Raw genomic sequence first — 40574 nt, 5'->3', positions numbered from 1 at the left:
TCGCATGGCGGTCGAATCGGGGGGCGCGTGGCGGTATCGGCCAAGCCGCCGGTCCCCTCCGGGAGGGCCGGTCAGATTGGGGCGGCGTGCCGCTCCGATAAGCCCATAAGCATTATCATGCTATATTTTACCCGGATCGGGCCGGGTGTATGGCACTTTCGTTCTGGACCCCACTGAGCGCCGTTTGCCCGATGATGAGCCATCATTGCCTCGACCCCCATGATTCCTACGCTCAGGCGGAGGTGTTGGTCACGTTCGAGGGAGTATTCCCGGACGTGCATCTCTTGTCGGCCATCGACGGCGAAGGTGACGACATCCTCCCGGACCTCATCGACGAGCAAAGGCGCGACCTGATCCAGGAGATCGCCGAGTTCTACTACGGGGCACGCACGGCGGCGTGACTGTCGATTACCCCGCGCTCAGCGATGACGCTGCGCTGCCCTTCGCGCCGTCCGTGCCATCGGCTCCGCTCACCCCTTCGTCCCCTGGAAGGGGCGGAACAACCAGGCGAGGCGCTTGGCATCGGCCTCTTCACCCTCGGCCGGCACGGTCGCGGCCTCCTCGGTCGCGGTCCCGGCCGGCGTCCCGGCATCCTCGTCTTCCAGGGTCTCGACCATCTGCTCGAGCAGCGGCGGCAGCCTGACCTCGTATTTTTCGAGAATGATGGCCGCGTCCAGCAGGGCGTGAATGTGAGCTTTTGGAATGGGTTGGCTGGCGATCTGCGCGCTGAGGACGCGGTCCGCCAGAAGGCTCGCGAGGCGTGACACCTCGGACAGCCGGCCGGCGGGGTCCGAGGCTGTGGAGGACGGCTCCGGGCTCTCGTTCATGGCAAATGTTTCTCCCCCACCAGGTGCTTAACCCATTATCCGCCATCCCCCTACATGCGCCAGACGCTTCGTTGTCCCGGTGGACGGAGCACAGCGCCGGGCGCGTCGAGGACGCCGCTCCGTTGCCGGGTTTCCCTCGTGGCGCAGCCGCCTGCGCGGCTCTGTCGAAGGCCGCATCTCGTGGGCCATTCCTCAGCGGGCTTCGCCGGGACGGCTGCGGTCCTGCGGCCGAAAGCCTGCGGTATTCCAATGACTTAAGTGAGGGTGGACGCGTTGGCCTGCCGATGCGAGCCGGCGTAGCGACACGCCGAGATCCGGTGGGGAATCGGTGTTTCAGCAGGCGCTCACATCGATCATCGGGGGCGAAGGCCTTCGAGAACCGCAAGAAGCGGTTCAGGCCTGCCGCGTCAGGCAGGCGCGAGTCGCGGCTGACGGCAGCGAGCGATCTGACTGGAAAGGCAGTGCCGAAGACCTGTAGGATCGGTTTAAACTTCCAGGCTCCTGACGGCCCTGGCCGCCGGCTTCACCCGGGTGTTTGAGTCAGGTCTGGACACCTGACGTGAGTAATGGCGCGCCCGAAAGGATTCGAACCTCTGACCCCCAGATTCGTAGTCTGGTGCTCTATCCAGCTGAGCTACGGGCGCCGACCTGACCGGGGGAGAGTTGTGCGCTCCGCCGTCGGTGGGGGTGTCTAGAATCTCCTTTTCAGCTTGGCAACCCCTTCTCGACCGATCGGCGTCCCTTTCTGCGATCCGCGTGAGGAAGGGTGGTCGCGGGACGCCGTGTCGGTCATGCTCGTCGCTCTCCCCATCGCAGGACACGCCCGACCCGCCATGACCACGCGCAAAGCTTCCCTCTCCGGCGACGTCCTCGCCGCCATCGGCGGAACGCCGCTGATCCACCTGCGCCGTGCCTCGGACCTCACCGGCTGCACCATCCTCGGCAAGGCCGAGTTCCTCAATCCGGGCTTGTCGGTGAAGGACCGGGCCGCCCTGTCCATCGTCGCGGATGCCGAGCGGCGCGGCTCGATCCGGCCGGGCGGCACCATCGTCGAGGGGACGGCGGGCAATACCGGCATCGGGCTCGCCCTTGTCGCCTCGGTCCGCGGCTACCGCACGGTCATCGTCATCCCGGAGACGCAATCGGCCGAGAAGAAGGAAACGCTGCGCCTCGCCGGCGCCCGCCTCGTCGAGGTGCCGGCCGTGCCGTTCTCCAACCCGGACAATTACGTCCATGTGGCGCGCCGGCTCGCCGAGCGTCTGGCAGCGACCGAACCGGCCGGCGCCTTCTTCGCGAACCAGTTCGACAACGTCGCCAACCGGCAGGCGCATGTGGAGACGACCGGCCCCGAGCTCTTCGCAGCGACGGAGGGGCGGATCGATGGCTTCGTCTGCGCGGCCGGGACGGGCGGCACCCTCGCCGGCACCGCTGAGGCGTTGCGAGCGCTCAAACCCGGAATCACCGTCGCGCTCGCCGACCCCGAGGGATCGGCCCTGCATGCCTACTACACCACCGGCACGCTGAAGGCCGAAGGCTCCTCGATCACCGAAGGGATCGGCCAGGGCCGGGTGACGGCCAATCTCGAAGGGTTCCAGCCGGACCATTCCTTCCGCATCCCCGACACGGAGGCCCTGGACATCGTGTTCGGCCTGATGCGCGAGGAAGGGCTCAGTCTCGGTGGATCATCGGGGATCAATGTCGCCGGTGCGATCCGGCTGGCGCGGGTTCTCGGCCCCGGCCACACCATCGCGACGATCCTCTGCGACGGGGCGGCACGCTACGCGTCGAAGCTGTTCAACCCGGCCTTCCTCACCGAGCGCGGGCTGCCGGTGCCGGCCTGGCTCACGGAAACGGCGAGCGATCTTCCGGACTGGCGGGCCTGAGAGCGGCTTTCCTGCAACACCGTCATCAATCTGCATCATTGAAACGCGCAAGCGTTGAACGGAATCGGCGGATGGACGTTTCACCGGTCAAGCTCAAGCAATGTTGGTTGGGCGTGACCGGAGTTTCTTTCCCATGACCCTGACCACCATCCTGCTCATCATCCTGATCCTCGCCGTCCTCGGCGGCGGTAACTTCCTCGGTGGCGGTGCTTATCGCGGGCAGAGCTTCGGTCTGGGCGGTATCCTCATCATCATCCTGATCGTGCTTCTGGTCACGGGACGTCTCTGATCGCACGTCCGAACCGGCGGGGTGTTCCGGCGCCCCGCCGTTCACACATCCGGGTCACCGCGGTCCCGAGAGGCTCGAGCGGATTCCCTACGGACAGGTGAGGCCGACCACCGAGCCGGCCGCCCTTGAGGCGACCGCGCCGAGCGTCGAGCCCGACCTGTCGGCGGCAGCAACCGGGGAGATGCCGTTCTCGGCTAGGAACGCGAGCACCACGCGGCCATCGACCAGGGGGTAGCTCATCGGCGGCGCCACACCGGCGACGAGACGGGGCGACGACGGATAGCGGGCGACGAGGCCGGCCAGGGCGCCGTCCCGGTCGAGCACGACGGCCCCCGACGATCCAGGTTGGAGCGGCGCCGAGAGCCGCTCCTGGCCGGATTGGCCGGATAAGACTTCGCCCGATAAGACGGCGATGCCTCCTCCCGCATCGGCCCCCAGGACCACGAGCGCCTCGCCCGGCATCAATGCGCTCCCTCTCGCGGCCAGGGCGGCGACGCGGCCCGTCACGCCGGACCCTTCCAGAAGCGCCAGACCACGTCCCGCATCCACCTTGACGATGCGCACCGCCATGTCGCCGATCCGGGGCGCTGCGCAGGCCTCCAGGGCCGAGGAGCTCGTCAGGACACGCCCCGGAGCGACGACGAGGCCGATGCCCGTCGTCGTCGCGGGTCCGGCCAGAGCCGGCAGGGCTCTCACGGCCGGGCGCGGCATGGGCTTGTCGAGCGTCCCGCCCGGTTTGGCCACCATCTGGGCGGGAGCCGCATTCGCCGTTTCCGGGAACGGCACGAAGCTGTTGGCAATGGCGATGACCAGACGGTCCATGTCCGGCCCGAGGGCCTTGTCGTAGCCGATGGTGAAGCCGCGAATTCCCCCCGCGCCGGCGGCATAGCGGATGTAGGACTTACCCGTTGCCGTCTCGCCGGTGACCACGAGGAAATCCGGCCGCTTGATCTTGTAGGTCACCTTGCGGTCGGCGGCCGGCGCGGTGGCGCGGGCGAACAAAGCGTCGAGATCAGTCTCATTCGGGGCGAAGGACTTCGTGTCGAGGGTGACGCGGCCATCCCCGCTCTGCCAGCGGGTTCCGCCGGTCTGAGGGCTGCGCTTGGCGAGCAGCCGTTCGGGCACGCCGATGACGACGCCGCTCGCCGGATCGGGCTTCACGGCGAAACGCGCCGCCTTCCGGGCCGTGTCACCGGCCGCGAGGATCGCCGCCCGCATCCTCGCGTCGGGGAAGCCGGGCGCCGGGTTGCCGGCACGCTTCTGGTAGGAGAGCAGGGCGTCGTAGGTGCGCCGCCCGAACGTGCCGGTGATCACGCTGTTGTAGTCGCCGGTCCAGACCAGGGCGTCCTGCAGGCCCTTCCTGTCCGCCTCCGGCAGGGGCTCGAAGGCTGCCTTCGCCGCTTCGAAGGCGGGATCGGCCGCCGGTGCCGCACGGGCGGGTGTTTGAACGGGGCCTTGCGCCTGAGCCGGCATGACGAGGAGGGCCAGAGCCGCCGCAACCCCTGCGAATCGCGCGCGCTGCGTCATGGTCCACGCTCCCCGATGGCCTTTTGGCGATGCTGTTTGCGAAGGTGTGGCAGAGGGATCGCCGGATTTCCAGCGGATCGTCAGGGCGAACGCGTCATTGCGGCGGCCGCGCGAGGTGGTAGGGTCCGGCGCGGCCCCGAGGAGGATCGGATGCCGAGGACGAGGTGGGCGATGTCGGGATCAACCGGGCTCGGGCGCGCGACCGCCCGCCTTGCCAGAAGCTTTGTTGCGGGAAGCGTTCTCGCCGGCTCGTTGGCCGGGACTTTGGCCCTCGGCGGCCTCATTGCGGCACCGGCTTTCGCGCAGGCCCCCGACCGTCCGGTGGCTCGGATTGCCACCCCGAAACCAGCGCCATCCCCCAAGGCTTTCGTGCGTGACGCGCTGGCCAGTGACGCGGTCCGTCTCGAAGCGACGGTAAAGGCGGATTCCGCCACGTCGGGCCTCACCAAACCGGCGGCCAAGCTGCGCGCCGAGGGTGAGGCCCTGGTGGAGGCTGAGAAGCCCGCCGACGCCCTCAAGCCCCTCGCCGGGGCCGTTGCCGCCGATGCAGGCGACCCGCAGAACTGGCTCGCCTATGCCCGCGCCGCGAGCACGGTGGGTAATGACGACCAGACCGGCGACTATTCCTACCGCCGGACCCTGCGCGGCCAGGCTCGCGCCGCCGCCTATCAGGCTTATCTGAAGGCCCGCGGTGCCGCCACCGAGGCCGAGGTCCTGGCGACGCTCGGCGAGGTCTATGCCGATGAATCCGAATGGCGGCCCTCCCTCGAGGCCTACCGGGCCAGCCTCGCGCTCGCCGACGACGCCACGGTGCGCGAGACCTATGAGAGTCTGCGCGCCGAGCACGGCTTCCGCATCCTCGACTACAAGGTCGATTCCGATGCCGCCGCCCCGCGGGTCTGCTTCCAGTTCTCCGAGAGCTTGGCATCGAAGACCGATTTCACGCCCTTCGTCGCCGTCTCGGGCGTGGCCAACGCCGCCGTCACCGGCAGCGGCCAGCAGATCTGCGTCGACGGGCTGAAGCATGGCGAGCGCTACGCTTTCGTGCTGCGCTCGGGCATCCCGTCCTCCGTGGGCGAGGCCCTGCTGAAATCGGCCGATTACGAAGTCTACGTCCGCGACCGCTCGCCCCAGGTGCGCTTCACCGGGCGCAACTACGTCCTGCCGCGTACCGGACAGGCCGGTGTGCCCCTGGTCTCGGTCAACGCGCCGAAGATCGACGTGGAGGTTCTGCGCGTCGGCGACCGTGGCCTGCTGCCGTCCCTGCGCTCGGAAGAATTTCTCGGCCAGCTCAGCGGCATGACCGCGAAAACCATCGCCGACCAGAAGGGTACCCGCGTCTGGAAGGGCACCCTCGACACCGCCAAGGCCGAACTGAACCACGAGGCGGTCACCGCCTTTCCGGTGCTGCAGGCGGTCGGCAAACTAGAGCCGGGCATCTACATCATGCTGGCCCAGGCCAGCGGCGTCGCTGCCTCGACGGACGAGGATGGCGGCTACGAGGCCCAGGCGACGCAATGGTTCGTCGTCTCGGATCTCGGGCTCACCGCCTTCAAGGGCCGCGACGGCATCCACGTCTTCGCCCGCTCGCTCGCCAGCGCGAAGACGGTGCCCGGCGCCGAGATCCGTCTGGTGGCCCGCAACAACGAGGTGCTGGCCACCAAGAAGACCGACGGCCAGGGCCATGTCGCCTTCGATCCAGGCCTCGCGCGGGGCGAGGGCGGCATCGCGCCCGGCCTCGTGGTGGCGCAGCTCGGCGACGATTACGGCTTCCTCGACTTCTCCCAGAGCGCCTTCGATCTCACCGATCGCGGCGTGAAGGGCCGTCCGCAGCCGGGAGCGGTGGAGGCCTATGTCTTCCCCGAGCGCGGGGTCTACCGCTCCGGCGAGACCGTGCAGGTCACGGCCTTGCTGCGCGACGCCGCCGGAATCGCCGTGCCGAACCTTCCCCTCACCCTTGTGGTGAAGCGGCCGGACGGGGTCGAGTATCGCCGCGTCCAGATCGCCGATGCCGGCCTCGGCGGCCGCGCCCTGCCCCTCGCCCTGATGCCGGGCGCGATGCACGGCACCTGGCGGATCGCCGCCTATACCGACGCGAAGGCGCCACCTGTCGGCGAGGCCACGTTCCTCGTCGAGGATTACGTACCCGAGCGCCTGGAGGTCACTCTCACCCCGAAGAGCCCCACCCTGACGAAGGGCGAGCCCGCGACCATCGACGTCGCCGCGCGCTATCTCTACGGCGCGCCGGGCTCGGGCCTCGACGTGTCGGGCACGGTCCTGGTCCAGGCCGCCGCGACGAGCGGGATCAAGGGGCTCGACGGGTTCTCCATCGGCCTCGACGACGAGAAGGTGGAGGCGACCTCGGCCGAGATCGAGGCCAAGGCCACCACCGACGCCAAGGGGGCGGCGACCTTGACCGTGCCGGTCCAGGCGCTCAGCGCTCCACGCCCCACCGAAGCGAAGATCACGCTCCAGGTCGGCGAGCCGGGCGGGCGGGCGCTGAGCCGCAGCCTCACCCTGCCGATCCTGCCCTCCGGCCCCGTCCTCGCCATCCGCAAGAATTTTTTAGGCGACCTTACCGAAGGCGGTGTCGCCACGTTCGACGTGGTCATGGCGAGCCCCGACGGACGGAAAATCCCGCAGAACGGCGTCGCCTGGACCCTGTCCAAGGTCGACCGCAACTACCAATGGTACCGCGAAGGCGGGCGCTGGTCGTTCGAGCCGGTGACCTCGACGCGGCGCATCGCCGACGGACGGCTCGATCTCGCCGCAGATGCGCCGGGCCGGGTGAATTCCACCGTCGGCTTCGGCACCTACCGCCTCGAAGCCCTGGTCGCCGGAAGGCCCGAGGCCACGGTCAGCGTCACCTTCACCGTGGGCTGGGGCGGCTCCGAGACCGCGGACGTGCCCGGTCTCCTCGACCTCAAGCTCGACAAGCCGAGCTATGCCGCCGGCGAGACCCTGCGGGCGCGCCTCCAGCCGCGCTTCAAGGGCACGGCCACCCTCGCCGTGGTGAGCGACAAGGTGCACGACATCCTCGACGTCACGGTGCCGGAGGGCGGCGCCACGGTGGACATCCCCGTGAAGGCGGAATGGGGGTCGGGCGCCTATCTCGTCGCCACCGCCTACCGGCCCCTCGATCAGGCGGCCAAGCGCCTGCCGGGCCGGGCGCTGGGCCTTGCCTGGTTCTCGGTGGATACCGACAAGCGCAGCCTCGCCGTGACCGTTGGGGCGCCCGCGACCACGCGGCCCCGCGAGACCCTGACCCTGCCGATCCAGCTCGCCGGCCTCGCCTCCGGCGAGGAGGCGCGGGTGAGCGTGGCCCTGGTCGATGTCGGCATCCTCAACCTGACCCGCTACGAATCGCCCAATCCCTTCGGCTACTTCTTCGGCCAGAAGGCGCTGGGACCGGAGATCCGAGACCTCTACGGATACCTGATCGACGGCATGCAGGGGACCCTCGGCGCGATCCGCTCGGGCGGTGACGGCGGCGCGGCGGAACTCTCCGATTCGCCCCCGACCCAGGCGCCGCTGGCGCTCTATTCCGGCGTGGTCGTCGTCGGCCCCGACGGCAAGGCGAGCGTCGACTTTCCCCTGCCCGCCTTCAACGGCACCGGCCGGGTGATGGTGACCGCCTGGAGCAGGACCAAGGTCGGCTCGGCCCAGGCCGATGTGATCATCCGCGATCCCGTCGTGCTCACCGGCACCCTGCCGCGCTTCCTCAACGTCGGCGACCGCTCGCGCTTCTTCATCGCCATCGACAATGTCGAGGGCCAAGCCGGCGACTACACCGTGGATCTCGACCTCACCGGCCCGGTCCTGGTCTCGGCCGGCGCGGTTCACAGCACCATGAAGCTGGAGGCCGGCGCCAAGGGCTCCCTGGTGATTCCGATCACCGCCGCCGGCCCCGGCCTGTCGCGGCTCGATGTGAACCTCTCCGGCCCCGGCATCACCGGCAACGTCGGCCAGAGCTTCTCGCTGAACATCGGCCCCGGCACCGGCGCCCTGGTCCGCCGCTCGATCAGTTCCCTCGAACCCGGCGCCAGCCTGCAGGTGACGGGCGACCTCCTCGCCGACATCCTCCCCGGCACCGGCTCGGTCTCGGTGACGGCCTCGTCGCTCGCCGCCCTCGACGTCCCCGCTTTGCTCCAGGCGCTGGACCGCTACCCCTATGGCTGCTCGGAACAAACCGTGAGCCGGGCGATGCCGCTCCTCTACGTCAACAAGCTCGCCTCCCTCGACAAACTCGGCATCGACGACAAGGTGGACGAGCGGGTGCGCGAGGCCATCGACCGCGTGCTCTCGCGCCAGGACGCGTCGGGCGATTTCGGCCTGTGGAGCGTCGGCGGGTCGAGCGACGTCTGGCTCAACGCCTACGTCACCGACTTCCTGACCCGCGCCCGCGAACGCGGATTCGCGGTGCGGCAGACCGCCTTCGCCAACGCCCTCGACCGCCTGCGCAACACCGTGGCCAATACCACGGAGGTGCGGGACGGCGGCATGGACATCGCCTACGCCGCCTACGTGCTGGCCCGCAACGGACGGCCGGTGATGGGCGACCTGCGCTACCTGGCCGACACCAAGCTCGGTGAGTTCGCGACCCCCCTCGGACGCGGCCAGATCGCGGCCGCCCTCGCCCTCCTCGGCGACCGGGGCCGCGCGACCAAGGCCTTCGAGTCGGCGGTGACGGCGCTCGGATCCACGCGGGACACCTCGACCTATCGGGCCGATTACGGCTCGCGCCTGCGCGACGGGGCCGGCCTTCTCGCCCTCGCCGCCGAGACCGGTCTCGCCCGCGAGACCATCCGGCCGCTGGGTCAGGTCATCACACAGGAGCGGGCCAGCGGACGCCTCACCAGCACCCAGGAGAATGCCTGGATGGTGCTCGCCGCCGAGGGCCTCGGCAAGGACGCGGAAGCGTTGAGCTTCAGCGTCGACGGCGTGCGGCAATCCGGCCCGGTCTCGCGGCTCTACCGCGCGCCCGCCCTCGATGGGAGGACCGTCACCATCACCAATGACGGAAAGGGCGCCGCCCAGACGGTGGTGAGTGTGTCGGGCAATCCCATCGCCCCGGAGCCGGTGGAATCGCGCGGCTATGCCATCGAGCGGAGCTATCACCGTCTCGACGGCACGGTGGTGGATCTCGCCCAAGGAGTTCGCCAGAACGACCGCCTCGTGGTCGTACTCAAGGTGACCGAGTCCAAGGCCAGTGCCGGTCGCCTCCTGCTGGTGGACCGCCTGCCCGCCGGCCTCGAGATCGACAACCCGAAGCTCCTCGATTCCGATGCCCTGGCGGGCCTCGCCTTCGCCAAGTCGGACGTGCAGCCGGTGAGCACCGAGTTCCGCGACGACCGTTTCGTGGCGGCCTACGAGCGCAACCCCGAGCAATCCGCCTTTTTCACCGTGGCCTATACCGTGCGGGCGGTCTCGCCTGGCACCTACGTCCATCCCGGCGCCACCATCGAGGACATGTACCGCCCCGAACGCTTCGGCCGCACCGCCTTCGGCTCGGTCGAGGTGAGCGCGAAGTAGGATGGGTGCCGCGCCCCCTTTCCCTCCCCCCGCTGCGGGGGAGGGTGGCCCACGAAGTGGGTCGGGAGAGGGGACCGACAGGTCCGGAGAGGTCGCCCCCTCTCCCGCCTGCTCCGCGAGAACCCTCCCCCACCTCAAGTCGGGCCTGTCCGACTTGAGCACTTGCAAGCGGACCTCGGGCAAGCCCGAGGTCCGTGGGGGGAGGGTTTTCACAGGCGTCATCGCCCTCCTCATCCTCGTCGTTCTCCCCGCCCTCGCCCTCTGGCGCTTCGTCGCGACCCTGCCGCCCCTCGATCTGACCCAGGCGAGCCTCCGCTCCACGGTCATCCTCGACCGGGACCGCCATCTCCTGCGCCCCTTCGCCACCGCCGATGGGCGCTGGCGGCTGCCGGTGACGGGGGCGGACGTCGATCCGCGCATGCTCGCCATGCTGAAGGCCTACGAGGACCGGCGCTTTGCCGACCATACCGGCATCGACCCCGCCGCAACCCTGCGTGCCGCGTGGCAATGGCTCCGGCACGGCAGAATCGTCTCGGGCGGCTCCACCCTGTCGATGCAGGTGGCTCGCCTCGTGGAGCCGCGCCCCGAGCGCTCGCTCAGCGCCAAGCTCCGGCAGATGGTGCGGGCGGTCCAGCTGGAACGCCGGTTGGGGAAGGACGGCGTGCTCGACCTCTATCTCGCCCTCGCTCCCTATGGCGGCCCGGTGGAGGGCTTGCGGGCGGCGAGCTTCGCCTATTTCGGGCGCGAGCCGGCCCGGCTCTCCTTCGCCGAATCCGCCCTCCTCGTCGGCCTGCCGCAGGCGCCCGAGGCGCGCCGGCCGGATCGTTTTCCCGCCCGCGCCCGGCAGGCGCGCGACCGGGTCCTCGACATCGCCGCCGCGCGCGGGGTCATCACGCCCGCCGAGGCGAAGGCCGCCAAGGCCGAACCGGTGCCGGACCAGCGAAAACCCTTCCCCATGCTGGCGGCCCATGCGGCGGAGGCGGCCGTCGCCTCCGATCCCGCCGCGCGGGTCCAGCGCTTCGCCCTGGACGGGCGCCTGCAGGCGAGCCTCGAACGCCTGGCTGCCGAGCGCGCCGCCGCCATGGGGCCGGGCATCTCGGCGGCGATCCTCGCCATCGACAACCGCACCGGCGCGGTGATCGCGCAGGTCGGGAGCGCCGGCTATCTCGATGCCAGCCGCTCCGGCGCCATCGACATGACGGGGGCGATCCGCTCGCCGGGCTCCGCCCTGAAGCCGTTCATCTACGCGCTCGCCTTCGAGAACGGCATCGCCCATCCCGAGACCCTCCTCGACGACAGGCCGGTGCGCTTTGCCGGCTCCTACGCGCCGGAGAATTTTGATCTCAGCTACCAGGGTACCGTCACCGCGCGGCGCGCGCTCCAGCTTTCCCTGAACGTGCCGGCGGTGGACCTGCTGGAGGCGGTGGGCGCAGCCCGCTTCATCGCCCGCCTGCGCGGTGCGGGAGCGCGGATCGACCTGCCGCGCGACACGGCACCCGGCCTGCCGGTGGCTCTGGGTGGCCTCGGCATCACCCTCACCGACCTCGCGCGGCTGTTCTCCGGCCTTGCCCGGGGTGGCTCGGTGCCCGACCTGATCCGCCGCCTCGACGGGCCGGCCGCCCCGCCCCCGCCCGACCTGCGCGTCACCGAGCCGGTGGCGGCGTGGTATGTCGCCGATACCCTGCGCGGGGCGCCGCCCCCCGAGAATGCGCTGCCGAACCGGATCGCGTTCAAGACCGGCACGTCCTACGGCTATCGCGATGCCCTGGCGGTGGGGTTCGACCGGCGCGTCACCATCGCGGTCTGGGTCGGGCGGCCGGACGGCAACGCCGTGCCGGGTCTCGTCGGCCGCGTGGTCGCCGCGCCGATCCTGTTCGACGCCTTCTCGCGCTTCGGCGGCGAGCCCGATTCCGTGCCGATGCCCCGCGACGCCCTGGTGACCACCACCGCGGGCCTGCCGCCGCCCCTGCGCCACATCCGCAGGGACGTGCCCAAGACCCTGTCGGCGGCCCTTGGCTCGGCCCTCAAGATCGCCTACCCGCCGGATGGCGCCCGGATCGATCTCGGCCTCGCCGAGCCCGGCCCCGTGCCGAGCCTTGCTCTCAAGGCGCTGGGCGGCGTGCCGCCTCTCACCTGGATGGTCAACAGCCTGCCGGTGGCCGAGAGCGCCCGGCGCCAGTCGGAATGGGCACCGGACGGGGCGGGCTTCGCCAGGATCTCGGTGATGGACGCGTCAGGGGCCAGCGACAGCGTGGTAGTCAGGCTGGAGTGAGAGGCCGGCCCTTATTCCTATGCGGGCAGGACGACCACCTTCGTCTTCACCGGCGTCCGCGAATACAGGTGGATCATGTCCTGGCTGAGCAGGCCGACACAGCCGCTCGTGATGCCCGAGCCGATCGAGTCGGGCTCGCTGCTGGCGTAGATCGTGTAGAGCGTATAGGCGCCGTTCTGGTAGAGATGGAGGGTGCGGGCACCAAGAGGGTTGTCGAGGCCGCCCGGCATGCCACGGGCGTATTGGGCCACCTCGGGCTGGCGCCGGATCATCTCCTTGGGCGGAGTCCAGGTCGCCCATTCGGACTTGCGACCGACATAGGCGTCACCACTCCACAAGAACCCGGCGCGGCCGACATTGGCGCCGTAGCGGGTGGCGGCCCCGTCCTCCTCGATGCGGTAGACATAGAAGTTGCCGGGATCGACGATGATCGTGCCCGGCGCTTCCCTGGTCTCGTAGCGCACCGTCCGGCGATAATACTTTGGATCGACCTTCCTGATGTCGGTGGCCGGGATCGGGAATTTCTCGTCCGGCATCGGCCCGTAGATCTTCGCTGCCTCGGCGAGGATCAGGCCGTCGGTCGTCGCGCAACCGGCGAGCCCCAGCGCGCCGAACCCGGCGGCCGAACCGGCCAGGAACGACCGGCGGCTGAGACGCCCCGCACACCACCCGAGCCGGGCACTCTCGTCCATCCCGCCGGCAGCGGCCTTCCCAGTATCCATCGTCATGATTCCGGACTTTCCTGCCCTGTGGACCGCCATGTCCTGCGGTCCGACAGCACAACACTGCGGCAGACATCCGTCGAGCCGACTGCCAAGCTGAATTAGCCGGTCCCCGACTTGGCTGGCAAGCTCGGCATTCCCTCTTTATCCCTTCCCCCGTGGAAGGAGGGGAGCGCTCCTGCCGCAATGGCGATCCGCGCGTGCGGCGCGTCACGCCGGAGGCGCGCGAATTCGTGTGTCCTCCGCCTTGGCCAAGCTTCAACGCGGCCGAGTGATTCGACGGATGGAGGGGCGGCGGACATGAATGAGGATCGGACATGAGCGGCAGCATGGTCCCGGCGACCGATCCCCTCGACGTCGCGGAAGCGGCCCTGGCCGATGTCGCTTCTTCCCTCCAACCCGCGAGTGCACAACGCCTGCCGCTGGCCCTCAAGCTCGCCTATACGGCCTTCATGGCGGTGCTCGTGCCCGTCTACTGGGCCTGGTACGGGCCGACCAACTTCCTCTACTTCTGCGACGTCGCCCTGCTGCTCACCCTGGTCGGGGTCTGGCGGGAGAGCCCACTCCTCGTCTCCATGCCGACGGTGGGTATCCTGGCGCCGCAGGTGCTGTGGGTGGCGGATTTCCTCGCCGAACTCGTGGGCGTGCCGCTCACCGGCATGACCGCCTACATGTTCAAGGCGGAGAACCCGCTGTTCCTGCGCGGCCTCTCGCTGTTCCACGGCTGGCTGCCGTTCCTGCTCGTCTACCTGGTCTGGCGCCTCGGCTACGACCGGCGCGCCTGGGCGGCGTGGTCCGGCCTCGCCGTCGCGGTGCTGCTCGTGTGCTTCTTCCTGATGCCCGGGCCGCGTCCCGATGCCGGTCTGGTGCCGGTGAACATCAACTACGTCTGGGGCATGAGCGACGCCGTCGCCCAGACCCTGATGCCGGCCTGGGCCTGGTTCGGGAGCCTTCTCGTCGCCATCCCCCTCGTCCTGTGCGGGACGACCCACCTCGTCCTGCGCCGGCTCATGCCGGCGCCGGTCGGGCAGTAGAGTCCCATCAGCTCCCGGATTTCCGCACGGCGTCGGAGATGGTGATGGGCTTGGGAAGCAGGCCGAGGCGGTGGAACGTGTCGGCCACCTTTTGCTGGTCGGCAACGACGGCCGCGTCCAGCGGTGTCACGCCGTAGGTCAGGCGTTTGAGGGCGACGGTGAGGATCGGCGCCGGGATGCCGATGGCGGGAGCCAGTTCGGCCGCCACCGCGTCGGTATTGTCCTTGGCCCAGGCGTCGATCTCGCCAATGGCGGCCAGGGTGGTATCGAGCGCCTCCTTGTTGGCGTCGGAGAATCTACGCGTCGACAGATAGAACTGGCGGTTCGGCACGATGTCGGTCCCGTTGACGAGGGTCCGCGCGCCGGTGGCCCGCTCGCCCGAGGCGAGGAAGGGGTCCCAGATCACCCAGGCATCGACGGCGCCCCGCGAAAAGGCGGCGACGGCGTCGCCGGGCGCCAGGAAGACCGGCGTGATCGCGTCGTAAGGCACGCCGGCCTTGGCCAGGGCCTCGACCAGGAAGTAATGGACGTTCGAGCCCTTGTTCAGGGCGATCTTCTTGCCGCGCAGGTCGGCGATGGTCTTGATCGGGCTGTCCTTGGCGACCAGGATCGCCTCGCCGAGCGGTGCGGCCGGCTCGTGGGCGACGTAGAGGAAATCGGGGTTGTTGGCCTGCCCGAAGATCGGCGGGGCCTCGCCGGCCGACCCGAGATCGATGGCGCCGGCATTCAGCGCCTCGAGCAGCGGCGGCCCCGACGGAAACTCGGCCCAGGTCACCCGGTAGCCAAGGGGCGCTAGTTTCTTCTCCAGCAGGCCCTTGCCCTTGAGCAGGACCAGCGTGCCGTATTTCTGGTAGCCGACCCGCATCACCTTGTCCTCGGCGCGCGCCAGAAGCGTGCCGAGGATCAGGAACGCCAGGGCGGTGAGGAAGGCGAGGGTCGTCTGCCCGGGCGGGGAGAGGGTGCGCGCAGTGGAACGGGGCATGGAACGTCCTCGTACAGCGTTTGGAACAGGTGTCCGGTGAGAGCCCCGCCTCTCCCTCAATGCGCCGCGATGCGGCGGCTTGGGACGATGTCGTTGGCGATAACTTCGCCGAAGGGGCCGTTGTTGCGGGCGTTGCTCGGGGGAACGCCGGTGGTGGCGCGGAGTGGCAGCTTCGGGAAGACGAGTTCGGCGAAGCGGTAGGCCTCTTCCAGATGCGGGTACCCCGACAGGATGAAGCGGTCGATGCCCAGATCGATGTATTCCTTCATCCGGTCGGCGACCTGATCGGCCGAGCCGACGAGTGCCGTGCCGGCGCCGCCGCGCACGAGGCCGACGCCGGCCCAGAGGTTGGGCGAGACTTCGAGCTTCGAGCGGTCGCCGCCATGGAGCGCCATCATCCGGCTCTGGCCCACGGAATCCTGGCGCTTCAGGGTCGCCTGCGCCCGCGCGATGGTCTCGTCGTCGAGGCGCGAGATCAGGTTCTCGGCCGCGGCCCAGGCCTCGCCCTCGGTCTCGCGAACGATGACGTGGAGGCGGATGCCGTAGGAGAAGGTCTTGCCCTTGCGGTCGGCGGCTTCCTTCGCCTTGGCGATCTTCTCGGCGACGCCCGCCGGAGGCTCGCCCCAGGTCAGGTAGACCTCGCAATGCTCGGCCGCGACTTCGATGCCGGCCGGTGAGGAGCCACCGAAATACAGCGGCGGATAGGGCTTCTGGACCGGCGGGAAGATGAGCCGGCCGTCCTCCACCTTGAGATGCTTGCCTTCGTAATTCACCGTCTCGCCGGACATCAGCCCGCGCCAGACATGCAGGAACTCGTCGGTGACGACATAGCGCTCGTCATGGTCGAGGAAGACGCCGTCACCGCGCAGCTCCACCGGGTCGCCGCCCGTGACGACGTTGATGAGCAGGCGCCCGTCCGAGATCCGGTCCAGGGTCGCCGCCATGCGCGCGGCCATGGACGGCTCCTGCAGGCCGGGACGCACCGCCACGAGAAAGCGCAGACGCTTCGTGAGGGCGGCGAGAGCCGAGGCGATGACCCAGGAATCCTCGCAGGAGCGGCCGGTGGGCAGCAGCACGCCGTAATAGCCGAGCTCATCGGCGGCCTGCGCGATCTGACGGAGATAGGCCAGCGACACGTCGCGGGCGCCTTCCTGCGCGCCGAGGTAGCGGCCGTCGCCGTGGGTGGGAAGGAACCAGAGGACGTCGGTCTCTGCGGTCATGGGATGCTCCTGGGGTTGTGCCGGTGGGATCGCGCGCGTCCGGGGATCAGGCCGGGGCACGGTCCTTCAGCAGATGGTCGAGGATGCGACCTTCCAGCCGCGCGAGTTCGGGGTCGCCGCGCCGGCGCGGGCGGGGCACGTCGACGGTCAGGTCGAGGGCGACACGGCCTTCCTCCACCACGAGGATGCGGTCGGCCATGGCCGCCGCCTCGGCGACGTCGTGGGTGACGAGGATGGCGGTGAAGCCCTGGTTGCGCCAGATCCGCTCGATCATGTCCTGCATGTCGATGCGCGTCAGGGCGTCCAGGGCACCCAGGGGCTCGTCGAGGGCGAGCAGGCCCGGTCGGCTGACGAGGGCGCGCGCCAGGGCGACGCGCTGGCGCTGGCCGCCGGAGAGGGTCGCCGGCCAGTTGCTGGCCTTGTCGGTGAGGCCGACCTCGGCCAGCACCGCCGCCGCCCGCTCGCGCCGTTCCTGGCGCCGCCCGGCCCCGCCGAGGCCCACGGCGACGTTATCGACGACCCTGGCCCAGGGCAGCAGGCGCGGCTCCTGGAACATGATGCGCCTGGTGGCCGAGCGTGCACCCTGGTTCTCCAGGTCGATCCGCCCGGCGCTCGGCTGGTCGAGCCCGAGGATCAGGCGCAGCAGGGTGCTCTTGCCGCAGCCCGAGCGGCCGACGATGGCCACGAACTGGCCCGCCGGGATATGCAGGTCGAGCCCCTCGATCACCTGATGGCCGTCGAAGGATTTTGCCAGTCCGCGCAGGGTGACGGCGACCCCCGTGCCTGTGGCCGGCGCGGGGCGCACAGTCTGGCGTGCCTGGGAAGCGACGGGAACCTCGCGGGGCGGCGCGAGAGCGGCGTCGGGCGCGCGCAGCAGGGTGGAGGTGGTCATGGACGTCGTCCGTGGGGTTGATCGAAGAACGGGGGCATGTCGCGATGCCCCTCAGATGTTCCGGTAGGCCGGGTTCCAGGCGAGGAACGAACGCTCCAGCAGCCGGGTCAGGGTATCGGCGATCTTGCCGAGGAGGGCGTAGATGACGATGGCCAGCACCACCACGTCCACCAGCATGAACTCACGCGCCTGCATCGCCATGTAGCCGAGGCCGGACGAGGCCGAGATCGTCTCGGCGACGATGAGCGTGAGCCACATGATGCCGAGCGCGTAGCGCAGGCCGACGAAGATCGAGGGCAGCGCGCCGGGCAGGACCACCCGCAGGAACAGGGTGGTGGGCGACATTCCGTAGACCCGGCCCATCTCCACCAGTTGCGGATCCACCGAGCGGATGCCGTGCAGGGTGTTGGCGTAGATCGGGAAGAACACGCCGATGGCCACGAGGAAGAGCTTGGCCTCTTCGTCGATGCCGAACCACAGGATCACCAGGGGGATCAGCGACAGGTGCGGGATGTTGCGCACCATCTGCAGGGTCGTGTCGGTGAGCTTCTCGGAGAGCTGCGACAGGCCGTTGGCGAGGCCGAGGGCGAAGCCGATGCTGCCGCCGATGAGGAAACCGACGGCCGCGCGCAGGAAGCTGATCCAGAGATTGCTCCAGAGTTCACCGGTCCGGCTCGCCTGCCAGCCGGCGGCGATCACGTCCGAGGGGGCGGGCATGAAGCGTGTGGAAACGAGGCCGGTGGAGGCCGCGGCCTGCCAGCCGGCGATGATCGCCACCGGCACGAGCCAGGGTGTCAGGCGGCCGAGGATGTCGGAACCGAGGGTCTTCTGCCGTGACATGGTCCAGCCCTTGTTGACGTAGGCCTTGAGATGGGCGCCGACGGGGGCATCGCCCGGATGCAGCCGGGACGGTCGATCCGGTCGGCCGAGCGGGCTATCGATTGGGGGCGGCGAAGGCGGCGGCCTGCGCCGTGTCGTGGGAAGCGGACGGCTTCGCCCGCGCCCCGAGCAGTGCCGCGAGCTGGCTCGCCGCGTCGGACACCCGCGCCCGCACGCCGTCGTCGATGAGGACACCGTCGGAGAAATCCGCGTCGCTGCCATAGACCGAGGTCGGGACGGTCTGCGCGCTGAAGAAGCCGAACAGGGGCCGCAGGGAATGCTCGACCACGAGGGCGTGACGCGCCCCCCCGCCCGTGGCCGAGAGCACAACGGGCTTGCCCGCCAGTGCCGCCGGATCGACGAAATCGAACAGATGCTTGAACAGACCAGTATAGGCGCCCTTGTAGACGGGCGTTCCGACGATGAGCGCGTCCGCGTTCTCGATCGCCTCCAGGATGCGCCGGGCCGGCAGCGAGAGCTGATCGCGCGACCAAGCGGCACCGAGGCCGGTCCCGGCATCGACCACATCGAACAGGCGGATGTCTGCGCGCAGCCGCGCGCCAGCGGCCTCGGCCACCGCTTCGACGAGCGCCCGCGTCTTGGAGGGACGCTGCAGGTTGGCGCTGAAGCCGACGATGCGCGGAAGCACACCTGGAAAAGAGCTGCCTTGAAGAGACATCGAGCGCCTACCGATCGGGTACGGGAATGCGCCGGGGGCTTTGATCCGAACGAGGCGTCCAGTCATGGATGCCCCTCGGCACCGTTACCGAAATGTGATGGCAGCGGCGATCCGGGTCAACGAAACGTGCTTTTAAAAGAACGAGCCGTGGGAGATTGGTCTTCGGCAAGACGTCGCCGTAGGAGATGAAACTTTCGACTTGGCAATTTCATGCAGAAAAGCGGTCGATCGACAGGGCCAACCTGGAAGAACCCTCCATGCGAAGCGGACAAGGTTCGGTAAACCGAACGCCCCGAGCGGCTAGACCAGTGCGTCGCCATGGCTCGATTGCAGGACGATGGGCTGGAAGGCCCGCACGAGCGGCATGTCGAGCTTGCCCGTCATGCCGAGCATGATCGCATGGGCCTCGGCATGCGGGAGCGGCTTGCGATAGGCCCGCCGCTCGGTGAGGGCTGAGTGGATGTCGCAGATCGTCACGAGGCGGACGAGATCCGGGATCGCATCACCGGAAAGGCCGGCCGGGTAGCCGCTGCCGTCGAGCATCTCGTGATGATGCCGGACCACGTCGAGCATGGAGGCGTCGAACCCCTCCTGCCTGGCGAGCATGTCGGCACCGGAGGCGGCATGCGTGCGCATGATCGCCATCTCGTTCGAGGTCAGCGCGCCAGGCTTGTTGAGGATGGAGAGGGGGATCTTGGACTTGCCAATATCGTGCAGCAACGCGGCCTTGGCGAGACGCTTCCGGTCCGCCCGGGGAATCTTGAGGTGGAAGCCGAAGGCCGCGGCAAAGCCGGCGACGCTGAGGGAGTGCTGGTAGAGCAACTCGTCGTAGCGTCCGATCACGTCGAGCCAGGCGCGAATGCCACCCTCCGAGACGGCCTCCAGGATGACGTCAGTCCCGGCATCCGCCTCGTCGGAGGAGACAGGCTGATCGGTTTGCGCCGCATGGAACAGGCCCGCGACCACGGAACAGGCGCGGTGTGCCCTGGCTTCCAACGCAGCGGTATCGGCGTCGTGACGCGTGCGCAGCTTCTGGCCGGCATCGATGAGGCTGAACAGGAGGGAGAGAATGGTCGGGCGCGGGGTGTCTGCCGCTGCCACGCGCAGGGCCGGATTCGCCTTGTCCTGAATGTGGGCGGGCGCATCAGTCAGGACGAGGCAGGGCACGCGCACGGTGAGGAAACGGACCACCCAGGCCGCCGCCACGCCGTCACGGGGATCCAGATCGATGATGGCGACGACAGGGAGGATGGCGGGAACCGACTGGTCCCCGAGAACGCTGCGGCAAGGCAGGATGGTGGTGATGGCGCGCGCCAACAGTCTCACCCGGTCCGGTCGATCCGATACGATGAGAACGGACTTGTCTTGTGTCACGATCCGATCCGCTTCAGACCGGCAAGGTCTGGGTTCGTGCCCAAACACAGGCGCGCTCACGAGGTTTACAGAAACAAATCCCTATAAATTGTTTCTTTTCGCAGAACGAACTCGACCCGGTCCGGTCTATCATTGAGACCGTGGACTGAGATAGTTCTCATGCCGGAACCATGGCGCGGCCTCGTCCAATCCTGGCGCCCTGGTTAACCGGATGGAACGGAATTTGCTCGCACTCCGCCAGATTCCGAGGCGGTAACTGTCTGTAGAGGCCTTTGGGTTTAGTGCTGGCGTGCAGTGAAGGCGGGCGCTCACCGCGCGGCACCTTCCGCCATCGGGAGGAGGATGCTTTGCTCGCGCGGGACTTCAAATCCTTCTTCGAGACGTCGAAGCGTAACGGTATCATCCTTTCGTTCGGCGGCGACATCTCGGAGAACGTCCTGTTTTCCCTCGGCGAAGTCCTCAAGCTTCGGATGATCCAGGGTGAGACGGACGCGACCATCGCCAAGCGGGTCTTCTCGATCTTCGTCGAGCAGGCCCAGAACATAATTCGCTATTCCGCCGACAAGCTTCCCGGGGCCAAGGCGTCCTGCGGCATGATCAGTGCGGGAATGATCGTGGTCGGTGTCGAGAACGCACGCTTCTTCGTCGTTTGCGGCAACGAGGTCCCGAAGGCCGATGCTGCCATTCTGCACGAGCGATTGGACCACATTGCCGGCATGTCCAGCGAAGAACTCAAGCGTTTCTACCGCGAGAAGCTGCGCCAGATCCCCGACGAGGGCAGCCTCGGAGGGAGCATCGGCTTGATCGAGATCGCCCGCCGGTCGAGTGCTCCCGTCGAGTTCGAATTTCACGACCTCGGCGGCGAGCGCAGTCTGTTCTGCCTCAAAGCCTATATCTGACGGCGCCCCAGCGATGGACCGGATTCAGATCCCAGCGACCCCCCGATCCCCCGAAGTGGATTTCGACTTCACCGCCGGCCGTTTCAGGCTGAGCGGCGAATCGTATCCAGAGGATGCCGCGGCCTTCTTCGGCCCGCTGCTTCAATCCTTGCGGACCCACCTCGCTGCGTCGGGCTCCGATCCGATCGTGTTCGAAGTCGCCCTCGTCTATTTCAACTCTTCGAGCGCCAAGGCCCTGATGAACCTGTTCATGCGCCTCGAAGACGCCGCCGGGGACGGTCGTCGCGTGACCATCCGCTGGCTCCATGCCGAAGGAGACGAGACCATCGCCGAGGCCGGGGAGGATTTTGCTTCGGACTTCTCCCACGCACGCTTCGATCTCGTCGAGACCTCGCAGACGGGGGACTGACGCGGATGAAGGTCAAGCCGGAGGTCGTTCCGCAGATCGGCGATCCCGCCGCCGTCAGCGAAGCATTCAGTCTCTACGACACCGAGGAAGCGGTCCTGGTGAGGACCGATGAGATGCTGGCCGGCCTCGCGCAGGTCGCGGGCGGCGTCCAGCAACTCGCCGAGGCCTACCGCCGCAGCTATGACGAGCAGCGGCGCCTCGTGAGGTTGAGCGACCGGATGCAGTTCGACCTGCAGAGGGCGAATCGCCGCCTCGGCGAACAACAACGCGACCTCCAGGCTCTCAACGAGGCCCTGTCCGGTGAGATCGAGCATCGGACCCGCCTCGAAGCAAAGCTGAGGAGCCTGGCCGATACCGACGACCTCACCGGCGCGGTGAACCGCCGCCGCTTCATGGAGATCAGCCGGCGTGAATGGCTGAGATACGAACGCGACCGGGTTCCCGCCTGCCTCCTCATGGCGGATCTCGACCGGTTCAAGCGCCTCAACGACGAATTCGGCCATGCCGCCGGGGACGCGGCCCTCATCTGCTTCGTGGAAACCTGTCGGCGGCGGCTGCGCAAGGTGGACGTGATCGGCCGCATGGGCGGCGAGGAATTCGCGATTCTGCTCACCGAGATCGAACCCGATGCGGGGCTCGCGGTCGCCGAGGACCTCTGCCGACTCATCGGTGAGACCGGCGTGGAATGGCCCAGCGGACCGCTGTCGCTTTCCGTCAGCATCGGCGTCGCATCCATCGAGGGAACCGAGACCTTCGAACAGACGCTCGGCCGGGCGGATGCCTCGCTCTATGCTGCCAAACATGCCGGACGGGGCTGCGTCCGCTCGTTCCGCAGCTTGATCCGGGGCGCATCGCCGCCATGACTCCCGATCCGGCGGCCGAGGTGGCATTACCCGTCATCGGCTCTCCCGCCCGCAAGCGCTCCTTGAGGGGCGGCGGGCCCTTGAGCGGCGACGACTTCCTGGAACTGGCCGGCTTTACCGACGCCTCGTCCTCCTCACCCGGCACGATGCGACCGGGCGCGCTGCGCGGCTCAGCGCGGGGGCGCGACCTTGACAGCCTGGCGCACACCCTGTTCCTGCGGATCTATCCGGTAATCGCCATCGTGGTTCTGGCCACGCAGGTCGGTATCGCCTGGGTGAACTACAACGACAGTCTCAGGCTCTATACCGAACGGGCGCACCTTCTCGTCACCCTCACCGCCCAGGCCATCGCCCGGCCGGATTGGAGCGAGCGGCCGGACGTCTACACGACGCAGGTCCAGGCCCTGACCCTCGATCCAGCGTTCCGCTTCGTCCGCGCCTGGAACGCGGAGGGTGGCCTGGTGATGTCCATCGGCGAGATGCCGGTCCGACGCAGCATCGAACTCATCCGCGCCTCCGCCGCCATCACCCTGGCGGGCCAAGCGAAGCCCGTGGGAAGTTTGACGCTGGGCTTGTCTACCGAGTCCCTGCGCGCCAATGCCGAGAAGCAGGCGCTCCTGGCAGTTGGAGCGAGCTTGGTGCTGATGCTCGCCTTCGTGCTGACCCTGCATGCCAATGTGCGCAAGCACGTCCTCGCCCCCCTGAAGCGCCTGCTGCTTGCCATGCGCGAGGTCGAGCACAAGCGATGGTCGACGGTGGCGTTCGACGGGGCCATACGGGCCAGCAACGAAATCGACGTGATCTCCTCGGCCTTCAACCGCATGGTGGAGGGCCTGCGCGCCGGCGACGAGGCGAAGCAGCTCCTCGCTGAACTGGAACTGGCCCATGCCAAGCTCGCCGAGGCCAACCGCCAGGTGATGGAGAGCATCGGTTACGCCCGTCGCATCCAGACCTCCGTCCTGCCCGACCGGATGGCGCTGGCCAGTGCGGGTCTCGACGTCGCCGTGCTGTGGGAGCCACTGCATCAGGTCGGCGGCGACTATTTCTGGCTGGAACGCCTCGGAGACGTCAGCCTCATCTTGGTGGCCGATTGCACCGGCCACGGCGTACCGGGCGCGTTCATCACGCTCATCGTCGCCACCGCCCTCGACCGCGTACTGCACGAGCGCGGCCTGCGCTCGCCGGCGGAGATCCTGGCGGCCCTCGACGAGATGGTCCGTGTCCAGCTGCGCCAGGACGGGCGCGGTTCGGATTCCGATGACGGGCTCGATTGCGGCCTGTGCATCTGGGACCCGGAGGCGGGGCGCCTGACCTTTGCCGGCGCCGGCCTCTCGCTCACCTCCGTCACGGATACGGGAGTGACCCGCATCCGTGGGGCGAAGCGCGGGCTTGGCTACCCGCGCCATGGGAGCGAGCGGTTCAGCGTTGGGAACGTCACCCTGGATGTGACGCCGGGCGACACCTTCTACCTGATGACCGACGGCATCACCGACCAGATGGGAATGCCGGGTACGCAGCGCAGGCTGCTCGGGCATCGCGGCGTCGCGGATATCCTCCTACGCACCCGCAAGGAGGAACTCGGCCTGCAGATCGAAACACTGGAAGCCGAGCTTGCGGCCTATCGCGGCGCCGAGACACGTCGCGACGACATGACCCTGGTTGCATTCCGACCGACACAACGAGTGTGACACGCCGCCCCCGAGCCGGGACGATCGTCGCACGGTGCGCTGGCACACGCAAAATCGCCGGGCAATTCGGCACTGTAAGAGCCTACCATTCGAAATATCGAGTCGCGACGCCTGAACCTTTCCGTCATGATGGACGAAGAGGGCCGGTATTCGGGGCGTTATCTTCGTTTGCCTCCGCTGCGTCTCTACAGATTCGAAGAGCCGAGATTGTTCATGACACGCTTCCTTGCCGCGTCCGTCTGTCTGGGCCTGCTTGTCGCCCTGCCTGTCCAGGCCCAGCCATCGAACACGGCGCAGCAACCGGCACCCAAGCGCATGACCACCGCCATGGGCGTGACGAAGCCGCCGACATCCACCTACAACCGGGCCTCCACCGAAAGCGACATGCTCAAGGCGCAAAAGGTGTCCGCCGCCCGCGACAAGGCCTGGGACCGGAAGATGCGGACCACGATGGGCTCAATCTGCCTCGGCTGCTGAGATCGAAGCCCGGAGGGCTCGGCCGATGATTCGGTTCGAGGGCGTCTCCCGCCGCTTTGCCGGGGCGGATCGTCCGGCCGTCGATGGAATCGATCTCGACATTGCCGAAGGCACGACCTGCGTCCTCATCGGCCCTTCCGGCTGCGGTAAATCCACCACCCTGCGCATGGTCAACCGGCTGGTAGAGCCGGATGCGGGACGCATCCTCCTCGATGGACGAGACGTCGTGGGGGTCGATCCGGTGCGGCTGCGCCGGGGTATCGGTTACGTCCTGCAGGGTATCGGCCTGTTTCCGCATCGGACTGTTGCAGAGAACGTCGCCACCGTGCCCAACTTACTGGGGTGGACCCGCGCCCGGATCGCGGACCGCGTGGACGAGATGCTCGCCCTCGTCGGCCTCGATCCGCGCGAGTACCGCGACCGCAGGCCCGACAAACTCTCCGGTGGTCAGCGGCAACGCGTCGGCGTTGCCCGCGCCCTGGCGGCGGACCCGGCCGTTCTCCTCATGGACGAGCCCTTCGGCGCCGTGGATCCTATAGCCCGTAGCCGGCTACAGAGCGAAATAGGTGGAATCCTTCGCCGGCTCAAGAAAACCGTCATCATCGTCACTCACGACATCGACGAGGCGATGCGGATGGGCGACCGCGTCGTGCTGATGCGCGAGGGGCGGATCGCCCAGGCTGACACGCCGGACCGCCTCCTCGTCGCCCCCGCCAACGCCTTCGTCGAGAGCTTCGTCGGCGAGGACCGCGCCCTGCGCCGTCTGGCGCTGACGGAGACCGGGGCCGTCGCGGTTCCCGGCGAGGCCGAGAATGCGCCAAGCGTCACTGCCGAAACATCGTTGAAGGACGCCCTGGCACTGCTTCTCTCGACCGGCGCCGATCACCTTGCGGTGACGGGGAATGGTGCCCCCGCCATTCTGACTCTCGCCGCGATCCGGAACGCCGCGTCGCAGCGGACCTGAGCGCACTATCGTCACGGCCGGGCGCATCGAGGAGGGAGGCCTTCCCCTCACTCCGCCGCGTCGGAGATCCGGAACGTCTCGATTCCCTGCCGCTCCGGATTGATGGCCGCGAGCGCGCGTTTGGCCGTTTCCAGCGGGTGCTCCGCCTCGATCCGCACCGAGGTCAGGTCCGGGCTCTTGTAGACGGTGACGATGGTGTCCATCACCTCGGTGAGGGTCGTGCGCTTGTCCTCGGGCGCCGCGATGAGGAGTTGCAGCCCCCAGGCCTGATAGAGATCTACCAGGGCCTGCGAGTTGCGCACGTCGAGCTTGGAGAAGGCCTCGTCGAGGAGACAGAGGCCGAGGCCGGGGTTCTCGTCGCCAGGCCTGTCGCCGGGGTAGTAGGCGGAGGCCAACGAGGCGGCGATGGCCACGTAGAACGGCGCCTGCGCCTCGCCGCCCGAGCCGCGAAGGGCCCGGTTCGACATGGTGGTGCGGTTGCCCGCCTTGTCGCGCATGCCGATCTCGTAGACGAAATAGTTGCGGTAATCGGCGAGCCGCGCCGCGCTCTCGTCGCCGGCGATCAGGGCGGTGATCTCCTCTATGGCGGCAGCGAGCGGACCCGAAGGCGCTTCCTCGCCTTCCCCCGGCAGAATCGCCTGTGCCGCGTCGGCCGAGCGCGCCACTTCGGTGGCGAGCGCATGCACGGCGGCGTAGCGACGATCGACGGTGGCCTCGAACGCGTAGGTCTGGCCGGTGAAGGTCTGGGTCGAGAGCCGCTCGTTCAGGGCCTCGAGGCGGGTGCGGACCCGCTCGAACTTGTCGGCGAGGCGCGTCAGCAGATCCTCGGTCATGAGGCGGCGCATCTCGCTCTCCGCGCGCACCGCCTGGTCGCGATAGCGCCGCAACTCGTGGCCCGCCACCTCGTCATGGGCGCGAGCGACCCAGGAAAAGCCGAACGAGGCCGGGGCGTCGCTGCTGCCGAGCGGGTTCTCGATCCGCCATTGCACGCAATACTCGGCGAGATCACGCTCGGCGGCACGGCCTTGCGTGCGTGCCGTCTCCATCGCCTCGCGGGCGGCGCCGCGCGCTGCATTGGCCAGAGCCGCTAGTTCCTTGGAGTCCAGGCCCGCCGCGTCGGCCCGGGCGTTTGCCACCGCCAGCGGGTCGACCCCCTCGGGCCGGACGAGACGGATGCGGACGGAATCGCCGGCGATCCAGCGCGCATGGGCGCTGCGCCTCGCCTGGAGCGCGCCGCGTATCGCCTCCCGCGCGGTAGCGACCTTTGCCTTCAGCCCGGCCTCCTCGCCGAGCAGAGCGTCGCGCTTGGGCTCCAGCACCTGGACCAGCTCGGTGAGATAGGCCGAGCGCTCCTTCGCGAGTTCCTTGATCTCGGCCTCCAGCGCGCCGGTATCGGCCTTCTCCACCGCCTCACGCTCGGTGGTGAGGCTGCGCCGGCGCCCTTCCATGGCGTCGGCCTCCTGGCGCAGGGAGACGATGTCGAGATTCGCCTCCGCGAGGCGGACCCGCAGCATGGCGGCGATGCGGGCGGCCTCGCGCAGCACGCCCGCCTCGCCACGCAGGCGCCGCGCCTCGGCCACCGCGCGCTCCAGGTTCTGCCGTCCCTCCGCCGTGGGACCGCGGCTGCCCCGCGTCATCATCAATTGAACTGGCCGCACCACGGAATAGGCCATGCCGGAGGTCGAGCGGCCGCTCGGCGCCACCGCGCGGCTCATATGGGCCAGCGCCGCGTCGTTGGGGGCGAGATCGTAGCCGCCGAGGCGCGCGGCGAGGAAGGCCTGCGCATGGGGATCGCGGGTCTCGATCAACGAGATCGGCCCCTCGTCGTCGCGCCCTCCCCGGCGCCGGGCGGTGTCCGTGGTTTTGACCAGCAAGCAGCGGTAGAACTGGCTCTTGCGGGCTTCGAGGTGGGCAAAGGCGTCGTTCAGCCGGTCCGGTTCGACCACCAGGGCCTCACGAGCTCCGCCGAGCAAGCCCTCCAAGGCCGCCCCCCATTTCGGATCGGTGATCTCGGCAAGCTCGCAGATCGGCGTAGCCTCGATCCCGACCCGGGCGAGCTCATCGCGAAAGCCCGCCGTGTCGGAGGAGAGGCGCGCACCGCCCGCCCGTCCGGTGCCAATCTCGGCCGAAAGGGCCTGCGCCTCCTTCTCCTGGGCGCGGGCGCGCAGGGCCATGTCCTCGGCGGCGGTGTCGAGGGGGGTGGCGATGTCGGGCAGGGCCGCGAGCATATCGATCAACCCGCCGAGGGGACCGTCCATGCGCAGGGATTCCTCAGGGGGCGCATCGCGGCGCAGGCCGGAGCGCGAGCACGCGGCCACGATCCGGGCGGCGTCAGGGTCGATCCGCTGGATCTCGGCAAACAGGGTGTTGAGCTTGCCCGCCTCCTGCACCATCCCCACGAGGTCGGAGACGCGGGCTGAGAGGTCGCGCTTGTCGCGCGCCAGCATGGCGAGGCCGGCATTCGAGGCAGCGAGCCGCCCCTCCCCCTGGCTCCCGGCGAGCATCGCCTTCTTGCCTGCGATCTCCCCATCGATCTCGCGCACGAAGCCCTGGCTGGTGGCGACGCTCTCGCGGGCGATGCGCAAGCGCTCGGCCACCTCGCCGAGCCTGGAACGGGCGGTCGCATAGTCGAGAATGCGGCGGCGCAGGTCGGCGGCGGCGGCTCGCAGATCGTCGAGGGTAGCCGAGAGGCTAGCCTCTGCCCAGGTTTCGTAGCGTTTGAGGATGCGCCCGAGATGGGAAAGCCGCCGCTCCAACTCCTCGATCGTCTCCAGGAGACGGCGCCAATTCTCCACCGACTGGCGGATACGGGCGACGTCCAGGGGCTCCGGTTCGAGCACGAAGGAGCGCACGAAGGCGGAAGAATCGAAGATCGGCTTGAACGCTACGGCGTTGGAGAAGGTGCGCAGGAAATGCCGCGGCTCCGGGCTCGACGCCCCCTCGCGCATGAGCGCCAAGAGTTCGGCAGTAAAGCGCTCTCCCGACGAGCGGAATTCCTCGAACCGATCGGCCTGGATGCGCAGATCCTTGGCGATTTCCGGCCAGGGCGCGACGAAGCTGCCCTCAGCGGTCTCGCGCACGTAATCGGCGATCTCGAACCGGTGGCCGACCGCGATGAAGCGCGACAACGTAGTCTCGCGGCTGTCTTCGGCGCGGGCAGCGAGGGCGAGGCCCACCGAGACGACGCGGCCGGTGGTCTCGTTCTCGAAGACCAGGACGATCAGGGTCTCGCAGGTCTCGCGGGTCGGGCGGCCGCCCTCGGCCGGGTCGCTGATCCAGCCGAGGCAGTAATCACGAACGGTGCGGGCGCTGCGCCCGGAGGCGGAGGCATTGAGGGCGAGCCGGCTGGCATTGTTGCCGGCCAGCACCGTTCCCACCGCATCGAAGATTGTCGACTTGCCGGCGCCCGTCGGCCCCACCAGGGCAGCCGCACCCCGGATGCGGATCTGCTCACGCCGGATCAGGTACCAGTTGGAGAGGACGATGTCGGTGAGGCGGTACACCGGTCGGGCGGCTCTCTGCGGGGCGTTTCGGTGGCCCGGCATGGACGCCGTCGGCCCGTGATGCAAGTCGGGGGGCAGCGTCACCTCCTGCATGGGAGGGAGGGTGCCTCCCCGCACCGGAATGTTTTCATGTGAAATCTTAACCATCGGTTCGCCGGCCCCGGCGACCCGCTTTCAGCCGTCGTCGTCGAGGCGCGCCGCGGCCCAGGCGCGGACCTGTTCCATCCAGGCATCGGGGGAGAGCACAGCGATCCCGGGAAGCAGCATCAGTGGCGTGATCTTCTCGGCCTTGTCGCGCTCGCCCAGGCGCAGGGCGCCCTTGCGGGCGAAGAGGCGGAGGATCTCGGTGAGGCGCGCCTCCTCCGGCGCCTCGCTGCGGGCGGCGGTGCGGATCGATTCGGCGATGTCGTCGGTGGTGCATTCCACCACGCCGTCGGTGGTGACGCGGTGCGCGCGCAGCCCCTCCTCGTAAGCGAGACGCAGGGCGAGCAGGACGAGGGTCTCGTCCTTGCGCAGGCGCTCGGCCTGGCCGTCGTGGCGCACCCCGTCCGGCGGCACGCGCAGGAACACCATCTGGTCGCGGGGCGAGACTTCGAACCCGTATCCGAGGCAGGCAAAGTAGCTCTTGAAGAAGGGCGCGTAGTGCCGGGCGATCTCATAGGAGCGCCCGATGCCGGGGGTGTCGGAATAAACGCATTGGCTCTTGAGCAGCACCTGGAGCGCCCGCGTCAGATCCTCGTCGGACGGTGCCCGCGTCCCCGGAGGCGGAGGCTCGTCGCCGTCGACAATGGCGCGGAAGGCCTCGATCATCCCGTCAATCCATGAAGCGTCAAGGCGGAACGCGAGTCCCGCCGTGGCGCCTCGTTACCCGGATCGCAGTCGTTTCACAAAGGCCTGGCGCTCACGCGGCTTGCTGCGTCGCCTTGAACAGCGACAGGCACTGGGTGTCACGATGCATGCTCAGGATCGAGGCGCGGTCGATGGACGGGTTCTCGGCAAGCACGCGCTGGACCTCCGCCACGACCCGGTCGTAGCGGGAGGGATCGAAGTTCCGTTCCAGCGGACTGACGGCGATGTAGGTCTCGACCACGAGCACGCGCTCGGATCGCTCCTTGCCCACCTCGACCGCGATCCAGGCGGACTTGATCAAGCATTTCCCGGACGTCATCGGCGCATCTCCCGATATTCCTGCAGCTTCCGCAGGCCCCGCATCTTCGGCGGATCTTGAGGAAGCATGATCCTACTTTCAACATCTGCCAAGTCCGGAAACATCAATGTGATCCGGCAGCACTCCAGTGTCGTCACCCATCGTAGCCCGATGGGGGGACTCGTCTCCGCTCAGTCGCCGCGCTGACGAACCGATACCGGGTGGACCGCCGAGTTTCGTCGCTCCACCAGGAAATCCGGGCAGTCGAGCCAGCCGTTGGAGACGCGGCCCGCGATCCGCGAGAGGCGGTAGCGCGTGGTCAGGATGCCGTCGAACAGCACGTCGATCTCGCGCAGGCGCTGGAACACGACGAATTCGTCCACATCCGCCACCACGATCTCGGAGCCCCGGATGGCGGGGCTCGCCCCGAGCTTGCGCTCGACGAAGGCGATGACGCGCTCCGGCGTCACCATCACCCGCTGGCGGAAGGCGTCCTTGGCCAGGATGAAGGCCTCGATGGCCGGGTCGAGATGGATCTCCGGCAGCGGCTCGGACAGGATCGCCGCGCGCCGCATGCGGGGGGTGTAGAGATGCGGCTCGCCGATGGGCGGACGTAGGAGCGAGACCTCGGCGGAGGGACCTGTCTCCGACCATTCGGCGGCGCCCACCGCCCGCAACGCTGCGGCGGTACGCTCGATCCGGTCAGAATCGCGATGGTCGGTGTAGCGCAGGGCCGCCGCGATCCGGCGCTCGAGGCGTGCCACGATGTCGGCCACGGCGTCGAGATGCCGGTCGAGCCCCTCGAAGATCGACAGGATCTCGGCGAGATCCGCCCGCACCGCCCGCTCGGCGAGGGACAGGTCGGGCGCCCTTCCCTCGCGCAGGCCCGCTTCGGCCAGGGCCCGGAGGGTGAGATCGTCGCGCAGGGCGCGGCCCGCCTCGCGGACAATGCCGGAGCGGAAGCGGAACGGGTTCAGGCGGGTGTGCAGGGTGCGGTAGTCGCTGACAAGATGGCGCGCCACGAACTCCTCGAAATAGAGGCGGAACGCGACGCCCTGGTCCTCCTCGCGCAGGATCCGCTCCTCGATCTTGCGCATGGAGCCGGCGAGGCTGCGCAGATGGCCGAGGAAGGCACGCGAGGCCTTGGCCGCATTGACCAGGGCCTCCGAGCGTTCGGCCGGGTTGGCCACCGCGCTTTCCAGGCTGCCCAGCACCTCCAGCACCGCGCCGCCATAGGAGCGGGTCTCACCCCGGTCGAGACGGGCGAGTTCTTCGATGACGAGGCGGGCATCCGGATCGAAATCGACCACCGGCACGTAGCGTTCGCGCCGTTCCACCAGCCAGCCGGCATCGAGAAGCCGCCGGTAGACCGCCGAGCGACGCTCTACCGGATCGACCGGCGTCGCCTCGTCGTCGGCGATCTCACCCTGGGACCAGTCGACGGAGAAATCACCGATGGAGGCGAGCAGCTCACTCTTGCGCAGGGGTTCGGTGGTCTCGGCGAACACCCTGGCATGCAGATGCAGAAGCAGGGCCGCGTTGAAGGCCCGGCTCGGCGAGGCCAACGGCTTGAACAGATCGTCGGGGAGGCGGGTGAACAACATGGCGGCGCGGGTGAGGACAGCCAGCGCCAGGGGCCGGAGTCAATCGACTGGCCGTAACAGCCTGTGTGCCGGCCGCACCCTACCCTTACCGCATCGGCTCGTCCGAAAACCGGTTCCGGCCTTTCGGGCAGACGATCTACAGCCCGCGGCAGCGCGTCCGGATGATGCCGGAGAAATCCTTCTCGGATGTCTGCACCTCGGCGAGCTTGGCGGCGCGCTCGGCCCCCGACAGGCAGCGGCCGTAGACGCTGGCAACCCGGCGCATGGTTTCCACGTGGCGGCGCCAGACCCGGCAGCGGTTGGAATCGTCGCCATCCGCCTGCTCGAGCTGGTCGATCGCCTGACGCTGCATCGAGTTGGCCACGAGCACGTCGCGAGCGCAGGTCACGTCGGCCAGCGCCGGCGTCTGCGACAGGACAAGTCCCGCCATCGCGGCCGCCACCAGCGCCCGCTCCGCCTTCACGTCCATCGGGATCATGCCGCCTCGGATTTCGTAGGCTGGGTCAGCAGCGCATAGAGGGCACTGGCATCTCTAGCGGCCCGTATCCGGTCAAGAACCCCCGGCTCGCGCAGGAGCCGCGCCACTTGCGCCAGAGCCTTGAGATGCTCCGCGCCAGCACCTTCCGGGGCGAGGAGGAGAAAGGCGATGTCGATTGGCTGACCGTCGAGGGATTCGAAATCCACCGGCTTCTCCAGCCGTGCGACGAGGCCGAACAGCCGGTCGAGGCCCGGAAGCTTGCCATGGGGAATGGCGACGCCGTCGCCGATGCCCGTGGAGCCGAGGCGCTCCCGCTGCATAAGAGTCTCGAACACCTCACGCTCGTCGAGAGCGGGAAGCTGGCGCACCGCATGGGTGCTCAATTCCTGGAGGATCTGCTTCTTCGCGCGAGCGCGCAGAGAGGTCACCACGGAATCCGGACTGAGGAATTCCAGAATCGGCATGAAGGACCATCGCCCCATCGGCGGCGACCCACAGGCCCCCGCTCGTCTACACTAGCGCTGCGGATGCGTGGTTCCCACGCATCCCGAGGCGGCCGATGGTCGGCACGCAGCCGGCAGAGCGCGTTAAGCTGCCGCCTCCGGCGGGTCCACCCAACCGATCGCTCCGTCACTACGGCGGTATACGACGTTGATGCGGCCGGTACCAGCGTGAACGAACACGATCACCGGGGCACCCGTGAGATCGAGAGCGGTGACAGCCTCGCTCACCGAATGGCGCTTGAGCGCCCTGGTGCTCTCGGCGACCACGGGCGGGTGAGCCTCTTCGTCCTCGGCGAGGTCGTCATCGATAACGTCCTCCTCCGCATCGCTCGGCGCAGCGAAGACGGCGTAGGCCGCCTGGACGGTGGCGCCCTCATGCAGGGCCGCGCCATGATCCTTGAGCCGATGCTTATAGCGCCTCAGGCGCTTCTCGAGCTTGTCCGCCGTCTGCTCGAAGCTCGAATGCGCGTCGTGTGAGGCGGCGGACGCTTCGAGCGTGAGGCCCGAGACGAGGTGAAGCACGCAATCGGTACGGTAGGCCGTCCCATCCCGTCGAAGCGTCACATGGCCGGAGCAGGTGCCGTTCATGTGGCTGTCGAGATATTTCGACAAGGTGGCGGCCATTCGCTCTTCGACACGCCCGCGAAGGGCTTCGCCGAGGTCCAGGCCGTGGCCTGTGACGCGCAATGACCCCATGTATCCTCCGGTTCTTGTTGCGTTCGGCAGACAAGTAAAGGAGCCCTGGGAAGAGAAGTCAACGGAATGGCGAGCCGGCTTGGCACGAGAGGTGACAGGCGGGAGGGCCTGAAGCGTCCGGCTATGGGCACACCTCATCCGCAGAACACACCCGCCCTCAGCGGGCGTAGGCGAAATGCTCGCGGCGGCGCTCGATTGATGAGGGGATGCGCAGGGATTCCCGGTATTTCGCCACGGTGCGGCGGGCGATGTCGATGCCCTCGTCGCGGAGCTTCTGCACCAGGGCGTCGTCCGAGAGCACGTCGCCGGTCGCCTCGCCGTCCACAAGCTGCTTGATGCGGTGGCGTACGGCCTCGGAGGAATGCGAGGCCGTGCCCGCCGCCCCCGGAATGGCGGCGGTGAAGAAATACTTCATCTCCAGGGTGCCTCGGCTGGTGCCGATGGATTTGTTGGAGGTGACCCGCGACACGGTGGATTCGTGCATCCCGATAGCCTCGGCGACCGTCTTGAGGTTGAGGGGGCGCAGGTGCGCCACGCCGTTCACGAAAAAGGCGTCCTGCTGGCGGACGATCTCGGAGGCGACCTTGAGGATGGTGCGCGCCCGCTGCTCCAGGCTGCGGGTGAGCCAATTGGCGGTCTGCAGGCACTCGGACAGGAACGCCTTGTCGCCCTCTGCCGCCGCTCCGCGCGAGACGCGCGCATAGTAGCTCTGGTTCACCAGCACGCGCGGCAGCGCCTCGGCGTTGAGCTCCACCAGCCACGATCCGTCGGAGGCCGCCCGCACGAACACGTCGGGGATCAGCACCTCCACGGCGCGCGAGCCGAAGGCCCGGCCGGGCTTCGGGTCGAGGCGGCGAAGTTCGGCCAGCATGTCGACGAGATCCTCGTCGTCGACGCCGCAGAGCCGGCGCAGACTCGGGAAGTCGCGCTTGGCCACGAGGTCGAGACGGGAGACCAGGGACTGCATCGCCGGATCGAACCGGTCGCGCTCACGCAGCTGCAGGCTCAGACATTCGGCGAGATCGCGGGCGGCGATGCCCGGCGGATCGAAGGTCTGGATCAGCTTGAGCACCCGCGCCACGGAATCGAGGCTGGCGCCGAGGCGCTCGGCTACCTCGTCGATGGATTCGCGCATGTAGCCGGCATCGTCCACCGCATCGATGAGGAAGCCGGCGATCAGCCGGTCACCGGGATCGCGGGTGGCGAGGTCGAGTTGCGCGCTGAGATGCTCGCGCAGGGAGACTTCCGAGGTCAGGGTGGCCTCGAAATCCGGCGCCTCGCCGTCGAAGCTGCCACCGGTATTGCCGTAGGGCGCCGGGGTCAGGGTGAGCATGTCGCCCGAGGCCGCCTCGCGGGCATGGCTCGGATTCTCGTCGGCAAAGACGTTGTCGAGGCGGGTGTCGAGGACGCTTTCCATCTCGGCGCTGCTGGCCGTGAGTTCGGTCGACATCCAATTGTCGGGCTCGGCCGAGTCGAACTCGCTATCCCCGTCGCCCGAGGCCTCCGGGGCCGCCTCCGGGTTCGCGCGGTCACCATCCGGCTCGCCCTCGACGCGTTCCAGGAGCGGATTGCGCTCCAATTCGGCATCCACATAGGTGGCGAGATCGATCTGGGAGAGCTGAAGAAGCTTGATCGCCTGGAGAAGCTGTGGCGTCATCACCAGGGCTTGGCCCTGACGCATTTCCAGTCGCTGCAGCAAGCTCATGGTGTTGCCCCGACGCCTTCAGGTGAGCCCAGCCGAAGGCGCGAACAGAACCCGACGCCGCTCGGCATGAATGTTGCTTCTTTTTATCTTCGCATAGGTCTATCGCCATCTTGCGCCGCCGTCAAAGTGCGATGCTTCCGATTTCCACTCCCTTGTTGCAACGCAACATCAGTCCGGCCGTCCCCCAGGGTGGCCGAAAGGGATTGATAGGCACGCAACTGCCTCGCACCAAAGAGAAATCAAATTCTCCCGTTTTAGATGCGAGCGGCAGGCCAACCCGAAAGCATGCACAAAACGCATGCATTTTTTGGTCGTCATCAGGCGCGGCGAGAATTTAGGCAGACGATGGGAGATCCGGCCATGACCGGACGATCCTCCACGGTCGCGACGGTGCGGGCAGCGCGGGCCTGAACGTGATTCGCGGGTTCGGATCGGGCCTGCGGCTTAGAGCCGGAACCCCTCGCCGAGATAGAGCCGCCGCGCGTCCTCGTTGGCGACGATCTCCTCCGGCGTGCCCTCGGTGAGGATGCGGCCGGAATGGGCAATGTAGGCCCGGTCGATGAGGCCCAGGGTCTCGCGCACGTTGTGATCGGTGATGAGCACGCCGATGCCGCGCTGCTTCAGGTGTTTCACCAGATCCTGGATGTCGCCCACCGCGATGGGGTCGATGCCCGCGAAGGGCTCGTCGAGCAGCATGAAGCTCGGCGAGGTCGCCAGGGCGCGGGCGATCTCGCAGCGCCGGCGCTCACCGCCCGACAGTGCGATCGAGGGCGCCTTGCGCAGGCGCGCGATGTCGAATTCTTCAAGCAACGAATCGAGCTTGCGATCGCGTTCCTTGCGGCTGGGCTCCACCACTTCGAGCACGGCGCGGATGTTGTCCTCCACCGACAGGCCGCGGAAGATCGAGGCTTCCTGCGGCAAGTAGCCGATGCCGAGGCGCGCGCGCTGATACATCGGCAGGTGGGTGATCGGCAGCCCGTCGAGGCTGATCGAGCCGCGATCCGCCGAGACGAGGCCGGTGATCATGTAGAAGATCGTGGTCTTGCCCGCACCGTTGGGGCCCAGCAGCCCCACCGCCTCGCCGTTGCGCACGGTCAATCCGGCCTCGTGCACCACGGTGCGCGCGCCGTAGCTCTTGCGCAGGCCCTCCACGTGGAGGATGCCCGGACCGCCGCCAGTCCCGGACAGGCCCACCTCGCCACCTGCCGCCCGCCCCTTGCCGCGACGAAAGAGGCGCGACAGGAGAGAGGGCGCGCGTACGGCTCCATCAGGAGCGGCACCGGCGATCCGCGCGCTGATCGGGTCTGGCGCGGGGGCCACTTGCAGGGCGGAGGTCAATTGGCCTGCGCTCTCGGCTTCGTAGCGGGCTTGTCCGCGCCGGCCTCGGAAGGTTTTGGCGCGGGCTTGCCCGCAGCGCTCGCCGGTTGGGCACACCCCTTGGCCCCGCCCTTGGCGGCCTCCTCCTTCTGCGGCATGAACATCGCCGAGACGCGGCCGCCGGCGACCGGGTCCATGTTCGCCCGGCCGGTATTCATGTCGTAGACGAGGCGACTGCCCCGGGTGACGTTCTGGCATTGGCTCAGTACGACATTGCCGGTGAGCACGATGCGCTTGGCCTCTTGGTCAAACACGGCATTGTCGCCGGTGGCGACCTGGTCGTTCTGAACCACGGTGACGGGGCCGGCGCATTCCACCTTCTGGATGCCGTTTTCCGCCATTCCTGCGGGTGACTTGGCGGCATCGGCAGCGGGCGGGGGGGCGCCGGGCTTGGCGTCCTTGCCGCGCTTGTAATGCACCGTCATCGTCGAGCAGCGGATGGTGCTGTCGCCCTGCACGGCCACGACGTTACCGGCGAAAATCGCCTTGTTCTCGCGGTCAAACACGTCGAGCCGGTCCGCGTCGATCTTCACGGGTTCCTTGCCGCCGCTGGCGCCGAAGGTGCTTCCCGGAGCGGTCGGCTTGTTCGCCTTCGCGGCGGCCGCCGGAGCGATGCCGGCGGGGATCTGCGCCATTGCGCTCCCCGCTGCGAGGAGGCAGCAGAGGGCGAGGGCGGAGACCAGCGTGGAGCGAATCACCGGCGCGCCTCCCCGTCCCGCGGCTCGGCGGCGGAGGTGAGGATGCGCGGCGATTTCACGTCGGGCTTGGTCTCGGATTTGGATTCGACGGTCCGTTCCTCGGCCTTGTCCGATCCGTGGAACACCGCGTGCACGTTGCCGATGAAGGAGATAACGCGGCCGTTATCGACCATGTCGAGGCCATCGGACACGACCGTGCCCGTGGGAAGCGTCACGGTGACGACCTGGTCGGACTTCACCGTCCCGGCCTTGAAATCGATGGCGGCGGTCTGGAGGCGGATGTCCTCGCCCTTGTCGGTCCACAACTTGATGTCACGTTCGAGGGACAGGGTCTCGCGTGCCGAATCGAAGAGGCCGGCGGCGGCCTCCATATGGGCGAGCCCACCCGAATCGTCAGTGACGAGATGGCCCTTCATGGCCTGGAGTTCGATCAGCGTCGGCTTGCGCACATCCTGGAAGGCGGCCGTGGCGATGACCTCGTAGCCCCGGTTGTCCTTCCGGAAACCGGAAAGGCGCGGGTTCTCCATCTTCACCTTGGTGCCCGACAGGGTGACCGGCCCCATGGTGACGGCCGGCAGGACACTGCCGAACGGGTTGAACAGCGTCACCACGGCGAGGGCAGCGATCGCGGCTCCGGCCGAGAGGGGAATGAGACGACGTAGGTAGCGCACCTGCGTGCTGTGGTTGCGAGCCCGCGCATGGGCGCGGTTACGGCGCGCATCCGCGCCCGATCCCGTCGTCCCTGTCGCGTTGATGGCGTCGACCCCGTGCATGGTGTTGATCCGAGCCGCTCCGCCTGACCGATCCGATGGAACACCGGCAGGTTGCGCCCCGCAACATGCCACGTTTCGCCCATCGTGTGTTGAGCCGTGGGAGCCAGCTTCCCCCATGGTTCAGCGCCGGATGCGCGCGGCCGATGGCGAAGTTGTGGCCGTGCCGGAACCTTATGAGCGGAGCATTGAGGAATCATCAACCGTGCGGGATCGCCGCGGCACCGTCTATGTGCGCCGCCGCACCGTCGCAACGACCTGCATAGAGGCCTCGATGACCGTGCCCGATCAGGTATGGGCGAAGATGTCGGTCTCGGCCCAGCCTTCAAGATCGAGGAGGGAGCGGGTCGGCAGGAAGTCAAAGCAGCGCTGCGCGAGATCGGTCCGCCCTTCGCGGGCGAGCATCGCGTCGAGGCGGGCGCGCGCCGCATGCAGATGCAGCACGTCGGAGGCTGCATACTCCACCTGCGCCTGGCTCAGGGACTCGGCGCCCCAATCCGAGGATTGCTGCTGCTTCGACAGGTCGACGCCCACGAGTTCGCGGACCACGTCCTTGAGGCCATGCCGGTCGGTATAGGTACGGGCGAGCTTGGAGGCGACCTTGGTGCAGTAGACCGGCCCCGGCATCACGCCGAGGGCCTTGAACAGCACGGCGAGGTCGAACCGGGCGAAGTGGAAGATCTTCGTCACCGCCGGATCGGCCAGAACGCGCTTGAGCATTTCGGGCGGGGCGGAACCGGGCAGGATCTGCACCACGTCGGCACTGCCGTCGCCGCGCGAGATCTGGACGACGCAGAGCCGGTCCCGATGCGGATTGAGACCCAGCGTCTCGGTGTCGATGGCGATGGCGGCGCCCGGCACGTAATCGGCCGGGAGATCACCGCGGTGGACGCGGATCATGGGCTGGGGAGGCATCGGGCTTATGTCTTCTGGCGGGAAACCAAGGTCTCGGGCCGCGTAACACCGTGCCCCCCGGCGAACAACCCGGCACCGGACCGGCGCCGGGCTGCCAGAGCGGAAGAGCTACTTCTGCTTCGCGATGACTTTGTCTTTGATCCCGTCATAGACGCCCTGGGTGAGGATCTTCTTGGACACGAGCTGGTCCTTGCTGTGATAAGGGCGGCCCTTGACGATCGCAGCCGAGCGCGCCGCACCGATGCCGGGCAGAGCTTCGAGTTCGGCAGCCGAGGCGCTGTTCAGGTCGATGAGATCGGTCTTGGCCGCAGGCGCGACGGGAGCGGCGGGCTTGTCCGCCGTCGGCTTGGCCGGGGCGGCCGGAACCGTGGGCGCCTTCGGTGCGACGGCGGGAGGAGTGGAGGTCGAGGGGCTCGGCGCCTGGGCGAGGACAGGAGCCGCCGCGAGGCAGCTCAGCACGGCCAGGGTGCGGAGCAGAGATGTGGTCATGCGAGATGAAGTCATGGCAATCTCCCGAGATGCGGCGGCGCAATCTTCGTTGAGGCGTCTCCGTATTCGCAGGTAGGACACGACGGTTGAACCGGCGCTTAACGAGGCTTCACGGCCTCGCGAGCCCCGCCGCGAACCGCGGCCGCCCCCCCTTCGCGGATCGATCCGTCCTTTTTGGAAGTCCGGCCCCGGGCGGCTCTAGCCAGACGGTCGATGTGCCGCTATACAGCCGCCATCGAATCTCCGTTTGAACACGGTGCCGAGGCGGCCTCTTCCCTCGCGGGGCGGCGCCCGTGCACCCTTTTTGTCGTAGCAGGACTACCCCATGGCCGTTCCGAAGCGAAAGACCTCCCCCTCGCGGCGCGGCATGCGCCGGTCCGCCGACGCCCTCAAGGCCCCGACCTATGTCGCCGACAAGGATTCGGGCGAGCTGCGTCGTCCCCACCACATCGATCTGAAGACCGGCATGTATCGCGGTCGTCAGGTTCTCAAGGTGAAGTCGGCCGAAGCCTGACCTGTCGCATCGTCTCGTCCCGCCAGGGACCGGGACGAGACGATGTCTGCGAGAACCGCCTCCGGGCGGTTTTTTGCATTCTGCGCCCTGACGAATCAGGCACGGCGTCTGCCCGTCCCGATCTGTGTCGTCTCGGCGTAGCGCGCCGTGGCCGAGCGCATGCGCTCGGCGCGGGAGGCGCGCATGGTCGGCTCGCAACTGACGAGAAGCTGAGTCAGGAACTCGGCGTTCGGCCTGCCACAGGCAGCATTCGCCTTGCGGGCCACCGCCTCACCGCCGTCGATGACCACGAGCGTCCGCGCCGTGTCGCGGTCCCCCTCGGGGACGAAATGTCCCGTTTTGGTACACTTTCCTGTGCCAGTTTGTGCCACACGCTGCCTTTCCGCCTGCAATGGGCAGAAAAGCGCAATGGGTGAGCCGACTTTAACAGTTCGTTAGCACTCTCTCAGGACGCAATCGGGGAACCGGCCGCCGAGGCCGCCGGCCTACTTCTTGGCGAGGTCTTCGAGGCGGTTGCGCATCTCCGCCATCTGCCGCTTCAACTCGTCGAGGTCGCTGTCGGGCGCGGCCACCGCGGTCGCGGGCTGGGACGGCGTCGGCGCGGACGCGGAGGACTTCATGCCGGAGAGTGGCCCGGTGCCGAAGGTGGTGAACATCTTCATGGCATCGCCGAAGAAGCTCATATTGGCCCGCACCTGTTCCTCCATGGCGCTCTGAAACACCTTGGGGGCGAAGCTCTGATTCATCTTCTCGCGCAGGCCGT

General features: G+C 68.3%; 37 protein-coding genes and 1 tRNA gene (1 of these 38 only partly in view). 13 read left to right on the top strand and 25 right to left on the bottom strand.

Annotation, left to right across the window (positions count from 1 at the left end; genetic code table 11):
- Window positions 1–191: 191 nt before the first annotated feature.
- Window positions 192–401 (top strand): hypothetical protein, encoded by a 210-nt coding sequence (locus FPV16_RS05350; RefSeq protein ID WP_227436735.1) that lies wholly within the window; start codon window positions 192–194, stop codon window positions 399–401.
- 69 nt (window positions 402–470) lie between these two features.
- Here FPV16_RS05350 and FPV16_RS05345 read toward each other — a convergent pair whose 3' ends face one another.
- Window positions 471–827, bottom strand: coding sequence for a hypothetical protein (locus FPV16_RS05345; RefSeq protein ID WP_227436733.1), 357 nt, complete (start codon window positions 825–827; stop codon window positions 471–473).
- A 567-nt stretch (window positions 828–1394) separates the two neighbouring features.
- A tRNA-Arg gene (locus FPV16_RS05340) sits at window positions 1395–1471 on the bottom strand.
- A 189-nt stretch (window positions 1472–1660) separates the two neighbouring features.
- Here FPV16_RS05340 and FPV16_RS05335 point away from each other — a divergent pair.
- Both FPV16_RS05335 and FPV16_RS05330 read left to right on the top strand, forming a co-directional pair.
- Window positions 1661–2710, top strand: coding sequence for a cysteine synthase A (locus FPV16_RS05335; protein WP_227436731.1), 1050 nt, complete (start codon window positions 1661–1663; stop codon window positions 2708–2710).
- A gap of 133 nt (window positions 2711–2843) precedes the next feature.
- A complete protein-coding gene (locus tag FPV16_RS05330) occupies window positions 2844–2999 on the top strand; it encodes a hypothetical protein (protein ID WP_018046049.1) in 156 nt (51 codons plus the stop codon).
- An 87-nt stretch (window positions 3000–3086) separates the two neighbouring features.
- Here FPV16_RS05330 and FPV16_RS05325 read toward each other — a convergent pair whose 3' ends face one another.
- Entirely contained in the window at window positions 3087–4526 is a 1440-nt protein-coding gene (locus FPV16_RS05325) for a serine protease (protein ID WP_227436729.1), read from the bottom strand.
- A gap of 171 nt (window positions 4527–4697) precedes the next feature.
- Here FPV16_RS05325 and FPV16_RS05320 point away from each other — a divergent pair, with 171 nt between their 5' ends.
- Both FPV16_RS05320 and pbpC read left to right on the top strand, forming a co-directional pair.
- Window positions 4698–10058, top strand: a complete 5361-nt coding sequence (locus tag FPV16_RS05320) for an alpha-2-macroglobulin family protein (protein WP_227436726.1) — start codon at window positions 4698–4700, stop codon at window positions 10056–10058.
- Window position 10059: 1 nt separating this feature from the next.
- Window positions 10060–12330 carry a penicillin-binding protein 1C gene (pbpC, locus tag FPV16_RS05315; protein WP_227436725.1) on the top strand — a complete coding sequence of 757 codons (2271 nt, stop codon included), beginning with the start codon at window positions 10060–10062 and terminating at the stop codon, window positions 12328–12330.
- 17 nt (window positions 12331–12347) lie between these two features.
- Here pbpC and FPV16_RS05310 read toward each other — a convergent pair whose 3' ends face one another.
- Window positions 12348–13058, bottom strand: coding sequence for a L,D-transpeptidase family protein (locus FPV16_RS05310; protein WP_227436723.1), 711 nt, complete (start codon window positions 13056–13058; stop codon window positions 12348–12350).
- Window positions 13059–13369: 311 nt separating this feature from the next.
- Between FPV16_RS05310 and FPV16_RS05305 the strand changes: the two genes are divergently transcribed.
- Complete coding sequence (locus FPV16_RS05305) at window positions 13370–14086, top strand: hypothetical protein (RefSeq protein WP_227436721.1); 717 nt, start codon at window positions 13370–13372, stop codon at window positions 14084–14086.
- A 7-nt stretch (window positions 14087–14093) separates the two neighbouring features.
- On the opposite strand, the gene FPV16_RS05300 is transcribed toward FPV16_RS05305, so the two are convergent.
- The 6 genes from FPV16_RS05300 to FPV16_RS05275 all read right to left on the bottom strand — a co-directional run bounded on the left by FPV16_RS05300 (window position 14094) and on the right by FPV16_RS05275 (window position 20112).
- Window positions 14094–15068, bottom strand: coding sequence for a sulfonate ABC transporter substrate-binding protein (locus FPV16_RS05300; protein ID WP_227436719.1), 975 nt, complete (start codon window positions 15066–15068; stop codon window positions 14094–14096).
- Window positions 15069–15124: 56 nt separating this feature from the next.
- Complete coding sequence (gene ssuD, locus FPV16_RS05295; protein ID WP_227436717.1) at window positions 15125–16288, bottom strand: FMNH2-dependent alkanesulfonate monooxygenase; 1164 nt, start codon at window positions 16286–16288, stop codon at window positions 15125–15127.
- 46 nt (window positions 16289–16334) lie between these two features.
- Entirely contained in the window at window positions 16335–17180 is an 846-nt protein-coding gene (locus tag FPV16_RS05290; RefSeq protein WP_227436714.1) for an ATP-binding cassette domain-containing protein, read from the bottom strand.
- A 51-nt stretch (window positions 17181–17231) separates the two neighbouring features.
- Window positions 17232–18020, bottom strand: coding sequence for an aliphatic sulfonate ABC transporter permease SsuC (gene ssuC / locus FPV16_RS05285; RefSeq protein WP_227436711.1), 789 nt, complete (start codon window positions 18018–18020; stop codon window positions 17232–17234).
- Between the two features lie 94 nt (window positions 18021–18114).
- Window positions 18115–18738 carry an FMN reductase gene (gene msuE / locus FPV16_RS05280; protein ID WP_227436710.1) on the bottom strand — a complete coding sequence of 208 codons (624 nt, stop codon included), beginning with the start codon at window positions 18736–18738 and terminating at the stop codon, window positions 18115–18117.
- Window positions 18739–19038: 300 nt separating this feature from the next.
- Window positions 19039–20112 carry an HD-GYP domain-containing protein gene (locus FPV16_RS05275; protein WP_227436708.1) on the bottom strand — a complete coding sequence of 358 codons (1074 nt, stop codon included), beginning with the start codon at window positions 20110–20112 and terminating at the stop codon, window positions 19039–19041.
- Window positions 20113–20459: 347 nt separating this feature from the next.
- On the opposite strand from FPV16_RS05275, the gene FPV16_RS05270 reads away from it, so the two are divergent.
- From FPV16_RS05270 to FPV16_RS05245, 6 genes are all read left to right on the top strand, one after another.
- Window positions 20460–21011, top strand: coding sequence for a SiaB family protein kinase (locus FPV16_RS05270; RefSeq protein ID WP_227436707.1), 552 nt, complete (start codon window positions 20460–20462; stop codon window positions 21009–21011).
- 13 nt (window positions 21012–21024) lie between these two features.
- Window positions 21025–21420: a DUF1987 domain-containing protein gene (locus FPV16_RS05265; RefSeq protein ID WP_227436705.1), complete on the top strand. Its 396-nt coding sequence runs from the start codon at window positions 21025–21027 to the stop codon at window positions 21418–21420.
- 5 nt (window positions 21421–21425) lie between these two features.
- Complete coding sequence (locus FPV16_RS05260; protein WP_227436703.1) at window positions 21426–22283, top strand: GGDEF domain-containing protein; 858 nt, start codon at window positions 21426–21428, stop codon at window positions 22281–22283.
- Window positions 22280–23971, top strand: coding sequence for a SpoIIE family protein phosphatase (locus tag FPV16_RS05255; RefSeq protein ID WP_227436701.1), 1692 nt, complete (start codon window positions 22280–22282; stop codon window positions 23969–23971). Before FPV16_RS05260 ends, FPV16_RS05255 begins: the two co-directional genes overlap by 4 nt.
- 213 nt (window positions 23972–24184) lie before the next feature.
- On the top strand, window positions 24185–24448 hold the full coding sequence (locus FPV16_RS05250) for a hypothetical protein (RefSeq protein ID WP_243977058.1): 264 nt from the start codon (window positions 24185–24187) through the stop codon (window positions 24446–24448).
- Between the two features lie 25 nt (window positions 24449–24473).
- A complete protein-coding gene (locus FPV16_RS05245; RefSeq protein WP_227436696.1) occupies window positions 24474–25412 on the top strand; it encodes an ABC transporter ATP-binding protein in 939 nt (312 codons plus the stop codon).
- Window positions 25413–25459: 47 nt separating this feature from the next.
- On the opposite strand, the gene FPV16_RS05240 is transcribed toward FPV16_RS05245, so the two are convergent.
- The 13 genes from FPV16_RS05240 to FPV16_RS05180 form a co-directional block, all read right to left on the bottom strand.
- Window positions 25460–28915 carry an SbcC/MukB-like Walker B domain-containing protein gene (locus FPV16_RS05240; RefSeq protein WP_227436694.1) on the bottom strand — a complete coding sequence of 1152 codons (3456 nt, stop codon included), beginning with the start codon at window positions 28913–28915 and terminating at the stop codon, window positions 25460–25462.
- A 174-nt stretch (window positions 28916–29089) separates the two neighbouring features.
- A complete protein-coding gene (locus FPV16_RS05235) occupies window positions 29090–29725 on the bottom strand; it encodes a DUF4194 domain-containing protein (RefSeq protein ID WP_227436693.1) in 636 nt (211 codons plus the stop codon).
- A gap of 91 nt (window positions 29726–29816) precedes the next feature.
- Entirely contained in the window at window positions 29817–30083 is a 267-nt protein-coding gene (locus tag FPV16_RS05230) for a hypothetical protein (RefSeq protein WP_018046029.1), read from the bottom strand.
- Window positions 30084–30253: 170 nt separating this feature from the next.
- Complete coding sequence (locus tag FPV16_RS05225; RefSeq protein WP_227436691.1) at window positions 30254–31666, bottom strand: Wadjet anti-phage system protein JetA family protein; 1413 nt, start codon at window positions 31664–31666, stop codon at window positions 30254–30256.
- A gap of 136 nt (window positions 31667–31802) precedes the next feature.
- Window positions 31803–32144: a hypothetical protein gene (locus FPV16_RS05220; protein WP_413629188.1), complete on the bottom strand. Its 342-nt coding sequence runs from the start codon at window positions 32142–32144 to the stop codon at window positions 31803–31805.
- Window positions 32141–32608 carry a PTS IIA-like nitrogen regulatory protein PtsN gene (gene ptsN / locus FPV16_RS05215; RefSeq protein WP_227436689.1) on the bottom strand — a complete coding sequence of 156 codons (468 nt, stop codon included), beginning with the start codon at window positions 32606–32608 and terminating at the stop codon, window positions 32141–32143. The genes FPV16_RS05220 and ptsN overlap by 4 nt, the downstream gene beginning before the upstream one ends.
- A gap of 123 nt (window positions 32609–32731) precedes the next feature.
- Window positions 32732–33343 (bottom strand): ribosome hibernation-promoting factor, HPF/YfiA family, encoded by a 612-nt coding sequence (hpf, locus tag FPV16_RS05210; RefSeq protein ID WP_026176326.1) that lies wholly within the window; start codon window positions 33341–33343, stop codon window positions 32732–32734.
- A gap of 157 nt (window positions 33344–33500) precedes the next feature.
- The gene (rpoN, locus tag FPV16_RS05205) at window positions 33501–35048 is read right to left on the bottom strand and encodes an RNA polymerase factor sigma-54 (RefSeq protein WP_227436687.1); all 1548 of its coding nucleotides are present in this window, start codon (window positions 35046–35048) and stop codon (window positions 33501–33503) included.
- Between the two features lie 444 nt (window positions 35049–35492).
- On the bottom strand, window positions 35493–36290 hold the full coding sequence (lptB, locus tag FPV16_RS05200; RefSeq protein WP_413629192.1) for an LPS export ABC transporter ATP-binding protein: 798 nt from the start codon (window positions 36288–36290) through the stop codon (window positions 35493–35495).
- A 92-nt stretch (window positions 36291–36382) separates the two neighbouring features.
- Entirely contained in the window at window positions 36383–37123 is a 741-nt protein-coding gene (locus FPV16_RS05195) for an LptA/OstA family protein (protein WP_227436684.1), read from the bottom strand.
- Complete coding sequence (gene lptC / locus FPV16_RS05190; protein WP_227436682.1) at window positions 37120–37896, bottom strand: LPS export ABC transporter periplasmic protein LptC; 777 nt, start codon at window positions 37894–37896, stop codon at window positions 37120–37122. The genes FPV16_RS05195 and lptC overlap by 4 nt, the downstream gene beginning before the upstream one ends.
- A 285-nt stretch (window positions 37897–38181) precedes the next feature.
- Complete coding sequence (locus tag FPV16_RS05185) at window positions 38182–38808, bottom strand: ribonuclease D (protein ID WP_227436680.1); 627 nt, start codon at window positions 38806–38808, stop codon at window positions 38182–38184.
- Window positions 38809–38916: 108 nt separating this feature from the next.
- Window positions 38917–39297 (bottom strand): ComEA family DNA-binding protein, encoded by a 381-nt coding sequence (locus tag FPV16_RS05180; protein ID WP_227436755.1) that lies wholly within the window; start codon window positions 39295–39297, stop codon window positions 38917–38919.
- A 325-nt stretch (window positions 39298–39622) separates the two neighbouring features.
- Here FPV16_RS05180 and rpmF point away from each other — a divergent pair, with 325 nt between their 5' ends.
- Window positions 39623–39811, top strand: coding sequence for a 50S ribosomal protein L32 (rpmF, locus tag FPV16_RS05175; protein ID WP_018046018.1), 189 nt, complete (start codon window positions 39623–39625; stop codon window positions 39809–39811).
- A gap of 95 nt (window positions 39812–39906) precedes the next feature.
- Here the strand turns inward: rpmF and FPV16_RS05170 are convergent, their stop codons facing one another.
- Together FPV16_RS05170 and phaR are read right to left on the bottom strand one after the other, a co-directional pair.
- The gene (locus tag FPV16_RS05170; RefSeq protein WP_227436678.1) at window positions 39907–40182 is read right to left on the bottom strand and encodes a hypothetical protein; all 276 of its coding nucleotides are present in this window, start codon (window positions 40180–40182) and stop codon (window positions 39907–39909) included.
- A gap of 114 nt (window positions 40183–40296) precedes the next feature.
- On the bottom strand, window positions 40297–40574 hold the 3' portion of the coding sequence (phaR, locus tag FPV16_RS05165) for a polyhydroxyalkanoate synthesis repressor PhaR (protein WP_227436675.1). The gene runs 337 nt beyond the window's last position; 278 of the gene's 615 nt are visible here — the last part of the coding sequence; the start codon falls outside the window, past its right edge; the stop codon is at window positions 40297–40299.

Origin of the sequence: Methylobacterium sp. W2 (genome assembly GCF_020662345.1) — a bacterium.
Lineage (GTDB): Bacteria > Pseudomonadota > Alphaproteobacteria > Rhizobiales > Beijerinckiaceae > Methylobacterium.
The sequence above is the reverse complement of the archived record's forward strand: the minus strand, read 5'-3'. Positions and strand labels throughout refer to the sequence as shown.

Coding starts and splice junctions, on each gene's coding strand:
- FPV16_RS05350 (WP_227436735.1), top strand. CDS start 192: ATGATGAGCCATCATTGCCTCGACCCCCATGATTCCTACGCTCAGGCG.
- FPV16_RS05320 (WP_227436726.1), top strand. CDS start 4,698: ATGTCGGGATCAACCGGGCTCGGGCGCGCGACCGCCCGCCTTGCCAGA.
- lptC (WP_227436682.1), bottom strand. CDS start 37,896: ATGCACGGGGTCGACGCCATCAACGCGACAGGGACGACGGGATCGGGC.
- ssuD (WP_227436717.1), bottom strand. CDS start 16,288: ATGACCGCAGAGACCGACGTCCTCTGGTTCCTTCCCACCCACGGCGAC.
- rpoN (WP_227436687.1), bottom strand. CDS start 35,048: ATGAGCTTGCTGCAGCGACTGGAAATGCGTCAGGGCCAAGCCCTGGTG.
- FPV16_RS05260 (WP_227436703.1), top strand. CDS start 21,426: ATGAAGGTCAAGCCGGAGGTCGTTCCGCAGATCGGCGATCCCGCCGCC.
- FPV16_RS05300 (WP_227436719.1), bottom strand. CDS start 15,068: ATGCCCCGTTCCACTGCGCGCACCCTCTCCCCGCCCGGGCAGACGACC.
- FPV16_RS05335 (WP_227436731.1), top strand. CDS start 1,661: ATGACCACGCGCAAAGCTTCCCTCTCCGGCGACGTCCTCGCCGCCATC.
- FPV16_RS05305 (WP_227436721.1), top strand. CDS start 13,370: ATGAGCGGCAGCATGGTCCCGGCGACCGATCCCCTCGACGTCGCGGAA.
- ptsN (WP_227436689.1), bottom strand. CDS start 32,608: ATGCCGATTCTGGAATTCCTCAGTCCGGATTCCGTGGTGACCTCTCTG.
- FPV16_RS05245 (WP_227436696.1), top strand. CDS start 24,474: ATGATTCGGTTCGAGGGCGTCTCCCGCCGCTTTGCCGGGGCGGATCGT.
- msuE (WP_227436710.1), bottom strand. CDS start 18,738: ATGTCTCTTCAAGGCAGCTCTTTTCCAGGTGTGCTTCCGCGCATCGTC.
- FPV16_RS05220 (WP_413629188.1), bottom strand. CDS start 32,144: ATGATCCCGATGGACGTGAAGGCGGAGCGGGCGCTGGTGGCGGCCGCG.
- FPV16_RS05290 (WP_227436714.1), bottom strand. CDS start 17,180: ATGACCACCTCCACCCTGCTGCGCGCGCCCGACGCCGCTCTCGCGCCG.
- FPV16_RS05345 (WP_227436733.1), bottom strand. CDS start 827: ATGAACGAGAGCCCGGAGCCGTCCTCCACAGCCTCGGACCCCGCCGGC.
- pbpC (WP_227436725.1), top strand. CDS start 10,060: ATGGGTGCCGCGCCCCCTTTCCCTCCCCCCGCTGCGGGGGAGGGTGGC.
- FPV16_RS05250 (WP_243977058.1), top strand. CDS start 24,185: ATGACACGCTTCCTTGCCGCGTCCGTCTGTCTGGGCCTGCTTGTCGCC.
- FPV16_RS05330 (WP_018046049.1), top strand. CDS start 2,844: ATGACCCTGACCACCATCCTGCTCATCATCCTGATCCTCGCCGTCCTC.
- FPV16_RS05310 (WP_227436723.1), bottom strand. CDS start 13,058: ATGACGATGGATACTGGGAAGGCCGCTGCCGGCGGGATGGACGAGAGT.
- FPV16_RS05180 (WP_227436755.1), bottom strand. CDS start 39,297: ATGACCACATCTCTGCTCCGCACCCTGGCCGTGCTGAGCTGCCTCGCG.
- FPV16_RS05230 (WP_018046029.1), bottom strand. CDS start 30,083: ATGACGTCCGGGAAATGCTTGATCAAGTCCGCCTGGATCGCGGTCGAG.
- FPV16_RS05235 (WP_227436693.1), bottom strand. CDS start 29,725: ATGATCGAGGCCTTCCGCGCCATTGTCGACGGCGACGAGCCTCCGCCT.
- hpf (WP_026176326.1), bottom strand. CDS start 33,343: ATGGGGTCATTGCGCGTCACAGGCCACGGCCTGGACCTCGGCGAAGCC.
- FPV16_RS05325 (WP_227436729.1), bottom strand. CDS start 4,526: ATGACGCAGCGCGCGCGATTCGCAGGGGTTGCGGCGGCTCTGGCCCTC.
- ssuC (WP_227436711.1), bottom strand. CDS start 18,020: ATGTCACGGCAGAAGACCCTCGGTTCCGACATCCTCGGCCGCCTGACA.
- rpmF (WP_018046018.1), top strand. CDS start 39,623: ATGGCCGTTCCGAAGCGAAAGACCTCCCCCTCGCGGCGCGGCATGCGC.
- FPV16_RS05265 (WP_227436705.1), top strand. CDS start 21,025: ATGGACCGGATTCAGATCCCAGCGACCCCCCGATCCCCCGAAGTGGAT.
- FPV16_RS05255 (WP_227436701.1), top strand. CDS start 22,280: ATGACTCCCGATCCGGCGGCCGAGGTGGCATTACCCGTCATCGGCTCT.
- FPV16_RS05225 (WP_227436691.1), bottom strand. CDS start 31,666: ATGTTGTTCACCCGCCTCCCCGACGATCTGTTCAAGCCGTTGGCCTCG.
- FPV16_RS05185 (WP_227436680.1), bottom strand. CDS start 38,808: ATGCCTCCCCAGCCCATGATCCGCGTCCACCGCGGTGATCTCCCGGCC.